The following is a 57,671-nucleotide window of genomic DNA, read 5'->3' as shown; positions in this document are numbered from 1 at the left end:
AAGGCTGTCAATAGGACAAGGGAGGCTCTATACATTGGTGATCATCCATATCTATAAATATTTTTATAACATAGATTAATCACATGTAACTTACCAGTCAGCGTAAGATTTATTTAGAAAAAATTATTAAAAAAAATAACGGCTTGGAATAAATTTTCCTAAACCGTTATCTAATCTTTTTTAGGTTTACCACTACATGTTCTTAAATGCGCGGTCGACTTTGAAAGTATCCGAAGTCACATAAGCTTCCATATTGCGGACACTAGTCTCTAATTTCTGGAAATCACCCTCTAAAGTGCCCAGTAACGACTCTGCGGTTTGCCCTTTTTCCCAAGGTTTTTGCTTGAGCGTGTGCTCCTGTTTAGCCTTCATTTGATCGACATACTGAGGTGGTTGTTTTTCAAGCATAAATGTCAAAGCTACATACGCTAATAACACCAAAAAGCTACCACCAAGCAGTGCCGCTGAGATAACCAAGATACGAACCAACCACACTTCAAGGCCAAAGTAGTTCGCTAACCCTGCACACACGCCAGACAGCTTACCGTTAATAGGATCGCGATACAGTTCTCTACTCATAGTTTCGTCTCCAGTTAGGTGACTCCGCATCCAGTATTTTTTCTAGTGTTTTCACTCGGTCTTGCATCGATTCAGCTTGAGCAGAAAGCTTGTGCAAACGCTGAAGATCCGTTTCTGAAAGACCATTACTGGATTTCTTCTTGCTGCGGTAATGTAAGAACAACCATAGCGGTGCCACGAAGATTAAAAAGACAATCAGTGGGCCTGCAATTAGAAATGTTGACATAGACAACTCCTAAATTATTTATCGCGGTTTTCAACTTGTTGCTTCAGTTTCACCAGCTCTTTTTCAATTTCATCTTGAGCTTGTAGATCTGCAAATTCTTGGTCTAACGATTTTGCGTTACCTGTTTTGGCGTAAACATCTGCTTCAGCTTCTAATTCATCCACTTTACGCGAGAATTGCTCAAACTTCGCCATTGCTTCGTGGGTTTTGCTTGAATGCAGATGCTTTTGAACATCACGACGATTGCTTGCCGCATTATTACGAATCATTAATGCTTGCTGCTTCGCACGTGTTTCTGCGATTTTGGTTTCAAGCTTGCCAATCTCACTGGTCAGCTTTTCGATGGTTTCGTGAACCAAGGTTTGCTCTGTGTGAAGGCTTTTGATTATATCTTCAAGTTTTTGCTTTTCGATTAGCGCCGCTCTAGCTAAGTCTTCACGTTGTTTAGTCAGTGCTAGTGTCGCTTTGTTTTGCCAATCTAGAATCTGAGTTTCGATAGCTTCAACTTTACGTGCTAACTCTTTTTTATCTGCGATAGCTTTAGCGGAGTTAGTGCGAACCTCAACCAGCGTATCTTCCATTTCTTGGATAATCAGGCGAATCATCTTTTCAGGATCTTCAGCCTTGTCTAAAAGTGCACTGATGTTCGAATTTACAATGTCTGCAAAGCGAGAAAAAATACCCATGAGGAACTCCTTAATTACAATGATGGCAAATGCGTTTCAAATCGTTGTGCGACTTTATCAATCCACTTGCTCAAAAATTTACGTTTGTTGTTAAACCTACCATAAATAATCCAAGTAGCGTGCCAACTTTTAAGCCATTTATTATCAGTTACTTACAATAAAATGGTGATTAACTCGAACCATGCTATGATGAATTTAGCCAAGTATTGGTATTTTTCACCACTATGGCTCTTACATGACCTCTCCAGCGATTAATTCATACAAGGACCCGCTATGCAGCAGAACCTCATTGGTGAATCACCTAGCTTTCTCTCTGTGTTAGATAAAGTTTCCCAACTCGCACCAATAGAAAGACCCATTCTGATCATTGGCGAACGTGGCACAGGTAAAGAGTTGATCGCACAAAGACTGCATTACCTTTCAAGACGTTGGGATCAACCTTTGATCTCATTGAACTGCTCAACCTTAAGTGAAGGTTTGATTGATTCAGAACTGTTTGGTCATGAATCGGGATCCTTTACGGGTTCGAAAGGGCGTCATCAAGGTCGTTTTGAAAGAGCAGAAGGCGGAACGCTGTTTCTGGATGAGCTGGCGACCACTCCCCTTGCGGTTCAAGAGAAACTACTGCGCGTTATTGAATACGGGCAATATGAACGTGTCGGTGGGCAAAAGGCGCTAAGTGCCAATGTCAGACTGGTGTGTGCAACCAATGCCGACTTACCAGACATGGCATTAAAGGGCGAATTCCGAGCAGACCTATTAGATAGACTGGCGTTTGACGTCATTACTATCCCTCCTTTGCGTGAGCGAAAAGAAGACATCATGCTACTGGCAGAATATTACGCCATTAAGATGTGTCGTGAATTGGAATTGGAGTTGTTTGTTGGCTTTGCCCCCTCTGCCGTTGAATCGCTTTTGGATTATTCTTGGCCAGGGAATGTACGAGAACTCAAAAACGTCATTGAGCGAGCTATCTATCAGCACGGAAAAGATCCATATCCTATTGAATATTTGGTGTTTAACCCATTTAAACCCGCATGGAAAACAGAGCAAGATTCCTCTCCGGAAACTGGCAATGAGCCGTCTAACAGCCATACTTCATCAGAGAGCTTGTTTTCTTTGCCGCTTGATTACAAAGCATGGCAAGAACAACAAGACATCAAGCTACTCAACCAAGCCCTCAAACAGAGCAAATATAACCAGAAACAAGCCGCAGAATTACTTGGGTTAACCTACAACCAATTACGTGGAATGGTGAGGAAGTACGCGATTGTCGGACAAGCTAACGATAAATAGCTGTCCACGCTTGATTATTATTTGGAGCCGAATAAATAAAATGTTAAATTGTCCGGATCTTGAGGCTCCTCTAACGCCTCGTTTCGAAAAGTATTTCTTTTTATGAAAGCACTAATAAGACTATCACTGAGCATCTGTACGCTGAGCTTTCTCGCTGGATGTGGTGAGTGTGTGAATCACGAGCAAATCCGTGAAAAAGGCTTCATTTATTGCGGCCAAGGTAATCCTAGTACCTTCAATCCACAGCTGGTTGATAGTGGCATTACCGCAGAATCGCTGAGTCCTCAAATTTTCGATACACTGCTCACTCTTGATCCGATGACGTACCGACCAAAACAGAACTTGGCGACAAGTTGGTCTGTTGATAAATCAGGTACAGAGTACACGTTCAAACTGCGCCCAAATGTTGCGTTCCAAACGACAGACTGGTTCACCCCTACTCGTAGCATGAATGCACAAGATGTGGTGTTTAGCTTTGAACGTGTCATTGATAGTTCAAACCCATTTCATTATGTGGGTGGCGGCCTATACCCATGGTTTGCCGGAATCGACTTCAAAAACCTGATTGTCGATATCACCGCAGTTGATGACCTAACGGTGAAATTCCAATTAAGTCGCCCAGACAATTCGTTTCTCAATAACATCGCCACCAGCTATGCAGTCATTCACTCTAAGGAGTATGCCAATCAGCTCATTGCAGCGGATGAGAAAAATCGAATCGATTCCAATCCAGTCGGCACTGGCCCTTTCTACTTAGATGAATACCAAATCAACGACCTAGTGCGCTTGAAAAAGAACAAGCACTACTGGAAAGGTGAAGTACAAATGGACCAAGTTGTGTTCGATACTTCGCAACGTGGAACAGGCACACTTGCCAAGCTTCTGCGTAGTGAGTGTGACGTGCTCAACTCACCAATTTCTAGCCAAATCCCTATTATTCAGGCTCATGAAGAGTTGAAGATTTCTGCTACTCCGGCGGTTAATGTCTCTTTCATCGCGCTGAATACTGAGCACCCTGCACTGCGTGACTCTCGAGTTCGTAAAGCGCTCAACTTAGCCATCAATCGTCAGAACATTCTTGATTCTGTGTATTACGGTACAGGAACCAAAGCCTACACCTTGCTTCCTCCGACTTCTTGGGCTCACCAAAAAGACAGCGTTCAAGTTCGCTACGACCGAAACTATGCGGTTGCGCTTCTCAAAGAAGCTGGCGTTGAACCTGGGTTAGAGCTTTCAATGTGGGTACCACTAGAGCCACGCGCATACAATCCAAGTCCAAGAAAAACGGCAGAACTTATCCAAGCAAACTTAGCCGATATTGGTATTGAATTGAAACTCTATACCGACGACCGATTTGACCGCACACAGTTGTCCTCTATTTCCTCAACAGACTTGTTGCTTACAGGCTGGATAGGCAATACCGGTGACCCGGACAACTTCTTACGTCCGCTGCTCTCATGCAGCTCTGAGCGTGCAGGGTTAAACGTCTCGATGTGGTGTAATTCAGACTTTGATTTCCTTCTCGACTTAGCATTAGAGATCAATCAACAAAGGCACCGTGTGAACTTGTACCGACAAGCCCAAAACATTCTCAATGAAGAAGTTCCTGTGATTCCTTTAGCTCATGGCGTGCAATTTCGCGTGCACGATCGTTCGCTAACAGGCTTTAAAGCAAGTCCTTTCAATGCCCAACCTTTTGATCAAGTCAGAAGAGAGGTGCAGTAATGTTTTGGTATACATTAAGACGTGTAAACTTATTCGTTATTACGCTAGGAATTCTGACCTTGGTAGGTTTTTCCCTGCTTCGATTAGACCAAACCTCACCTTGGGCAATTCAAGATTTTTGGCCCGGTTGGATTAGCTATATCACTGAATTATCGACGCTAAACTTTGGCCTAAGCAAACACGGTGTGCCTATCATCGATGAGTTGGTCCTGGTGTTCCCTGCAACGCTAGAGCTGTGCTTCTTTGCCTTTGTGTTGGCACTCATCATCGGTATCCCTTTCGGCACCATTGCTGGTATGAGACAAGGTAAATTTGTTGATACCACCATATCGTTCACCTCAATGGCCGGTTACTCTGCGCCTATATTTTGGGTCGCGTTGCTGATGATCATGGTGTTTTCACTGCACTTTGAAATGTTCCCAGTTGGTGGCCGATACGACCTACTTTACGAGATTGAACACGTGACTGGATTCGCGATGATTGACGCCTTTTTTGCCGAGGGTCGCTACCGTGCGCACGCACTACAAAGTGTTATCGAGCACATGGCGTTGCCTTGTCTTGTTTTAGCACTGGCGCCAACGACTCAGGTCATCCGATTGATGAGAGCGTCAGTGGCTGAAGTAATGACGCAAAACTACATCCGCGCTGCGCGAATTAAAGGTCTTTCCACTAGAGAGATCATCACGCAGCACGTGCTAAGAAACGCGATACCTCCGATTATTCCTAAGGTCGGTGTTCAGCTATCGAGTATGTTAACGCTTGCTATTGTTACCGAGTCTATCTTTAACTGGCCGGGCATTGGCCGCTGGTTATTGGATGCCTTATCGAATCAAGATTACGTTTCAATTCAAGCTGGTGTAATTGTGGTGGCTACCTTAGTTTTGACCGCTAATATTCTGTCCGATCTACTGGGCGCGATGATCAATCCACTGGTAAGGAAGGAATGGTATGCTAACAAATAACGTCTACCAAGAAGAACAGATTCCAACCCAGTTCGAACGTTTCTGGCGCAGCTTCCGCAGCAATAATCTAGCTATGTTTGGCTTGTGGTGTTTGGTGCTTATCATTCTGGTCACCGTCACTTCACCGTGGCTAGCCCCGCATGATGCACAAGAACAAACCGGTCACCTATTAACGCCGCCCTCTTGGGATCCTGCGGGAACGGTAGAATACTTTTTGGGTACGGATGACTTAGGCAGAGATATTCTCTCTCGCCTAATAATTGGCTCTCAGTTAACCTTCGGCGCCGCGGTGGTGATTACCTTTATCGCAGCCGTCATTGGTTGTCTGATTGGCGTACTTGCTGGTATGACGCGCGGTTTACTATCAAGCACGCTAAACCACCTGCTTGATACTGTTATGTCGATTCCATCTCTTCTGCTGGCGATTATCTTCGTGGCATTCCTTGGCTTTGGGGAGTTTAATATCTTGCTCGCCTTGTGCTTGGCACTGATCCCGCGCTTTATACGCTCGGTGTACATTGCCGTGCATGCTGAAGTAGAAAAAGACTATATTCTGGCTTCTCGCCTTGATGGTGCGAACGATTTTTACCTGCTATGGAACTCAATCCTTCCGAACATCCTTACCGTGATCGCTCTTGAAGTTACGCTGGCACTGTCAGTCGCAATTCTTGATATCACGGCTTTAGGTTTCCTAGGGCTTGGCGCTCAAGCACCGAGTACCGAATGGGGCTCCATCTTGGGTGATTCGGTCGAGTTGATTTACCTTGCGCCATGGACAGTTACCCTACCCGGCTTAGCTATTATGTTTACAGTTATCGTGATTAACCTCGTCGGTGAAGGTGTTCGCCAAGCGCTAAATGCAGGAATCGAATAATGCCGTTACTTGATATTCGACATCTAACCATCGAGATTGAGACCCCTCAAGGGATGGTTAAAGCCGTAGATCGAATGAGTATTACCCTCAATGAAGGGGAAATTCGTGGCTTAGTAGGTGAATCAGGCTCAGGTAAGAGTTTGGTTGCAAAAGCGATCGTCGGAGTATGTAAAGAAAACTGGAAGGTTTCTGCAGACCGAATGCGCTTAGGTAATATCGACCTACTGCAACTGACGCCGAAAGAAAGACGCCGAGTGATCGCCCGCGATATCGCAATGATCTTCCAAGAGCCATCAACGTGTCTTGACCCTTCTGAAAAAGTAGGTAACCAGCTCGTTGAAGCGATCCCTTCCCATTCGTTTGAAGGTCGTTGGTGGCAACGATTTAAGTGGCGTAAGAAGCAAGCGATCGCATTACTACACAAAGTCGGCATCAAAGACCACTCTCGCCTAATGGACAGTTACTCTTATGAGCTGACAGATGGTGAGTGTCAAAAAGTCATGATCGCAATGGCGATCGCTGCCAAGCCAAAAGTCTTGATTGCTGACGAGCCAACCAACGATTTAGACCCAATTACACAGTCTCAAATATTGCGTCTTTTGAGTCGTATGAACCAGATCAATAACACCACCATCGTGTTGATCGGCCATGACTTAACCACCATTACCCAATGGGCGACTCGCATTACCGTGATGTACTGTGGTCAATCGGTAGAATCCGCTGATACACCGAAGCTGTTGGATGCACCAAAGCACCCGTACACCGTTGCTTTGTTAAAAGCGATGCCAGACTTTAACGACTGGATTCCCCACAAGGAGAAGCTCCAGTCTTTGCCGGGGTCAATTCCACCGCTGCAACATCTTCCTATTGGTTGTCGATTAGGGCCTCGCTGCCCATACGCACAAAGGCAGTGTGTCGAGATCCCACATACGAAACGTATCAAGAACCATAAGTTCAACTGTCACTTCCCTCTGAATATGGAGAAGAAAAAGAAATCATGAGTGCATTATTAGAAGTCAGTAATTTGTCTAAAGACTTTACGACTCGCTCTGGTCTTTTCCGTAAAAAGATTCATCAGGCGGTGAAGCCAGTTAGCTTTTCTCTTGAAGCAGGCCAGACAATTGGTTTTATCGGCCAGAATGGTTCTGGCAAATCAACATTAGCCAGAATGCTCGCAGGCATGGTGGAGCCAACCGCAGGCGAGATCCGCGTGAATGGCGAAAAGCTAGAGCACAAAGACTACTCGACTCGTTGTAAGCTGATTCGAATGATCTTCCAAGATCCGAATACGTCACTTAACCCGCGCATTCAGATCGGTCGAATTCTTGAAGGTCCATTAAAGCGAAACACCAACATGCCTCCAGAAGCTCGTATGCGTCGTGTGAAAGACACACTACTGCGCGTAGGCCTTCTACCGGAACATGCGTATTTCTACCCTCAGATGCTTGCTGCAGGCCAGAAACAAAGGGTTTGTTTGGCTCGTGCCTTAATACTTCAGCCATCCATCATTGTTGCTGATGAAGCTTTAAATGGTTTGGACATGGCAATGCGCTCGCAAATCATCAATCTGTTCTTAGAGTTACAAGAAGAGATGGGCGTATCGTTCGTTTATGTATCTCAACACCTCGGTATTGTTAAGCACATTACCGACAAGATTATTGTCATGCATGAAGGCAATGTGGTTGAGAGTGGGGAAACGGATCAAGTGTTAACCAATCCAACTCACCAAATCACCCAAAGATTGGTTGAGAGCCATTTCTCCAAAGCGCCGAACCACTAATCTCGAATCACGCTACGTTCAACAAAGGGGAAAGGTATGTTATTAAGAGCTTCAATGCTTCCCCTTTTGTTGGCGCTGTTTTCCTTTAACGCAACAAGCACACCCCTCACCTGGCTAGATAGAAGCTTCGTCGAAACTGCCTTTTATAACGTCGCACTTCAACACGAATATTCCCAAGGCAACAAACCACTCGCCAAATGGAAACAACCGATCAAGATTTGGATCGATCATCGAGTGGGCGATGAGGAACTGCATCAAGAGCTCACAGAGCTTCATATCAAACACTTATCTGAAGTCACCCAACATCCAATAACAATCGTCAGTAAAGAGTCCGAAGCGAACGTTAAATGGATATACACAAGGCAGAGCCAGTGGGTATCTGAGGCGAAATCGGTGCTCAAGCTCAACTCAACTGAACATTTAAATAGCGCCATCTGCACGGCGGGCTATAGAACCAATTCTAAAGGCGAGATTGTATACGCTGGGATTGTAATCCCGGTTGATCAGGCAAGATCGCGAGGTAAGCTGGTCGCCTGTATCGTGGAAGAGATCACACAAGTTCTAGGCCTGCCGAATGATTCAGATAAAGCCTACCCTTCTATTTTCAACGACCACACGCCAGAAGACTTATTATCGCCGTTAGACGTAGTGCTACTGCAATTGCTGTATGAACCAGAATTGAAAGCTGGAATGACAAAATCTGAAGTAAAACCTATCGTTCGAAAGATACTCAAGAGATACAGCAAAACAGGTGTGCTTCAGCAAGCTTCTAAAGCCGCACAGCAAGCGCCTTTGTATCAGTTGATTGGGTATTGACGAATATACGTTGGAAGTAACTTAGATGGGATAATTGAATGATAGCGCTGCCTAAGAAAGGCAACGCTGACTTACGATGTTACTGTATTACGAAAGAACTAGCGCTTAGCTGCCTGCTTTTTCAATTCGAAGTCGAACTCATCCGGGAACAAGATAACGCCTTCTTCTTGCTCGTTCGGGAATACTACAACAGCAAGTTCGTCGTCTTCTAGACCGTTCGTCCAGCGACTGTGCCATTTGTTCAACGAAATAGACTCAGCTTTACACTCAGACCAATCACCCGTTGCCCATGATTCTGCGAACTCTTGGTTTGGCCATACTGGAACACAATCTTCATCTTCTGTGTTCAGCATTACACAACCGTGTTCATCGGTTAAGATCCATACTTCACGGTTTGCTACGATTTCTTTCACACAGTATTTCAGGCGTTGCTCGCCCGTATACTTGTTGATTTCAGCGATTTTTTTATCGTCTAGCTGTGTAGTCATCTTAATTTCCTACTTTAGTCAGTAACTTTGCTCTTAAAGCTATTTTATGCCGAGTGTTTTTAACTTCAAACATTATCGATGAAGAAGAAAGTCTACTTCAAAGAAAAACGCCTGCTAAATAAGCAGGCGTTTAATATTAAGCGACTTGATTAAACAAGCTCACCTTGTAGCCAAGGCCAGCCTTGCTTCTTACGGCTTAGTGTATTTTCCATCATCAATACGCCGTCTTTCTCGTGCTTAACCAATTTCTCAGCCCACTCACCTTTGTATAGAAGACGAGTTTGAGCAGTAGTGATATCTGTTAGCATTACCGCAGCGAACGCTAGACCATCTTTCTCACAACGCTCTTCAAGATCAGCTTCTAGCGCCTCAATCATGCCGTCTACTTGCTCAAGAGTCGCAAGTTCAACTTGACCAACAACAACATCACGACCGTTGAATGGGTAGCCTTTAAGGTCTTTTTCTACTAGCTGTGCAGCAGATAGGCCTTCGATGTTTGTCTTAGCGATTAGAAGCGCTTTGATGAATGCATCAACGTCTTCTACACCTGCGATTTCAGCAAGCTCAGCAACGGCGTCTTTGTCTTTTTGAGTACATGTTGGAGAAGCGAAACCCACTGTGTCTGAAAGAATTGCAGACATCATTAGTTTAGCGATTTGTTGAGAGATTGCGTGACCTTCAATCTTGAACATGTTGAAAAGTACAGTGTTTGTACAACCAACAGGCCAGATCCAAGCTTCCATTGGGTTTACTGTCATCACGTCACCTAGACGGTGGTGATCGACAATACCTACGATCTCTGCATCAGCAACATCATCTGGTGCTTGTGCTAGATCTGAGTAGTCTACTAGCCAGATTTTCTCACCAGCAACAGAAGTACGAAGCTCTGGCTTTTCAGCACCAGCGACTTCTAGAATGTGTTGAGTTTCGCGGTTGATCTCGCCTTGGCGAATTGGTGTCGCTTCCTCGCCACGAGCTTTAAGAAGCTCTGTTGCAACTAACGCACTACAAATACTGTCACTATCAGGGTTTTTGTGACCAACAACTAAAATCATGTTTCTTCCTATTACACTAACAATTATGACTCTACCTTTAGAGCCTCTCTTTATTAGCCATACTTTACCTCATTTTTTCAGATTGGTCATGTTTCGTAGGTTTAGCCAATAGTAACAATAGATAAAAAAACAACAAATGCAATTGATAATTATTATCATTCGTATATATTTATCTTAAGCCACTATTTTTGAGTAACACCTATGGATCGACTAATCTCTTTTTTGCCAAGCAGCAGCGCTGCGAAAACAACTCAGTTTTCACTGTCCTTTAAGCGCCTGCTTTTACCTATCTCACTTGCAGCTTTAGTTATGGCGCCTGCCACGCGAGAATTGACGGTCACTATCTTGTCAGACGCGTTTTGGGCAGTGTCTTGTTATGTTGCTTTAACCTTGGCTATTTACCACTGGTTAAGTCTGTACATAAACAAAGATAACGTCTTCAATAAGCTCGTCCATCAATCTCGTTCAAACCAAGTGGTATTCGCGGCTCTCATGGGCGCGTTGCCCGGCTGTGGCGGTGCGATAGTGGTAACCACACAATTTATCTCGGGAAAACTCGGATTTGGTGCGGTAGTTGCGGTGCTCGTCTCAACCATGGGTGACGCGGCGTTCCTGCTCATAGCGAGCGAGCCTAAGACAGGTTTAGCCATGATGGCGATGGGCGTGATTGTCGGAACTGCGTCAGGCCGAATCATTAACTTGTTTCACGCAGACGACTTCTTACGCCCAAAAAAAGCACAGAAAAATGAAGTGGTGAGCAGCTGTGCTTCTCAATCTCAAGACAAAGAATCGGTCTCTAAAAAAGCGATAAACCTGCAAGGTTACCTGTGGTCTGTACTGATTATTCCGGGTGCTGCCGTTGCCCTACTTGGCTCTTTTCAAGTCGATGTGAACGAGCTGCTCGCTTTGCCTGAAATGTCGATGGAATGGGCGGGGACAGTTTTGCTGATCAGCTCGATGTTTCTGTGGGGGCTAACCCGTGAAATTGAGGATTACAAATCAGCCGTGAGTGAGGACGAAAAGTGTATAGGCTCTCACCCATTGCAAAAGACCGCTCAAGATACAAACTTTGTCACCGCTTGGATGGTGGTTGCCTTTCTTTTCTTTGAATTTGGCTCTGTGATAGCAAATGTTGATTTTGCGACGCTATTCTCAAGCTGGGGCATCATGCTCCCCCTGGCTGGCGTGTTGATGGGTTTGCTACCGGGCTGTGGACCGCAATTATTGGTCACTAGCTTATACCTTTCAGGCGCCCTGCCACTTTCGGCTCAGGTAGGTAACGCAATTTCAAATGATGGTGACGCGCTATTCCCTGCGATTGCGATGGCTCCCAAAGCGGCACTGGTCGCGACCTTATACTCTAGTGTGCCCGCACTAATCTGTGCTTATAGCTACTGGTTTATATTTGAGATCTAACTTGAGTAGAGTTAACTCCATAGGCTTCTGTAAGGTCGGTACTTTGTATCGGCCTTTTTGTTTCCGCCTGCTTAAGTCTTTCCACAGGTTCTTTTTACATTCCCTTCCTGCTTCACTGCTTCTACCACCTCTCTCAAACAGCGCGTTACAGCCTGTCTCAAAAACGCCCTCTATTAGCCCTGTATAATGCTTATTTAGAAACACCAACAACTGATATCAAAAATACAAAAAGCCCCTGTAAGAGTGCTTACAGGGGCTTTAATTCAAGCTTTAATCTTGGTTCTTAAGACAAGACTTAAGAAACTTCGATTGGACCACCGAATGAAGTTACTGGAGGCAGTTTGCCTTGGAACTTCTCGAAATCAACCAAACATGTGTTTGCTGACGTTGCTTGAGCAAGTTCAGACGTACCGATATCTTGAGTCAGTGTGTTTGGATCGCCGTATGTATCTAGCGCGCCCACTTTCTCGTTGATCGGACCGTACCAAGCACCTTCTTCGATACGAACAACACCAGGAGCATAGCTATCCATTAGAACAGCACCCGCTAGTAGTTGACCACGGTCGTTGAACACACGTACTACATCGCCATCTTTGATGCCTTTCTTCTTAGCATCTACTGGGTTGATGTAGATTGGCTCACGGCCTTGTACCGCGTAAGTCGCACGCCACTCTTCAGATTCACACATCTGAGAGTGAAGACGCTTGTCTGGGTGACAAGATTGTAGCCAGTACGGGTGCTTGTCAGAGCCTGGACCACCGTGTGAACGTTCAGATTTCTCGAACCACATTGGGTGTTCTTGACAGTGCTCGTAACCCATGTTGCCAACAGTACGGCTTGTGATTTCGATGAAACCAGAAGGCGTGCCTAGTGCGTTGATCTCTGGATCTTCACGGAATGAAGCGTGACGAGTCCATGGCTTACCTTTGCCGAAGTCTAGGAAACCTTTCTCCCAGAACTCAGCAAACTCAGGCATTTCGAAGCTACCTTCGTTTGATGCGCGACATTCGTCGTACAGAGATTTAACCCACTGCATTTCGTCCATACCACGCGTGTAATCGTCGTAACGACCCCAACGCTTAGTTAGGCTAGACATGATCTCGAAGTCAGTCTTAGACTGGAACAGAGGATCCACTAGCTTGTGCATTGCGATCAAACCACGGCCAGAGTACGCGCCGTAACCATCGATATCGTTACGTTCCCACTGAGTACAAGCTGGAAGAACAATATCAGAGTGACGACAAGTTGCAGTCCAAGCGAAATCAACAGCCACTACAGTTTGTAGGCTCTTGAATGCTTTACGCATCTTGTTGCGATCTTGGTGGTGGTGCCACGGGTTGTTACCACTGAATACCATCATCTTGATGTCAGGCAGTGTCACTGTTGCGCCGTTTGCTTTGATCTTCTTACCTGGTTCTAGCAGGCTATCTACCCAACGCGCAACAGGGATTACGCGGCTGTAGCCGTTGTAATCAGTGTTAGTGTGCTTAGGCGATTGACCTTGGTCGATGTTCAGCGGGAATGAACCCGGAGCAGCGAAGCCAGTTGAAGATACACCGATACCAGAGTAGTGGTGACCGTAAGAGATACCACCGCCTGGAAGACCAATTTGGCCAACCATTGCTGCGATAACTGCACACATCCAGTAAGGCTGTTCACCGTGCTCCTGACGTTGGATACTCCAACCAACAAGAATCTGTGTACGACCGTTAACCAGCATCTTAGCGAATTCACGGATAGAGTCCGCGCTTGCGCCACAGATAGCAGAAGCCCATTCTGGCGTCTTCTCAACTCTGTCTTTCGTTTCACCTTGAACGTACTTGATGAAATCTTCAAAACCTAGACAGTAAGTTTCGATGAACTTCTTGTCGTATAGGCCTTCGTTGTAAAGAACGTGAGCAACACCAAGCATGAACGCCACATCAGTTTGTGGGTTGATGTACATTTGCTCGTTTTCTAGGTAACGACCTGTTTTGTTTTTAACAGGGTCAACAGAAACAACGTTGATCTCTTTCTTAGCAACTTTTTCTTTCAGCTGTTCTAGGTATGCGAACGACTCGTGAGTCTCACATGTCCAACCTACTTGAAGGTTTTTAACTGGATCGTTACCCCAAAGAACAATGTTGTCACTGTTTTCTAGGATAAGTTCCCAAGATGTACCTTGTGCGTACACTTCAGTAGAACCTAGCACGTAAGGCATGATCGTTTGACCAGCACCTGTTGAGTAGTCACCGATTTTCTTCACAGAGTAACCGTGAAGTGCCATTGCACGTTGCATGTGGTTAGTACAGCTATGGAACTGACCTGTTTGTCTCCAACCAGTTTGACCTGTGTGAAGCGCCCATGGACCGTAATCTTTCTGTACGCGCTCTAGCTCGCGGTAAACAAGGTCTAGTGCCTCATCCCAAGTCACACGAATAAAGCGGTTGTTACCACGCGTGTCTGCGCTGTACTTATGCTTCTTCAACCAATCTAGGCGAACCATTGGGTAACGCACACGTGATGGGCTGTAGATAATACCTTTAATACCTTTCAGCATCTCTGTTGGGTGCTGATCGATTTCTAGAGGTTTAATTTCTTGTACTTTACCCGCGTAAACGCGAGCTCGGAATGCACCCCAGTGAGAACCAGAGACTTTCCACGCACCGTCTGTTTCTGCTGCAGACGCTGATGCCGACGCCAATAAGCTTGGACCGATAACCGATGCCGCACTTGTAGTAGCGACACCTTTCAGAAAACTTCTTCTTGTAATTGCCATTGTGTTACTCCAATTGACGTCTTATTAGTGATGGCCTTCAGAAAAATCTGATGAGTGCTTCTGTAGATACTTAAGAACCAGTGCTTCTGTATCTGTATCGAAGTTAACGAATGCAATCATACCATCTAGCATGCCTACCCAACCGTTAGCGCTGAAGTGAGCTTCATCTGGCTGTGAGTGACACGTTGAACAGTTAGATTGGTACGCTTGACCCGCTGCGTTCCAGATTGGATCGAAGTTATCAACCATAGACTCTTTCTTCATCCAAAGTGCTAGGTTAACTTCTTCCCATGGAAGGCCAGTAAGCTCATCTTCTTTCTTCTCACCAACAGTGATAACGTCACTTTGAGATACTTCTTTCGTCAAGATTGCAGTCGAGATGTTCATACCGAAGTCTTCTTGGATTACACGTCCGAAGCCTTTCGCTTTACGCCAACCGTCGATTTGAATCTTGATCATATCGCCTTTTTCGTCGATAACCGCAACTTTACTTGCAGGGCTTAATAGACCCGCTTCAACTTCAGCTGTTTCATCTGTGTACATTGGTAGGTGACGAATAGAGATCACGTCTGAACCATTTGCGTAAGATGTGCTGCTTGCTACGTTTTCTAGCTCGCCAACAATACCGCTCGCTGATGCCATATCTAATGGAAGGTTGTGAGCAATACCTTTGTGACAGTCAACACAGCTTTGATCACGCTCTGCCGCGTTCTTCATCTGGATACGCGCTGTTGGGCGCATGTTTTCGAAATCCATTGAATCGTAGTTGTGGCAGTTTTTACACTCTAGAGATTTGTTCGAAGAGAAGCGATCCCATTCGTGTTTAGCCAGTTCGATACGACGAGCTTCGAATTTCTCAGGCGTATCTAGGTCACCAAATACTTGAGCGAATACTTCTTTAGAAGCTTGCATCTTACGAGCGATTTTTGCTGTCCATTCATGTGGAACGTGACAGTCAGGACAAGTAGCACGTACACCAGAAGTGTTTTTCCAGTGAACCGTTTCTTGTAGTTCTACGTATACGTTGTCACGCATGGTGTGACAGCTTACACAGAATTCTTCTGTATTTGTGTGCTCTAGAGCTGTGTTAAAACCGCCCCAGAAAATAACACCGGCGATAAAGCCACCCATAGTTAGTACACCAAGACTGATGTGTACTGCTGGGCGAGTCATTGTGCGCCATAATTTAACTAAAAATGATTTCATGTTTAGCTCTCTTAAATATTGATTTTAAAAAATGTTGTTACTTAGAGGGCATTACATGCCGCCGTGAGCACCTGGAGGTCCGAATACAAACACTTGCAGTGCCCAAACTAGGAAGCCGTAACCGCCTACAAAAGCCACACTTAATATTGGGAAGAGAACCACCGCGATGAAGAGGAAAGACTTCCACTCCAGCGAATGTTTTTCGCTAGTTTCAATTTTATTAACATCACTCATACATTTTGCCTATTTTGTATTTAGTAATTTCGAGTAACCCATTCTATGGGGCTAAAGTTCTTAAGTATCTAACGACAAATTTTAGACCATACTCAAAGTAGGGTTCAATCAAATCTCCCGTTATAACCCTTGCTAATCAATACTTTTTTGAGCTCATCCAAAGTTGTTTTTAGTTAAACAAAGTTATTAAAAAGTATTAACAAATGTGAAGAATTAAGTATATTTCACAAATGTTAAATTCCAACACCTGCGCAACCGTATTGTAACCAATTTTAACGTTTTACCTACTAAGTAGTAGCCAAAAATGCCTCAAAAAACCAATATTCTGTGGTTTGATTGTTAAATTATTGAGTATTTTTTAAAGCAACGGCTGAGAAGCTGAAATGCATCATTTGGCACTTTCAGATATGATGGGGACCTACTTAAAAGGAAACATTATGCAAGACGTTATTGATATATCTTGGTGGCAGTTATTGTTCTTCAGCTCACTTCTCTTGCTACCCATTACCATCAACCACAAGTTAAAACTCGGCCTTGGCAAAGAGGCTTCTATCAGCATCATTCGTATGGTTATTCAGCTATTTCTGGTGGGACTTTACCTAGAATACTTGTTCACTTTGAATAGTTTGTGGGTCAATTTGCTGTGGTTATTTACTATGATTATCGTCGGTGCAAGCTCGATTGTTGAAAAATCTAGACTGCCAAGAAACCTACTTTTGGCTCCTGTCGCCGTTAGCCTTGCGGTAACTTGTGTACCTATTGTCTTGTTCATCTGCTTTTTCATCATTAAGCCGACACCGGTTTTTAACGCGCAGTACCTTATCCCAATCGCAGGGATGTTATTGGGTAATAGCTTAAGCAGTAATATCGTGGCATTGCAGAACCTGTTTGGTGCCTTTGAAACACAGAAATCAGAATATGAAGCAGCAATCGCGTTAGGCGCGTCTCCTACTTATGCTGCTGCGCCTTTTGTACGTAATGCAATACAGAAAGCGATGTCCCCTATCATGGCCTCTATGGCAACCACAGGCTTAGTAACGCTGCCAGGAATGATGACTGGACAGATCTTAGGTGGTGCTTCACCGATGATCGCGATTAAGTATCAACTGATGATCATGCTGGCGATTTTCGTGATGATGAGCTGCTCTCTAGCCCTTGTACTTCACCTCTCATTGAAGACATCTCTGACCAAAGAAGGGCGAGTTCTCGCTCAAATACAGCCTTCGAAATAACCTCCCTACTCCACTTAGATCTGGTTACTCACTGAATTTGAGACAGGTTATCCACAGAAACTGTGGATAACCAAATCAATATAGATCCTTTTTTGTCCATTTCGACCCAAGGAAAGATCATCGCCTTCGATCTTTGGGTGATTTCAAAGACATATACACACATGGTAATCAGCGCTGTTGAATTTTCAGATGATCATTAGAGAGATGAAGAAGTAGGTTTTCCACAAATAAAAAACGGCCTGCAATGCAGGCCGTCTTGTAAATGTCATAAGTCAGTTCAGTGTTTCCACAGAGCGTTAACTCATTTCGTCAACTGAGTTAGTCACGTAGGTAGATCAACCAGTACCACATACCAACAAAGATACCGCCGCCAATGATGTTACCGATGGTAACGGGCAGCAAGTTGTTCATCAAAAAGTCCGCCATGTTCAGATCAACATAGTCCGCTGGGTTAGCGCCTGTCATTGTCCAAAATTCAGCCGAAGCAAATGTTTTGATGCCGATAGCTAAAGGCACTTGGAACATATTTGCAATACAGTGCTCAAAACCAGCCGATACGAACATCGCTACAGGTAAAATCATTACCGCAATTTTGTCAGTCAGAGTACGTCCACTAAACGTCATCCATACCGCGATACAAACTAATACATTACACATGATGCCGAGCGCGATAGCTTGGATAAAATCATGGTGCATCTTATGTTGAGAGATCGCCATTGCATTCAAACCCACTTGGCCGTGGTCGAACATGTACTGTTTGGTCAGTAACATACAAGCCACCAGCATCAATGCGCCAATCAAGTTACCTACATAAACCGTAGCCCAGTTCTTAACGAGCGTGCGCCAAGTAATCTTGCCACTTGCACGAGCAACCAGAGTCAGCACCGAACTGGTAAATAGCTCACCACCGGTAACAACAACGAGAATTAAGCCCAAGCTAAATGCAAAGCCACCTAATAAGCGAGTAATACCCCACGGCAAATCACCAGCACCAGTCGTTACGATGGTGTAAAACACAAACGCAATACCGATATGTATGCCAGCGGAAATCGCTAGGAGAAAAGATTTGATTGGATCTTTGGTTGCTTTACCTACGCCAATATCTGCAGCGCGCTCAGCCATTTGTGGCGGTAATAATGAGTCAAATTGGTTTAGATTCATGATGATTTACATTTTGAAACATGTCGTCGGGAGCGCGATAATCCTCTCTTTCATTTCTGAATTCAAGAGCTATTTTAGGCACAAAATAGCTCTCACAGCCTTGTTGAAAGCAAATAGTCCGAGTTATTCCAAATTCATACGACTTTAGTAGTAAAAAGAAAACTCTGCTGAATGATTAGTTATCAGCATAGAAAACAACACATCTATAAATATCAACAAGTTACGTTAAAAATCAAAGAATAACGTACACTAAAATGTCTCACAGAGCGCTTTTATTTCTAGATTTTGACATAGATCAACAGAACGTAAAAAAACGCCCTAAGGCGCTTTTAACTCAATCACAAATAAAGAAATTAGTGATGCTAAACCGAAGGTTCAATCACTTCTTCTGATGATTGTTCTAGGGTTGAATCCTCTAGAGTAGATTCAACAGCTGGGGACATCACATCAGAGTCACTTTCGTTGGCCACTTTGCCACCTAAGCTTTTCAAACTATCCACTAACTCTTCTAAGCTTTTAATGTGAGCATCACTCTTGGTAATCTGCTCACCGAGCAACTCACTGTGCTTGGTTGCTTCAGACAGTTGCTGCGCTTGCTTCTGGTTTTCAGACTCCTGCTTAGCTAATTGCTCAGTCAAAGTTTTAATCTCTGACTTTAATGACGCCGTCATGTCTGAGCCTTTCAGCGCTTTAACACTCGCTACAATTTTTTGAGACTGAAGACGCAATACAACATCACGGTGATCTTCATCATTAACCACTCGTGAAATGCTCAATAACTGGTTCTCTGCATTCAAAACCGACTGTTCGAACTGGTCGCCTTTTACGCTCGCCAGCACTTTGACTTCATGAGCAACACTGCGTACGTGGTTTAATTCGAACTCCGCAGCGTGAACTGCGTCTTCAATGATAGACTTTTCACGGGGACTGGCTTTCACTTGGCTTTCTGCCAAAGCAATTTGAGATGCCGCTTTAGCAAACGTCAGTGGAACAACGTCATCGAAATCTTCATCTTCCAAGAACTCTAATTCGTTCTTCAAAGGTTCGATGTATTTCTTATGCGCCACTTTAACTTCTAGTAAGCGAGCATTGTTAAGAAATTCCACCTGCGCTTCTTGAGCGTCTTCAAGCTCATCGACCAGCACATACTCGAACAACTCGCTGTATTCTGAATACAAACGTTTGTAGCTCGAGGTAAACATGGTATCTGCGCCAAGAAACTTCAGGTAATCCATTTGGACAATCGAATCCGCGAGTACTCGATCAGCCTTCTTCTTTAACACTAAGATCGAGTCATAGTTTGATTTGATCAAAGCGATTTTTTCATCGAAGGCTTCAGCGTAAGTTAGGCTCGAAAAAATGGAGTAACTCTTGGTTATCCGAGTTTCGTCTTTAAGTAAGTCCGCATAAATGCTTTCAGCATCATCCCATGCGTCTAATAGTTCATTGTAATTCTCTGGTGCATAGAGAGACAATTGAGCATGGTCTTCAAGCTTAACTTCCCATTCGGAGTAAACGCTTTGGACAGACTGAAATGAACGGACCTCTATTGTCGATTCATTATTGTTGTTTGTGGTTTGGTTCGCGTCTGTCTGCTCTGAGGGTGTGCTTTGACAACCTGAGATAGCAAATAGCATACTGATCGTTAATGCTACTTTGTTCGCTCTCACTTATGCATATCCTTTTTATACAATATTCGCTCAATGCAAAATATTTCTAGTCACAATATATTACAACCACTTAGCAATAAACATCACTGATGATTTAAGTGGGTGCAAATCACCCAATATAACCAAAATAAACTCATCACTCGATGATTAATCAATCAATTTGGTATCACTTATCAATTCTCTTTATTTGCTATTGCCTGAGCCGAGAATGCGCACTAAGGTGAAGGTAGAGAACGTTATGAATATATAGGTTAATTATGAAGTACAACGCTGAACATATTGCTGATTTAAACCTCCTTCTTCAATTTGATGTAAGTAGTGCAGCTACTGGAATTAAAGTCCATCAAGAGGCAGCTCAAGAAACTCAAGACGCTGTTAAGCGCCTATTCGAAAAAAACCTTTGTACTCAGCCAGACGGCGGTTACCTAACAGATGAAGGTATCGAGATGGCAGAGCGCGCAGACAAGCTTCTTCGCGTACTAAACTAAAGCTCCATTGTTCTAGTAAAAACTCCACTTGCTTCGGCCGTGGAGTTTTTTCATTTTTGGGCAAAGCTTTGTTAGGCTTATTGTAAATTCGTCATTTGCAGTTGTGAGGAACACATGGCTTCTATATTTATTGTCGGTGCAGGATGGGTAGGTGCACCTTTATCTGAACATTTAGAAAAACATGGTAACCGAGTAGTGGTCACGAAAACGACCCAAGCGGGAGCAGATGCCATTGGTAGCGAACAAATTCCATGTGAAGTGTTTAGCTTTGATTCATCCGATCCACAACAGACTATCGGGCGACTCTATTCATTGTTACTCGAAAACAACACTGAAATTGTGATTGGCAGCTTCCCTCCTGGCTTTAGAAAAGGAGCAGGACAAGAGTATGCCGACTACTGGCAGCAACTCACCAATGCATGCCAAAAGGCCAACATTAAAAAGCTCATTATGGTTAGTTCAACTACGGTATACCCAACTAAGCCGGGTGTGCTGAACGAGCTGGATGCATCACTCCCTCTTTCGACCTCAGATAACGAGCACGCGTCTTTATTTTCCGATAACGCACGAATCATGCTGCAAGCTGAACAGTCAGTGATTGATTCCGGTATCGACTACACCATTCTTCGCTTTAGTGGCTTAATCGGCCCAAGCCGTCACCCATCACGCTTCGCAAGCAAGTTAAAACAAGTCAGCACTCAAGCTCCAGCCAACATGCTGCACCTTGATGATGCAATTGGTGCTGTCGATTTCGCTATCAGTCAACTGCACAATGAAATAGTTAACGTGACCACACCAAATACAGTCAGTAAGGCGGAGTTTTATGCCGCGGCACTGAAAAGCGCCAACAGCAGTGAGCCTCTGCCCGCTGTTGTTGATACCCCAGACAAGTTAATCTCTTCGAAGAAGATTCTCGACTTAGGTTATTCATTTAAATTCGAATCCACACTGGACGCACTTCATGACTGAACAATCTATTGCTAACAAAAATCCCAACATAAAACTGCATCGCTCAGTCGACACCCTTTGGAACTTTATGTCGATGGGTCACAAGGTTACGCCTTCCGACTGTATCTTTGTATTGTGTAGCAACGATACTCGCGTAGCTGAATATGCAGCCGAGCTTTATCACCAACAGATCGCGCCTTACATCGTTTTTTCTGGCGGTGTGGGGCGCTTTACCGAAAGAAGCTTTGAACGCTCAGAAGCAGAAACATTCGCTTCTATCGCACGAGATTGTGGCGTGCCTGACTCTGACATTATCATAGAGAAACACGCAACAAATACTGGGGAAAATGTACGATTCACTCATGAGTTGCTGACAGAAAAAGGGTTATCGCCGAAGAGGCTAACCTTAGTTCAGAAGCCCTTCATGGAGAAACGTACCTACGCAACCTTCAGTAAACAATGGCCTGACGAAACTTCCGAGATTACCGTGACGTCGCGATGGCAAACTTGGGATGATTACTTTAACGAAGAGTTGCCGTTAGATATGGTGTTAGGCGCATTAATTGCTGATTACGAGCGAATCAAATTCTACCCAGCCCAAGGCTTTCAAATTGAGATGCCGATCCCCGACGACGTTGACCACGCCTATCAAGCATTGAAGAAGCTCGGTTTCGAATAAGCAAAAGTTAGACTTTGAACAAAGTAAAAGCTCGGCAGGAAATAAAACAAAAGCTCGGCTTGGAAGAAAGCAAAACACAGGCCCAATAAACAAAAACGGTGACACTTGGTCACCGTTTTTCGTTCTTTCGCGTTAGCAAATAGAGCTGCTTATTTACCTAACGCTTCTTTGTAGTGCAGACGGCAAACAGAAACGTATTTGTCGTTACCGCCAATAGCCACTTGGTCGCCCTCAGCAATCGCCACACCGTGCTCGTCGGTACGAATTACCATGTTCGCTTTACGGCCACAGTGACAAATTGTTTTAAGCTCAACAAGTTTATCTGCCCAAGACAGTAAGTAACGGCTACCCTCAAACAGTTCACCCAGGAAATCGGTACGTAGGCCGTAACAAAGTACAGGGATGTGCAGCTTATCAACCACTTCTGTTAATTGGTACACCTGCTCCTTCGATAAAAATTGGCACTCATCGATCAAAACACAATGACGCTTTTCTTCCTCATTGAGCTTTTTGATCGCATCAAACATGTTGGTGTCATTTTTAAACAGCTGAGCTTCAGATTGCAGACCAATTCGTGAGCTCACTTTACCGATACCATAGCGATCGTCCAAAGCTGCCGTAAAGATCACTGGCGTCATGCCACGTTCTTGGTAGTTGAATGAAGATTGAAGAAGCGTTGTTGATTTACCCGCATTCATTGCCGAGTAATAAAAATACATCTGAGCCACAGAAATATTCCTGTTAATTAAAAGTTGAACATAGAAAAGGTGAAAATAGAGAATTCGTGCTAGAAAAAAGGGCTGAAAATCAGCCCTTTTTATAAGATTTACTTACGACGCCAAGTCGTGCCTTCTGGGCCATCTTCCAGAACAATACCCAACTCGTTTAGCTTATCACGTGCAAGGTCGGCATTTGCCCAATCCTTTGAAGCACGAGAGTCGTTACGCAGTTTGATCAACGCTTCGATTTCAGCCACTTCGTCGTCGTTACCTGCCGCATCACCTTGTAGGAAGGCTTCTGGCTCTTGGTGAAGAATACCGATGATGTCTGCTAGTTCACGCATCAATGCACCCAGTCCGCTTGCTTTTTCAATGCTTTCAGGCTTGATACGGTTGATTTCACGAGCCATTTCAAACAGTACTGAATAAGCTTCAGGTGTGTTGAAATCATCGTTCATCGCTGTAGAGAATCGAGTCACGTACTCTTCGCCACCGGCAGGAGCGGCTGTAAGGTCTAGGCCACGAAGTGACGTGTATAGACGCTCTAGTGATGCGCGAGCTTGGTTTAGGTTATCTTCGCTGTAGTTTAGCTGGCTACGGTAGTGACCAGACATTAGGAAGTAACGTACCGTTTCAGCATCGTAATGTGCTAGCACGTCACGGATAGTGAAGAAGTTACCTAGTGACTTAGACATCTTCTCTTTGTCTACCATCACCATACCACTGTGCATCCAAGTATTTACATACTGAGTGCCGTGCGCGCAGCAAGACTGTGCGATTTCGTTTTCGTGGTGAGGGAACTGCAGATCTGAACCACCACCGTGGATATCGAAGTGGTTACCAAGAATAGACGAGTTCATTGCTGAACATTCGATGTGCCAACCTGGACGACCCGGGCCCCATGGCGATTCCCATGTAGGTTCACCTGGCTTAGACATCTTCCAAAGAACGAAGTCTAGTGGGCTGCGTTTTGCAGATTCAACATCAACGCGAGCACCCGCTTGAAGCTGATCAAGGTCTTGCTTTGAAAGCTTACCGTATTCGTCGAATTTCTTTACTTCAAACATCACGTCGCCGTTGCTTGCAACGTATGCGAAACCACGTTCAATCAGCTTTTCAACAAGCTCGATGATTTCAGTGATGTATTCTGTCGCACGAGGCTCAACATCTGGACGCTTCATGTTCAATGCATCAAAGTCAGCGTGCATCTCACCGATTAAACGCTCAGTCAGAGAGTCACAAGACTCACCGTTTTCGTTAGCGCGCTTGATGATTTTGTCATCGATATCTGTGATGTTACGAACGAAATTCAAATCGTAACCAAGGTAACGAAGGTAACGAGTTACTACGTCGAAAGAAACGAACGTACGACCATGACCAATATGACAGAGATCGTATATGGTTACCCCACAGACATACATGCCGACTTTGCCAGCTGTAATTGGTTTGAATTCCTCTTTCTGTCTTGTGAGCGTGTTATATATCTTCAGCATGATCTCTATCTATTTTATGGATTAATCAAAATAAGCTCGCAGTATAACAAGTCATACCTTAATAGGTAATCCCTAAAAGCAGGAATTACCTCAAACATCCGAGTTAAGTTAATGATTTGGTGATTTGAAAGTCTGCCAACATGCGCTAGAATTCGAACTTCATATTAAAAAGACAGTAAGGTAACAATCATGATCATCCTTCACACAAATTTTGGTGATATCAAAGTTCAACTTAACGAAGAAAAAGCACCAGAAACAAGCGCAAACTTTCTACAGTATTGCCGTGACGGTTTCTACGACAACACACTATTCCACCGTGTTATCGATGGTTTCATGATTCAAGGCGGCGGCATGACTTCTGGCCTTAAAGAAAAGGCAACTCGTGCAACGATCAAGAACGAAGCAAACAACGGTCTAGCGAACAAAGTTGGTACGCTAGCAATGGCTCGTACTATGGAACCGCATTCAGCCAGCTCTCAGTTCTTCATCAACGTTAACGACAACTCTTTCCTAAACTTCCGTAGCGAAAGCCTAGACGGTTGGGGCTACTGTGTATTCGCAGAAGTTGTTGAAGGCATGGACATCGTAAACAAGATTAAAGGTGTTAGCACTGGTTCTATGGGTATGCACCAAGATGTACCTCTAGAAGAAGTGATCATCACTGGTACTACAATCGAAGCTTAATTCATCGCTTTCGGTTAGTATTGATGAGCCGATAAAATCAGGATATAGGGAGCGAATCGCTCCCTTTTTTTAGACCTATGAAAACATATTTTATATCAGATCTGCACCTTTCTCCGTCACGAGAAGACATCACAGACTGCTTCTTAACCTTTATGAAGAAAGAAGCCGTAGAAGCGGATGCACTTTACGTATTAGGTGACCTTTTCGAATTCTGGATTGGTGACGATGATAAGAGTGAATTCGCGACTTCTATCCGCCAAGCGTTTATCGACTTAGTGAAAACAGGCGTGCCTTGTTACTTTACTCAAGGGAACCGCGACTTCTTAGTCGGCAAAAAATTTGCTAAGCAAACGGGCGTACAACTTCTCGACGAAGTTTCTACGATCGATATCTACGGGCAAAAAGCGGTAGTATTGCATGGAGACACTCTATGTACTGAAGATGTAAAGTACCTCGCCTTTCGCGAAAAAGTGCATCAGCCATGGTTACAATGGGTCTTCAACCGAATTCCATTTTTCATCAAGAAGAAAATTGTTTCAAAGGTTCAATCAGATATCAAAGATGACAAGCAGACCAAGTCTCTCGACATCATGGATGTGACACAGCAAGAAGTCGAAGATGTGATGGAACGAAACAATGTCGATCTGATGATCCACGGCCATACTCACCGCCCAGACATCCATACATTTAATGCTAACAATTGCACTAAAACCCGTATCGTACTTGGCGATTGGTATACGCAAGGCTCAGTGCTGGTGTTCACGCCGCAAAGTTTTGAACTACAGAATCGAGCGTTTAGCAATAGCTTTTAACATAACGCTTAAACTTTCACTTTGATTATTATTGTCGGTCAGACTTTCTTAGAAAGTGTATGGTAATTTCTAGTGAATTAGCTATTATCTCTCTACCAGAAATAAACCGAACACAGTACCAAGTTGAAATATTCATACGTAGCGCGTCAACCAATACTCGACACAGGCAAGAAAACCATAGGTTACGAGTTGCTATTCAGGGATGGTCCTAAGAACACTTTCCCTGAAGTAGAGCCGGAGCTCGCTACTAGCCGTTTGCTTTCCGATCACTTCTTATCGACCCACTATAATACGTTGGGTGATAAGCTTGGGTTCGTGAACTTCCCATATGCAAGCCTAATCAACTTAGTCCCTACTCTGTTCCCTAAAGAAAGCCTCGTTGTTGAGGTTCTTGAAGACTGCGAACCAACAGACGAATTACTTGAAGCAATCAAAACCATCTTTGACGCGGGTTATACCATTGCGCTAGACGACTTTGTGCCAAGTAAAGCTTGGAAGCGCTTCTTACCCTACGTTTCAATTATCAAGTTCGATATCCGTTTGACGCCAATTGCCAAAGCAGCGATGTTTATGAACTCTCTCAAAGGGCTAGATATCAAGTTCCTTGCTGAGAAAGTAGAAACGTACGAAGAATACCAAGAAGCGAAAAAAGCAGGCTTCACCTACTTTCAAGGTTATTTCTTTAGCAAGCCAGAGATGATCCAAACGCGTGCGCTCAACCCGGCATTCCTGACGACCGTTCAGCTGTTAAAAGAGATTGCGCACGACCCTATCGACTTTGGTGAAGTAGAGCGTTTGATTACGCTCGATGTGACCATGTCGTATAAGCTACTTACCTACGTAAACTCCGCTGGCGGTTCACCAACAACGATTCGTTCATTCCGCCAAGCGCTTATTTACCTTGGTGAACAAAAGCTGCGTAAGTTCGTTTCACTTGTGGCGATCGCATCAGCGAAAGAAGACAAGCCGGACTCACTCTACGGTTTAGCGGTATTACGCGCGCGTCAATGTGAGCTCTTAGTCGAGAAGATGAATGTGAAGGTTGAGCCAGGACAAGCCTTTTTGACCGGTATGTTCTCGCTACTGGATTCACTGTTTGACCAACCGTTGAAGCAAGTACTGGACTCAGTGCCAATCGACGATGAGATTAAACAGGCCCTTATCCAACGTAAAGGCGTGTTAGGTGCTGTATTGGCGATGGTGGTTGCGTATGAGCAAGCTCGTTGGGAAGAAGCGACTCGTATTCGCCAGCTTCTCAAACTGAGTGAAGCTCAACTTGGTCAAGCTTATGACGAAGCGACGACTTGGGCTCAAGAGCTATTGTCTCCAGCCTTGAAATAGTAAACTTCGCGCTAACACTTTGATAATTTCAATAACTTCAACAGAAACTAAACTTTGGTGAGCGATCGTTTCTTGGTAAACTCCCACGCATTCACTTATGGCCTCTTAATAGAGGCCATTTTTACAGGATCTGACTATGTCTTTATGCCCATGCGGTAGCAAAAATACTTACCAACAGTGCTGTGAATCAGCGCACCTTCACCACAGTGCTGTTGAAACGCCTGAACAGTTGATGCGCTCTCGTTATTCAGCGCACGTGTTGGGTTTAGTTGACTATGTTGTTGCGACTTACCACCCTAGCTGCAACGCAGAAGCGCAAAGAGAAGGTATTGCCGAATCTATCAACAGTGATTGGGCAGGACTAGAAGTCATCGATACTGCGGTAGGCTCGCACCAAGACGAAGGCTTTGTTGAGTTTAAAGCTTACTTCAATGAAGAAGGCGCACAATACTGCATGCAAGAACGCTCTCGCTTTATACGTGAAGACGGTCTTTGGTACTACATTGATGGTACCTTCCCAGAGCAGGAACAAACTACACAACCAGAAATTGACCCACGCTTAAATCAAACCGTTGAGAGCTTTAAAATCGGCCGTAATGATCCGTGTATTTGTGGCAGTGGTAAGAAATACAAGAAGTGCTGCGGGTAACTCGTTCGACTAAGAAGTCAGATTAAGAGAAGAGATTCCTGATGTCGCTTAGGCTCCTCGGAATGACGCAAAGTCAGAGGTTAGAAAAGTGACGTAGGGCTTAGAAATCTTGAAATCTTGAAATCTTGAAATCTTGAAATCTTGAAAATTAAAAAACTAAAAAGCCCCGTAAACATGTTTGTTTGCGGGGCTTTTGTCTGTCTTTTACGCGGTTCGATAAATCTAAAGAGAGCTTACTTATGACGCTCTTTCAGCTTGTTTACCACATCATCCATCGATAAGCCTTGGTCTTGAAGAAGAACCATTAGGTGGTAAATCAAATCTGCTGATTCACACACTAACTCCGCCTTATCGCCCGACGTCGCCGCAAGCGCGACTTCAACGCCTTCTTCGCCCACTTTTTGCGAAATACGCTTGGTGCCACGGGCATATAGACTGGCAGTATAAGAAGATTCAGGATCGGCGTCCTTGCGGGCAGCCAATAGCTGCTCAAGCTGATGAAGCCACACCATCTGAGACTCTTCTTGCTTGTCTCCATCCCAACACGTTGTTGTACCTGTGTGGCACGTTGGACCAATGGGATTAACTTTAACCAGTAAGGTGTCGCTGTCACAGTCCAAGGCGATGTTTTGCAGTTGCAATACATTGCCCGACGTTTCACCTTTCGTCCAAAGACGCTCTTTTGTGCGAGAGAAAAACGTCACATTGCCAGTTTCACCCGTTTTCTCAAGTGCGGCTGGGTTCATGTATCCCATCATTAGCACTTGGCTTGACTGGTAATCTTGAACAATCGCTGGCACTAAGCCATCTACTTTTTCCCAGTTAATACGCTCTGACAATGCGCCTACTTCTGTTTTTGATAAGCTTACGGGTTCAAAACTCATAGTCGCACCTCTACATCTTGTTGTTTTAAATACTGTTTAAGTTCACCAATATTGATGACTTGTTTGTGGAATACCGAAGCCGCAAGTGCTCCATCCACGTTGGTCTTTTTATAAGCTTCAGCAAAGTGCTCCATTGCACCAGCGCCACCAGAGGCAATCAATGGCACATTACACACTTCACGCACCATGTTTAACTGATCGATATCATAGCCGTTACGAACGCCATCTTGGTTCATCATGTTTAACACAATCTCACCTGCGCCACGCTTCTGTACTTCCTGCACCCAATCTTTGGTTTCCCATTTGGTTGCTTTAGTACGCGCTTCATCGCCTGTAAATTGGTAAACCTGATATTTACCGGTTTCTTTGTCGAAGTATGAATCGATACCGACAACGATACACTGAACGCCAAACTTATCAGCAAGGTCAGTAATCAGCTGTGGATTAGCCAATGCCGGTGAGTTGATTGACACTTTATCCGCACCAAACTCAAGAATGCGTGCTGCATCTTCCGCAGACTTAATACCACCAGCCACACAGAAAGGAATATCAATCACTTCTGCTACACGTTTCACCCAGCTTTTATCGACCACACGGCCATCACTTGATGCGGTGATGTCATAAAATACTAATTCATCAGCGCCCTCTTCTGCGTAGCGTTGTGCTAGCGGAACGATGTCACCAATAATTTCGTGATTACGGAATTGAACTCCCTTAACCACTTGTCCATCACGGACATCCAAACAAGGGATTATTCTCTTAGCCAACATACCAACACACCTCTTTTAATGTGTTGATTTTAAATCCTTTTATGTAATTCAAAAGATCCACCTATTTTTAGTAGCATCCGTTTGGCATCACTATTTAATGTCAGTATTAATAGTTTTAGCCTGGTTATGCAACGTTTGATTTTTTATTCATTTGATATATCTGACACTATAACAGTTTGACTTAGTTTTCATAACCTAATTTTTAATGACAAAAAGATCATAGTAGTCAGGAGAACCTGCCATTAATAAATACACATCTCGGTGAGACACTTAACGGTCAATTTTTCCAAGAACTTTTGAGAGCGAGCAACCTGTAACTTTAGATTAAAAGGCCTACTCACCGCCTAGTTGGTTAGACTGCGAGCGAAGCTGGGCACAAACTGAAGTATTGTTTGTGGGATAACCTGAACAGTTCGATACTTAGATATTGTAAAAGAAAGGCGGTTAAATACCGCCTTTTTCGCCTTAAGCTATTCTTCTACCTGAGCAGCAAAGCTATCATAAGAGTCAGCCTTGATAAACTCAGCAGGATTAACTAAAGGTTGCTGATCCTTATCTTTAGATAATGCTTCGAAATGAGCTTTACCACAGTCGATTTTCGCTCTTTCAGCTTCTCTCAAGTCATCTGAGAACATACTAGATTTAGTTTCAACAACAAAATAGAGTTGCTCACCAACACCATCATCTTTGTCAATGAGGATCGCCCAATCGGGATTATAGCTACCTAATGGAGTATCAATTTTGAACCAATCTGGTAATTTTGCGTATAGTTTCACGTCATCATTACCTTCAAGTCGTTTTGCAAATAGAAACTCTGTTTCTGAATCGAAAACGATGTGATCATAAACTGACTTACCTACAACAACCATATTGTTATGTTTGACAAAATCCTTTACGTCATCTTTCGGTATATTCACGCCTAAACTAGCGTATTTATCCTGTAGATAACCTTTGATGTCCTCTTCTTGGAACAGCTTTTGAGCATAAAACTCATCATCACCGATACGGTGGTAGGTAATACCTTTTACAATTGCTAAACGCATTTGTTTGCGGATTGCCTCACCTGCAAGTTCAATGAACCGTTGTGGGTTATTCTTGAATGCTTCAAGCTTGTCCCCTAAACCAAGTAAGATTCGAACCACTGTCTTACGAGTTAGGTTTGTGTGTGACTCAAGGTAAGTCACCACATCAGGCAATTGGAAGTTTCTATTTCGGTAATACTGAATTTTTGATTTTTCATCGTAAGTTTCAAGCTCTGCTTCTGTGACTGCTACTTTGACTTTTTTATACTCAAACTTAGCACTTGCTACTGCAACAGACGCTTTAATTTCATCTATACACTTATCGACTAACTCACCCACACTGAAATTCACACGGTAAGTCGTTTTGTATTTAATACGATTCCACAGTGCTTTGAAATCATCACCTAGAACAACCTGTTTACCATTATCTTCACGAAGCTGTGAAGTTTTTCTACCATCGGCTTTCTTGACACTCAAGCCTCTTGAAACCTTGTTAATCGTTGCAAGAATAGCATCAGAGTGCGCTTTAACACTGTCTGGTAAACTAACGGTATTAGTCGCTAAGTCTGATTTCAGTGAGTCCTGAATTTTGCCTTTCTTATCAATATAACCTTTATCTGATAGATGCTTGTATATCTGTTCAGATCTTTCAGCACCAAGGTATTCTTTAGGCTCATTCTCACCAGATATAACGATATTCGAAAATTGGTGTTTCTCGATTGAACCGAACTTGATACCTTCCTCTTCTTCGATCTCTTTTTGAAGAGCTGCAACAAACTGTTCATATGATTCATTCGCCATAACGGTAAGCGTATTAACCTCAAAGCCATAAGGAACACGTTTGCCAGATTGATCAACAGCTAGACGTAAGCCACGACCAATCTCTTGACGTTTTTTCATTACAGAACTTGTTTCGTTGAGCGTACAGATCTGGAATACGTTAGGGTTATCCCAACCCTCTTTCAATGCAGAGTGAGAGAAAATGAAACGAAGCTTTTCATCCATTGATAAAAGCTTTTCTTTATCTTTCATAATCAGGTTATATGCAGATTCATCAGCAGCAGTTTTACCACCTTCACCTTTTGCTGATAGTTTAGATTCTGCAAATTGAGGATTACCAGAAGCATCTTTCTTCTTGTCTTGAGCAAAGTAGCCATTATGAACAGATCTTGCCAATTCCTTGAGAGCAAGCTCATTAAGCATTGGCTTACCTTGGTCGTCTTCGTCCCAAATAGCAGGGTAAAGCACTCGATATTTTTTCTTCCCTGCAAGTTTGATAAATTCTTCTTCAAACCATTGAGCGAACTTGCCCTGTACAGGAACACCATCACTAGAGTAACCACGGTAATTTGCTACTTTGTCGATAAAGAACAAACTTAGGACTTTAATACCTTTTTGACTTAGGACTTTAGAATGATCTAACTTACCCACACCGTTAGTTACTAAGCTATGGAATTTCAATTCCTTTTCAAAATGCTCTTCAATTGTTTTGGCAATTTGTAGACGCTTATAAATATCTTCATCAACTTTACCAATGGCTTGACCTAGCTCTATTTCACCGTCACGACTTGTAAAGTCAATGTACTCATAACCTTCTTCACAGTGAATATCATTGATTACATAACCTTCATAAACGGAACGTCCACCAGACACTTCAAACAAGTCTGTCCCACTCTTGACTGTTACAGTCTTACGGGGTTGCAGTTTGCCTGTTTTACTCTGAGCATCAATCTCAACCTTTGCTGTGATAGGTGATTTTTTATTATCAACACTAATCAGCTTAATATACGCTTGGTTGTGGTTGTCTTGAACGTCCAGTGAAGCAACTTCAATTTGTTTAACAAGTTTTCGAGCATAAGCATCAATCGAGTCAAGTTTGTAGAGCAGATTATGCTTCTCAGTCAATGTTGCTGAGTAACGGAAAGTACATAATGGCTTTAAGTTTGCGATTGCTTTCTTACGGTTGGCTGTAGATGCAACTGACTGAGGCTCATCAATAAGAACAACTGGATTAGTCTGTTGAATAAACTCAATAGGCTTCATACCGTTCAGTCGATCATCAGTACGGTGAATTAGGTTAGCTTTCGTCTCTTTCTCAGGATCGGTGAAAGACTTACTGAAAGCATCAATGTTGATAACCATTATTTGTATATAATCATTCGTAGCAAAGTTTCTGACTTGCTCACGCTTCGATGAATCATAGACAAAGTAATCATACTGAACGTTCTTGTATTCTTTTCTGAAATGCTCTTCTGTCATTTGAAGGGATTTATAAACACCTTCTTTGATTGCGACAGACGGTACAACGATGATGAACTTAGTGAGTCCATATCGTTGATTTAGCTCAAAAGCACTTCTCAGGTATACGTAAGTTTTACCAGTACCTGTTTCCATCTCAATAGTAAAATCGAGACTAGGAAGCTTGCCACTTGGCGTTTCAGTCTGAGGTAAGCCATTGACTAGCTGAACGTTACGTGTATTCTCATACAGCTCTTCATCAAGAAGTTTGATCGCATTACCTACACCAATACCATCATTTTTCTCAAACATATCTGCTTGTACAGAATTAGATACTGAGAAATTGGATTGGAACGTTTCTTGCCCTTCAAATACACCAACAACTGCATTGATTGCTTCATTCTGATGAACTAAATCAGGGTTAAAATGTATCTTCATTTTAGACATAATTTACCCTTAAATGCTCTTAACATCTTCAATATCAGCTTGTTTCAAGATCTGGAAAGCATTGGTCTTAACTCGATCATCTGCAAAGCCCTCATCTTTGAACACTACCTGAATAGCATCATCTTCAGGGTCATAGTCTTCTTTAAGCTTAACAATCCCTTCTACTGTTTCTGTAGTAATGTCATCATCTAGACAAACGAACAATGCACCTGCACCGACAACAAAAACAGTCTTTCCATTAACGATTTCTGTTTCAACAGGTGTAGTAAGGTCATATCCATATTTTAGGAAAATCTCATACAACACATCTTCGCTTGAACGATCTGCCTTAATCGATTTTTCAGCTTGTTGAAGAACAAGTTCTAGGTTTTCGAAATCAGCATCCCAAGGGCGAATATTGGTTTCATCAAGTTTAAACACTTTAAAACCACTATCTGTTGTTCTTTCACTCGAATCAAGATACAAAGAAAGACGTTTCTTAGTAATATCTGAAATAACTTTAAAACCAGCTTTATATGCCTCTGACTCGATAATTGTACCTTTTGAGTTAACAGAATGGGTTGGTTCAGGAAGCTGAACTAAAATAAACCTAACATTTCGTTGATCTGACAAAACTGCTTGTCCCGTTGTACCTGAACCAGCAAAGAAATCTAGAACTATATCACCATCATTTCTAGCCCAAAGCTCAATCATTTTTTGAATAAGAGGAACAGGTTTAGGACTGTCAAAATAGTCGCCTCCTAACAATTTTTTCAATTGCTGAGTTGCTGTAGATGTGTATAAGTTTTCATCCCACCAAGTTGTCACTGTCTTCCTACTGGATTCATAATCCTGTTTGTATCTTTTTTGCTGTAATCCATTACCGACTTTAACAACTCGACCTTCTTCATATAGTTTTGTCATCTTTTCTTTTGAGAAGCGGAAGTATCCCTCTACTCCCATAAACTCATAGTAAGGATTCCCTTTTGCAGCTCCACCTGGTCCATCCACAGGTGCATATTTATAAAAGCCTTTTTCATCTTGCAGATTAAAACCTTCTAAGTCAGGTTCAATTCCAAATTGATGCCTAACTTCGTGAATCACACTTTTGTTCTTTGCATAAAGTAAAATATGGTTATGATTCGATGAAATGATTTTGTCATTTGATACAGAAGCCCTTGCTTTATGGGCAATATCTGCAATGAAGTTGTCTTCCCCAAAAATTTCATCACAAATTTTAATCAAATTTGAAACTTCATTATCATCTAAAGAAATGAATATTACACCATCGTCTTTCAAAAGGTTTCGGGCTAACTTTAGTCGTGGATACATCATATTCAACCAGTCAGAATGGTAGCGACCTGATGTCTCGGAATTGGTACTAATTTTATGTCCTGAAGAATCAACTTGACCTGAAACTTCAAGATAGTTTTTTATGTTATCGTGGAAATTATCTTTATATACAAAGTCTTTACCCGTGTTGTATGGCGGGTCGATATAGATCATTTTAACTTTTTTGTGGTAAGACTTTTGAAGTAGCTTCAATACCTCAAGGTTGTCACCCTCAATGAACAAGTTCTCGGTCGTATCCCAATTGACACTTTCATCTTTACAAGGGCGAAGCGTACCTGTAGATGGCGTTTGAGCGATTTGTCGAGCTTTAGTTTTACCATTCCAAGTAAAGTTGTAGCGTTCTTCTGAATCGTCAACCTCTTCACCTAGCACTGCTCTTAGTGCTTCAAAGTCGATTTTGCCCTCAGAAAACACATCAGGGAAAAGCTGTTTTAGTTGTTCGATGTTTTGGTTAGTAATGTCTAAGCTTTTTGCTTCTGGACTACTGCCCGTGATTTTTTCCATTTCGCTCATTATGATAATTACCTATTTACAGTCGGGGATGATGCTAATCTGCTCTTCCACCTGAAATTTTCTTCAATCTTATGCGAATCAGCTCTTCTTATGCCAACTGAGAAGTGATTGCTGAAATCGCTTGTTTAACTTTTCTTGCTTGTACGTTAAGGCGCATTTTCTCATTCATTTGCACCTCTTTCTTTAATTTGTTTCTAATATTGGTCAATTCAGCCTCAAGAGAAGCTAACTCTTTCAAGAGATGAGATTTTTCTTCATTACTCATCTCATTAAACGTTTCGTGTGAAATGGAATCATCAGAGTGATCTACATTTTCCTCTTGTGGTGCACCAAAATCACTTTTTGCTACGTTGCTGTTTCGGCTGCTTTTGGTTGAATATGAGCCTGAAATGTAACTCGCCTCTAATGCGAGTAACATTGAGATGAAATCCTGATACAGCTCGTAATAGTTAACACTTGATACATTTTTGAGCGTAAAGTCGTTCAAGAACTCTTTTTCATTGCGCTTCAAGCTGACAACTGAAAACCATTGGCTATTGTAGTAATGTTCAATAACCAGTTTTGAACTATCAGACTGATTGATTCGCTTATCCGCTAGACTGATCGCTAACTGTCCATCTAGCTCAATCATTAATATAACGGGATAAGGGATTAAGGTATGAAATAGCTTCGCCGTGTTCTTTAACTTACCAAGATTTGAATCATCAGCTTTTAAAGTGACTTTGAGTACCGCTACTTCGGTGTACTCAACCATTTCAGTAACATACGTAGGAATGTTCAACGTCTCACGCTTAAGCGTGTTAACCCACTCTACTGATTGAACAACTTCATTGACCAACTTTTTGTCACTTGATGATAAATCGTTGTTCTCTAGGATCATCTTTTTGGTGATTCGAGTACCAAGATACGTTGAATCAGGCAAAGCTAAATGTTCATATACAACGTCAAACAGGTCTTCGCTGTTTGCATCAATTGAGTCAAAATCAATAACATTACTCATTGGTACGCCTCTACAGAATGACCATATAACTAACTACTTCAAAATCATTCACGTTTTGAGAGCTAGAAGCGGATAAAACAGTACCGCCACGGCTAAATAGACTCGTTGCACCAATTTCTTCACTCTTTCCTGCAATGTTCTCTACCGCTTTGCTAAGAAGATTCTGGTAATGGTTCATCTTCATTCCCTTTTGAGTTCTCTTCTCAAACACCTGATATGCTTGAGAAGAATGTTCAATATCTTTGAACTCAGAGCCTAGTTTCTTGCATAGATCGAGTATCTGTTTTGACTGACTGAATGAAAGTAACACTTCCTCTTCGTCAGATACATAAACAAGGTAATAAGGCGCAAGTGAATAGCTCTCTTCTACCTGTACTTTGCCTTTAATGTCTTTCAAGCAGAAAATTACCCCTGATTGAATTTCGTCTTTCAAACCTGAAAATTGACTTGATTCTGATTCAAATGAATCTTTACTGATAATGACAGGGGAAAACAAACCGTAAGGTGTTTGTTCTAAGGTTTCAGTATTACTTTTTGACTTGTCACCTTCCATTTTTTGAGAAAGAAAGCTTGATAAGTCCATTCTGAAATCATTCAGTGTCAGATCGGTTATAGAAACCCCACCTGAAATTTCTTCAAGATCCACAACAGCATTTTGCAGTTGTTCAAGCTGTTTTCTTCGGTACTCTAAATCGTTCATTCCTTTGTTGACTTTCGGATCTTGCTCTATGACGTTTTCTTCACCCGTAGCTGAAATATCGAGCAGTACCATACGCCCACTTACTCTTGCTTCAAGGTTGATATATTCGTCTAGCTCCATATTGGGCCAGAAGTTAACAAGTTGAATGGTATCGTTGGTTGAACCTAAACGGTCTATTCGTCCGAATCGTTGAATGATACGAACGGGATTCCAGTGAATATCGTAGTTAATAAGATAATCACAATCCTGTAGGTTTTGACCTTCTGAGATACAGTCAGTAGCAATAAGAATGTCTACTTCTTCTTTAAAATCAGGATAGACCTTATCTCGCTCTTTAGAGCGTGGGGAGAAATGAGTCAGCAAACTGTTCAGGTCAGTTTTGAACTTCTTACCATCAGTACCACGTAATGTCGTATCCGTTCGTTGCCCTGTAATTAGAGCTGAATGCAGCCCCAATTGCTTTGAAGCCCAATCAGACAAATTCTTGTATAGATATTCTGCTGTATCAGCGAAAGCCGTAAAGATAATCACTTTCTTGTTATTACCATTAAACGGGTTTTGGCACTTATCAAGATAAGCCTGTTTTAGCATATCTAGCTTCGCATCTCGTACTGCGTCAATGCTTTTCGAAACTCTAACAATTTCTTGGAGAAAAACTCTGTCTGCTTCGAGGTCTTGAGCAAACCTCACTAGGTCTAAGTCTTGAATCCTTACTTTTGTTTTGTTGCCAATTAGGTAAGGTGCAAGCTCTGGTGATTCAAACTCAAGATCATCAATCTCTTCAATCGGTGGCGCAACAAACTCTTCTGTTAGATCACTTGTCAAAGTTGGTTTGATATTGGCGTTAAAGTTATGAATTTTTGATAGTAATCCTTCAACTTGAGCCAAAACCTTTTCTGACGTAAGAGCAAACGAGTGAATAGAACTTTCCATTCGTTTAAGTAAGTTAATACGAATAAGATGGATTAGACTCTCTTCACGATCCACTTGCTTGAATACACTCTTACCGCCCTTAACTTCTTGGTCATAGCGTCTAGCGTATTCGGCTTTCTTATCCATTCGCACGTATTTCATTGGTGAGTAAAACGCCAGTGAAAGCCTACGAATGGTCTTGTTCACTTCTTCCAATGGTGGAAACTGATCTTGTAGGTCGATTGATGATTTTAAGTTAATTGGTAAGAGTCGTGTCGGGAACTTACCAATATCTTCTGTACCATAATACTTCTCGATATGCTTACGAGAACGAGCTATTGTATAAATATCCAGTAGTTTAAAATAATCGAAGTTCATCGAGTCCAAAAGGTCTTTAGAAGTTCGTACATCTGGATCTTGTTCAGCCCAACGAGAAAAGCGTGATTGAGCTTGTCTTAACGTACTTTCGATGCTGTTAATACCGTGATCGATTAACGCTTGGTCATTCGCTTCTGTAATGAATGCGACTTGGTTTTTCATATCGTTCAAACGGTTATTCACGGGCGTAGCAGAAAGCATCAATACCTTCGTTTTAACCCCTGCTTGAATAATATCTTCTAGTAGACGTTGGTAGCGGTTACGTCCATCTTTCTTTGGATTGTTGTTACGAAAGTTGTGTGACTCATCGATCACAACGAGGTCATAGTTGCCCCAATTGATAGTCTCTAGATTGATATCACCTGAAAATCCGCTGTTTCGGCTCATATCAGTGTGATTCAACACATCGTAGTTGAAACGATCATTTGCTAATAAATTACGCTTATCGTTCTGAGTGTAGATAAGCCAGTTATCACGTAGCTTTTTAGGACAAAGTACAAGAACCTTGTCATTACGAAGTTCGTAGTATTTGATGACAGCTAGAGCTTCAAACGTCTTACCTAAACCAACACTATCAGCAATGATACAGCCGTTAAAATGCTCTAGCTTGTCGATTGCACCAAGTACACCATCACGTTGAAACTTATACAGTTTGTTCCAAACGATTGTGTCTTTAAAACCCGTTTTGGTTTTTAAGATACTCTCTTCTTGTAGATCGCCTACAAAGTCTTTAAAAATATTATATAACGTGATGAAGTAGATGAACTGAGGTGTATTGTCTGCGGTAAGCTTTGAAAGTTCAGATTTTAATTGCTCTTTAGCATCAACTACTTGTCCTTTGCTGCTCCAAACACGGTTAAAGAATCCAAGTAGCTCTTTCGCTTGGTCAGAGTTAGCAAGGCTTATCATATCAAAGCCATTTGTCTCAGTTAGACCAATTCCTTGACCATTGAACTGAGCACCATTTATCGCTATTGAGTCCGAAGCTGACGAAACGTGTGTGATGTGTTGGTGAACTGCACCTGCTTGTTGCACCAATCGAACCGAAGCTTTCTCTTCCAACCAAAGAGAAAATTCCTTCGCAATCGCTTTTTGATTTAACTGGTTTCTAAACTTGTTTTCTAACTCTGTGCCATTGAGTGAGCCGAATGGTGACGCTACATCTAGCGAATCAAAGCCTTTTGCTTGCGAGAAGATGATTCGAGCTGAATCGACTTTGCTCAAAGACTCTTTCAAATGGTCAAAAGCATAGATAGAGAAAAGCCCTGTCAATACAGAGAGCTTATCATTCAGTTGAATCGTATCAGATAGCGTATCAGAAACTTTCGTTGTTACATTATCAATGAGCATAGTGATTAGATTTTCTCCGTAACTAGACCAGCAGCTTTCAGGCGAGTCGTTAGATTTCTCATCTTGCTAAACTCTGTTGCGTAACTTGGTTTCAGACCTAGCTCTTCACAAAACTCTCTTGCAGTAATATTGCCAAGCTCATCGGCATATTTAATAGATTGTAAGTGAAGCTCAACCATGTACTGGTTTCTCGGAGCGCAATCTAATGCTTGCTTAATTTGCTCTTTGATTTCTTTTTTCACTGACACTAACCCTCAAGAAATGATTACTAGCTATATTAGCTAATCTAGCTAGTAACTCAATCGCCTATTGAAAAAATGATTCAAAAATGCAACCGTATGCATTTTAGGGTTGTGTAACAGTAGAAAATGATAAAGCTATAAAATGGTTAACGTTTGGTGTGTTGATGAAGGGATTGGGTAAGTCGGAAGGCAGCAACTTGTAATTATACACAGTATCTCGAACCTAACTAACTTAGTTAGATTCGAGCAAGTAAGATTACGCATAGCATTCATTATCTTATTAGCGAGTTAGCGGAACGACGATTGCTAATTCAGGAAATAACTTATTTAGCTTCTTTGCAGATTGAACAGATAGGTTAGCTTGAAAGCTTATTTTATGACTATCGAAACTACGAACTTGAAGTGCAGCACTATAATCGCCCTGATCAAGACGATCAAACAATGTAAATAGATAAAGCTCCGCAAGCTCAGCTGTAAACTCAATTTGAATAGGACCAGAAACGATTTCGAAAATGCCATTATCGCGTTTAAATATATCGAACGCTTGGCCGCAACTTTGAATCTCTACACCAGTTATATCGTTCATTGTGAGACTCCTGAGTTCAACTTGAGTTGATTATCTAACTTCAACCACTCATTTTCAGCAGTCAGCCACGCCATTCTCTGCATCAAATCAATTGGAAACTGATGGTCTGAAGTACGATTCATCATCTCTTCTTGATAAGTATGGCAAGCATGTGGATGTGCCGTTTCGTTGTCAAAATAGCGGTAAATAGCTTCTGCTCGTTCAAGGCCCTTCAGGCCTCTTGATGCGGCTCTAGCTGCACGAATGTGCTTGTTATAATAAGTGTCTATGGTTTTCACAATTTACTTCCTCTATAGATAATTAATTAATTTCATAACATCTCCCCGTTTAAATATTTGATAGCGACCACGTTCTTCTACACAGCGCAATCAATGTCTGACGGTAGCCTCCCCCGAGACCAAGCTGAGCAGACACACGCCAACTCATAACATCCACTTTATCACAAAACCAGAAAAAGTCAATAAAAACCCTTATATTTCAATAATATACCAATTTCATCCTCTATATAGTTAAGCTTAATGAGTCGTGATATCCAGTAAGATTTGTGATTTCGAAAGTGGTCAAAGACGCAATTAATCTAACGTAGGCAATTAAATACTTGCGGTTGTCACTAAACCTACATTTGATAGCTTGTTCAGTCACACCCACTCCCTAAGCCTATTCCCATAATGCACATAAATAGAAAATGGCCACCCCACCCATTTTCTTTTGGCCGCCGCAAGCGGCGAAGGCTAACCCAGTTAGCTTATGGGAAAAAGTGCTTTTTGTTTAATAATACCCATTTGATTTTTCCCATCCCTTATCTATATAATATTTTGTATATTATTGATTTTAAAGGTTTTTATTTGATCAAAAAACTTTTAAGCGTTATAATATCTGTACATTCACAAGCTTTATCGATAGATAGAGTGAAATGAAACGACAATAAAATGAAATTAATTACTAGAAGAGAACACTTAAAAGGCGAGAACACTCAATACACAACAAGCCTTTCAGATGACATCGAACTGCTACTATCAAATGGTATAAGGCCGCAAGATATACTGATTTCGACAGACAGAAAGTATGCTTATTGCGACGCTCATACAGCTGTAACTCACAAAACCAAACTGCTCTTAAACGGTCAGACCGTAGATACGAAGCACAATAAAAGTGCGTTTGAACGGTCACTTTTTTTCTATTCTGTCGCAAGCAACAAAATTCAAGAAGAAGATGCGCTGTATCGCTGCAAGTCGCTCGTATTGGACAGTTACCCTCTAAAACTGAGCTTAAGTGACATTGGCAACCTTATCGAATCTTCCTCGGTTGATCCGAAACAAAAGGAAGTGCTGTTTAATCAGATAAAACAGTATATTAGAGAACAAGAGCACAAAATCAAACAGCATCATAGTTTTGTATCGCACCCAGAAATCATCGTGGATGAAAGATCTCTCGATAAAGTCGACGATCTAAACGCCACCGGGTACATTAACTTTCTGGCGACAGGAACTGGTTCTGGAAAGACCATAAAAATGCGTCAAGAGTTTGAGCGCTGTGAGTCAGACAAACTTCACGCAATGTGGATGAATGGCTCGCGAGCATTGACAGAAGCTTTCTGCGGAGCAGACAGCCAGCATTATAACAAGCAGTGGAATCAAGACACATACACGGGCGTTTATGGGGTTGCTCTTACCCTTCTACTGAACAGTCGTTACGATAATCAACGCAATAAAACTAAAGCAGTATTCATCGACGAAATTGAACACGTTTTCGACCTACTCACGTCTAATCTAGTTGGCACCGGAAGCGCAGAAGATCGAAGCCTTGCAGTAAGCAACATGAAACAACTCATCTCTAATACCGACTTTACTGTTGTTGCAGATGCGTTTCCTAGCAAGCACACAATCGAATCACTGGTCGACATTGCAAGAGCATCAAATAAAAAGGTGCGCATATTTACTTCTTGTCCTAAAGCGACAAAACCACGAATTAATGTAATTCATGAGGCTGACAATATCCAACGATGCAAATCCGCACTGTTAAGTGGTGATAAACGCTTTGTTTTCTGTGACGCTAAACACTCCAGTGGTCCTTCGAAATTCAATGCAATTTACAAGGCGATCTGCGATGACATATCAGTTGAACAGTGGTCATCTGTTAAAATTGACGCTGAGTTTGCTGGTGCTAGCAGTGTATCTGAGTTAGCGGAACCGAACTCTCTGGCTGAAAAGTACAATATGATGTTCGTCAACTCGACAGTCTTGAATGGATTGAGTATCACACATGCTGGCTATCAAAATGCGAGTTTACTTCTAAACTACACCAACTCACCAACTGATGTGTGTCAAGTTAAACACCGAGCTAGAAACGTTAAAACAGTAGATCTCTCATTCCCTCCTCATTACCAGAAGCAATCTGCTACGACAAATACAACAGAAGTTCTCTATGACCTAGTGTCAAAGTGCTTAAAATCTGACACCCAAGAATTTACGAAAGAACGATTCGACAAAGCGCTACAGAGTGAAGAGTTGATTTGGATTGCGAATAGGTTAGCTTTCAAAAATGAAGCAAGACAACACTACGCATTTAGCCTGCTTACAATGCTTAAACAGCAGGGTCATGAGCTAGATATCAAAATCACAAAGTCACCTAACTCTAATCAGCTAAAACGGTACATTAACCAGGAACACAGTGAATTTATTACCACAATTGTTAAAGCAGCTCCTATTCTAGCGGATGAAGTCGATTCACTAAAAAACGCTCTGCACTTGTCAAGGACTGACGAAGCTAGATTGATTGCTCATAAGCTAAAGAGCGCACTCAATCGCACTACATTGGATTTTGAAACAGTGAACCAATGTATCAAACTAAAACTTCTCACCTTGATCGAAAAGTATTCATTAGCATTCAGCGTCAAGCAACCAAAAACGTTACATGACGCCATTCAAGCAAAAATTTATCAAGATGTACTTACACTGTCCTTAGAAAACAACGCATTTTGTAGCTTGGATACCGCTACAAAAATTCTAGATTATCGTAGTGATGGAGAAGTCATAGTCAGAGGTCAGAGATTCCGTGTCATTGACCACTTTGACCAACTTCTTTATATGCCAAGCAAACGTCCAAACATTGCGACAACAAGGAAGTTCTTACTTAGCAACTTTGGCATCGAGCTAAATGATAAAATTACAAAGCGGACAACTTCACCCAAAGATCGCGTGTGGAAAAAGGCTGAACTCACAGGGCTATTAAATATCTCCCTAACCAATCTAGAGATCAGAAAATATCTAGATGAGTTAACCAACAAGCCTTTCGATAAATAAAAGATCAATGTGAATATTTTATTTATTAATACGCATGTTTATTCAAAAAAAGATTCAACGATGCAGTAATTATTGTTATAATATAAACATAATAACAATAAATTAGATGGTGCAAGGCCAGCAATATTTTAATACACAAAATACCTTTTGTATGTATTAAAACCCTAATGCTCAAACCAAGACTGGTTCTGCGCCATTTAAAACACAATAAAGGCAATTCTATCATGACATTTAATAAAGGTGGCAGACCAAAATTACCTGTAGAAAACAAAAGAACAGAAAAAATACAAATATCATTAACTAAAGATGAAATGAGCTTTATCATCAAACATGCTAACTTAGCTCATCAAAAACAAATAGCAACATTTCTACGTTTAATGATGATTTCATTTATAAAGAGTGGTAAGTTCACTTATCAAGTGCAGAATGAAGCATCATTTAGGTATTTGCAAGTATTTAGAAATGCATTTAATAACCTAAATCAATCAACAAAAAATATTAATAGTGCTCGTGACAATGGTATTCTTTCTAGAAGAGATTTATATCTTCACGCTGAGGTATTACGTCGAGTGACTAAAAAGATAACTGAACTACAAGAAGAAGCTCGCTGTCTCGAAGAATACAGTGCAGTATTTTACCCTGAGTACCATCAAGGTGAAATGGATGACGCACAATCCTAAAGAACTAAGAGCTGACTTTCTCCCTACTCTGCTCTATATCTTGAGAGGTGATCGTCATGCTCATAATGTTAATCTCGAAAACGTCGAACCCATAGCATGCAACACTGGACTGTTACCATCAATTAAAGATGGACGCTATGAAACTGGCGAAACTTCTGATGCATTCGTGCGTAGTCACGCTATGCACTCAGGTAAAGGTGAAAAGCTCTATAAGCACTTTGTCATTAGCCTTGCTCCGAACGAGAGCCTAGACGCGATACAATGGCAAGAAGTATGCGAGAAGTACATGAGTAAATTAGGGTATAACAACAGCCACTGGTTTGCATGCCTACACAAAGAAGAAAATAAATGTGAGCATGTCCACATACTAGCAAGCAGAGTGAGGTTTGAACCCGGTGGACCACTTGTTTCAACGCATAACGACTACGAAAAGGGTTGGTCTGTGATGCGCCACTTCGAGAAAAAATTCAAGCTCACGCAGCTTGATAATCCAAATGATTGCTTCGGTGTAAACTATACAAAACAACAAATCAAAGTAGCAGGTAATCGCACTCAAGCGATGGCTGCTGACCCCGCTCAAAAAATCCGCACAACAATAAAGATGCTTTATAACCTACATGGCAAACCACGGACTATTACAGAGTTCGTGGGAATGCTTGCATCAAAAAATATTTATATTCGCCCTTCTTTAACTAACTCTGGTGAAATTAAAGGCCTATCCTATTCTCTTGATGAAGAAACTTGGCTTTCGGGTACACGTATAAAAAAAACTCAGTTAACGTTTCAAGCATTACAAAGAAATGGCGTTTCTTATCAACCAGATCGTGATGATTACGCTCTAGGATTAAAGAATGACATTCCAAACTATGTTCAATATCGCGTTAAGATCAGTGATACCGAGCTTAAAAATATTAAGCGAACAAAAGCCCCATTTTTTGTTAGGAGGCATAAAAATAGCGCATATATTGACCTAAGCATATCCACAAACAAAAAACAACGGCAAATGGCTATCGCTATTGCCAATATGAAATTATTGATTGAAATTTTGTTAGGAATTGATAAAGAGTCGGTTGAGTTTAAGCAATACTTGGAAGAACTAGCATTATATAATTATCAAAAAAACTTACTACATTATACTGATCAACAGTATATATTAAACTCATGCCTGAATATTTCAGAAATAAAATTTGACTTAGATAATGTAACCAAAAGATGGCGTAACAACAAAACAAGTGATGATTTAATTAAAACAAACTTAAGCGACCTAGAATACGAATACGTAACAAAATAAATAATTAAACCCTAGGCTCCCCATAAAATATAAATACATGCTCTAAAGAACTGTATTCATATCTGGTTCAAACACACTTTCAAACTGACTCAAAGTTTGTAAAATCAATGGTGCTTTGTTCCATAATATGCGTCTACTCACTTGCTCCCACTGGAAAGGAATCGGTAGTGTCTGTGCACGTATAATTCCGGACATCGCGGCTATGGTATCCACATCTCCTCCGACAAACTGTGCACTTCGAATTGCACCTTCAAAATTGCTACTGTTAAAGCAAGCTATGAATATTGCCAACGGCACGGTGTTTACAGCTGAGCAGTCAAACCAAGACTGTTTTCTTAGTGAAATCAAATCATGCGAAGGTGAGTCAGAAACGTAATAGTTCCATCGATGATATAATTCTTGAGAAATTTCGCTCCCAGAAATCCCTCTTCGCACAGCCCAAACGATCCAAGCCATGGCTTCAGCTCCAGCTATACCTTCCTCGTGACGATGCGATACAAGTGCCGATCGCTTTGCTAGATCAAGAACGTCATTTTCGTTTTGCAAATATCCTAATACCGATGCTCGCACAGCGGCTCCATTTCCAAACGACTGGTACTCCTTGCTGTCACCATTTAGCCAGCTCATAAAACCAGGACCATAACCCACGTTTGGATGCGCCTGAGCAAAGTGCCTATAATAACTTGCGAAATCGTCACTCTCATCAAGCATTGCTTGCGCTGTCGCTGAAATCAATACGCTATCATCTGTAGGCCTAGCCAAATGTGAAAACAATTGCTCTGTTGACAAATTATAAGATTTAAGTTGAGTTTGATTATTCTCAAAAGCACTTCCAGTAATATCACCAACTATTGCTCCAATCATTTGCTCTCCAGAATTTCAGTTAAAGTAATTTTAAAACAAACTTCTGCGACTTCAGCATAGGGGACGTGTAATAGTTCAACCTTTTTGCCTTTGTACAAATAATTAATAGTCCACATCAGCGTATGCTCATAGAATGGCAAGAAACCGACTCTAAGTGAGTCGAATTGACTTCCCGGTGTGATAGATGTTACCCATGATGCGATCGAATCTTTTAATAGTATTTGTTTTCTTCTATCTAGTTCAACTTCCGAAAAGTACGTTGTCAATAATACCTTTGCGCCACTCAATCGAATGGTTCTTTGTTTGGCAGTCGCAACTAATGACATAAGAACTCTACGATTAGTTTCAAACAAAACGGCTTGTCGACGCTTAAATCGCTCATCTGCCGTTTTTGTCGAGAAAGGTAGTTCATGTATGATTTCTACAATAAAATTCATCTAGTCCTTTTATCGTTGATGGTTAATCCAAGTTATGATCAAGCTGATGAACCTGTATGTGGGTTGTAGCTAAACCGAATTCTTCTTCTTCACGCAACGAGCAAAAGTAGAACGAGTAACCAGCTACCGACGCACAACTAGGTGTGTGTTTAGCGATAGCAAATACAAGCTGATGTACATGAGCGTTGGTTTTGATCTTAAAGAATCCGAGTTGCTCCATTTGAAAAGAGCAGTACGAAGCGAATTTGACGAGTTGGCTGTTGGCTATGCCATTACGACTGACGATTTCACCGATTTCGGGTGAGATTGAAATTGTAAGTAGTTGAAATTTTGATAGTTGTTCGCAAACTGCGGAGGACTGATTTGCGAGTTCAATGTACCGATGCAAGGAATTAACGTGATCATTATTCATAATTCTCCTAAATTTCAGCAACAGAAACCCTCAGCTGATAGTTCAGCCGATAAAAATTACGACAAGATATTGTTTATTACGGTGGTAAGTGGACGTTAGTTGGTTTGCGCCCTTTTCAGAGAGCGCATAATATATCAAAATAATAGGTTGCTGTCAAATTGAATTTGTGCTAGATATTTACACTGTCAAGTTTTACGCCCAATTCAAGCCAATGGTTTAGCACTTCATCTACTGTTCTGTACTGAGAGTTATCAGCTTTCAAAAACTTAGAGGCAGCATGTATAAATCGGGCTTCTACTTCAACCTTGTTGGTTATTGCGTCAATCTCACGTTCTGCATTCTCTAGTATAAAATCAGCAACTTTCTGGCTTTGTCTTAAAAAGTTTCCACGATTGGAGTGAATGTAGCCACCTTGGACCGAATAGTGTTTCTGCGTATGAAAAACCAAACGCTTAATCGTGTCTGGGTTGATATTCAGATGCTCAGCGTAAGTCTGAAAGGTTTTGCGAAAAATGCCTGCGGTATAGCGATGACCAGTGCCAGCCATTTGCTCCAAGAGATTGATATAGTGAGTCGGATTTTGCTTGAAATGCCCTTTGCAGCTTGCATTAGGAAAAACGTAGTTACCCTTAAAATCATGTTGTTTCAGCTCAATCAATGTTTTTTTAGCTTCACTATTTAACATCGCACGATACTGTTTTGCCGCCCCCTTGAGCTTTTCCGCTGCTTGTTCATCATTCCATGATACATCGCTGCAATCTTCTTGAACCTGATCCCAGGTCATCTTACAAACTTCTTCCGGTCGCCAGCCAGTGAATAGTAAAAATTTGAAAAAATGTGATGCTACTACTGCACTTTGAGAGTCCTGATGAACAAACTTTTCCCCTCGAAAATTTTTCAGATCTTCAATCGCATTCAGCAATTGTGGTAAATGTTCAGTATCTACGCAGTCTGTTCTACGATTACTCTGCCCATTATTCTCATTCCAACCATATGTATCGGCAAGAACTTGAACAGGGTTTGTTTTGATCTTTGGTACGTCTTCGTGATCTAGGTGAGTTTTCTGTGCTTGACGGTAGATTGCTGCAATATGTTGGAAAGTCTTATCAGCCATGATCGGTGTGCTACGTTTTGACACCTCACGATGTTCTTTAACCACGTCTTCTCTCGAGATTTTTAAAGCATCTTTTGTAATGAACTTCTTGTCGAGTCGGTCGAACAGTTTCTGATAGTACTTCTTAGTATCATCATGAATGCCGCTTTTTGAACTACGAGATCTCTTACCTCGACTTAGCAAGTATTCTTCGTGAAACTGTAGAAGAGTGAAGTTTTCAGTCTTATTTTTTAGTTGCTCTCGTGGGTCTTTACCTTCTTGCAACCACGTTTTGAACTTTAATGCTTGTTTCTTTGCGCTGTCGAGCTCCATTTCTTTAGCATTGCCGATCATGTAGTACTGGCTCGTTCCACCTTGGCCTTTTATTCGACCATGCACTACAAAGGTCATTTTTCCTCGAGGAGAAACTCGCAAAATCACCCCCCCTGCATCAAATGACGTATCTTTTATGTGTATTTGTTCACCGTGACTGTATGGCTTAAACACCCTCTCACCGTCAATATCTTCGTGTTTACCTCGAGTTTTCTTTATTAGTTCTCTCAAGAAATGGGGGGTTATGGCTTGATGAATAAGCTTAGACTCTCGTTGATTTTGACCAGCACCTATCGAATCTTTACTCACTAAAGTTGATTTTTTACCCACTAGTCCGCCTTATATTTTAACATCACATTGGCATCAGTGTAATATAAAAGCATCGTATTAGCATCATTTCGTTATTAGCAACGACTAATAAAATGTCCATTTTCATCAGTCGTCGCTAATATTTTATATTAAATATTATATACTTACGAAGTTGATTTTAAAAAAATCCATAATAATCAGCAACCATCAACATAGAATTATTCGCTTTGCCAACATGCAAATGCCTCCTCTGCGGTGAACTTGCCATCAAGCAGTGCACGACCAACAATCACACCCGCAACGCCGCTGCCTTTCAGTGCTTCGATATCAGCTAGGCTGCCAATGCCACCGGATGATTGGAATTGCACTTGTGGGTACTGCTTACAAAGATCAACATAGAGCTCTACGTTTGACCCTTCTAGCGTGCCATCACGTGAAATATCAGTACACAGAACGTGTTTAAGGCCAACCGTGAGGTAATCTTCAATTAGCGCTTCAATGGTCACGCCTGAATCTTCTTGCCAACCTGAAATCGCCACTTTACGTGTGCCGCTTTCATCAATGTTGATGTCTAGAGCCAGCACGATTTTTTCCGCGCCGTACTTCTCCATCCAACCTTTCACCAACTCAGGTTGCTTAACGGCTGTAGAACCAACCACAACGCGCTGTGCGCCAGCTTCTAGCAGATCAACGACATCTTGTTCGTTACGCACGCCACCACCAATCTGGATGTTCGCAGGCGTGCTAGCAAGGAGCTTAGCAATCAAGTCTAACTGACGAGCCGTTGTGTCTTTTGCGCCCGTTAAGTCAACAAGGTGCAGCCAGCCAGCGCCAGCTTGGTGGTACAGATTAAACTGCTCTGCTGGGTCTACTTTGTATTCTGTTACTTGCCCGTAGTCTCCTTGGAATAAGCGAACTACTTGGCCTTCAATTAAATCTAACGCGGGAATAATCATTTACATTCCTTATATGGCAACGTTAGCCGCTGCCTAATCCTTATTACAATTCCAAGAAGTTCTGAATCAGCTTAGAGCCAGCTTTCGAAGATCGCTCTGGGTGGAACTGAACACCATAATAATTGCCACTTTGAACCGCCGCAGTGAACGGATTACCGTAATCACATTGTGCGATTGTGTAGTCGCCCACTGGCATTGCGAAGCTATGAACAAAGTAGAAGTATTCGCCTTCTTCAATGTCTTTAAATAGCAGGTGATTAGGCGTTGCTGTTACTGTGTTCCAACCCATGTGTGGTAATGGCAAGTCGCCCGTTTCAAGTAAACGAACTTCGCCATCACACAAACCTAGGCATTCAACTAACTCATCAGCTTTTTGGCCTTTCTCTTGAGACAGTTTGCCTAACAGCTGCATACCTAAACAGATACCCAGCAAAGGTTTCTCTACTTGTTTCACAAGACTAACAAGGTCACGCTCTTGCAGGTTTTTCATTGCCTCACTTGCTGTACCTACACCGGGTAGGAACAGCTTGTCTGCAGCAAGAACAACTTTTGGTTCTTTTGAAATTTCAACTGTATAGCCCAGGCGTTCAATAGCAAACTTCACTGAGGAAACGTTGGCACAACCAGTATCAATAATAACGACTTTTTGATCTTTCATTGTTTTTCCTTGCTAACGTTAGCCTTACAGAACGCCCTTGCTGCTTGGTAACTCATTACCTTCAACTTTGATTGCTTGACGAAGAGTACGACCAAACGCTTTGAACAGGCTCTCAATAATGTGGTGATCATTATTGCCAGCTGAAGAAAGGTGCAATGTACAAGCCAGTGTATCGGTTAAAGAACGGAAGAAGTGAACCACCATCTCCGTAGAAAGGTCACCCACTTGCTCGCGGCTAAACTTAGCATCAAATTTTAGGTACGGACGACCAGATAGGTCTAAAGCACACTGAGCTAAACACTCATCCATAGGCAAGCTGAAACCGAAACGGCCGATACCACGTTTGTCGCCTAATGCATCTTTAAGTGCTTGGCCTAAAGCAAGAGCGGTGTCTTCGATTGTGTGGTGATCATCAATGTGTAGGTCGCCCTTCACAGTCAGGTTCATCTGGAAACCGCCGTGTGTCGCGATTTGATCAAGCATGTGATCGAAGAAACCCATGCCAGTATCGATCTTGTTACCACCGGTTTCATCAAGGTTTACGGCTACCTTAATGTCAGTTTCTTTCGTTGTACGAACCACTTCAGCAACACGAGCATTAACCGTTAAATCTTTAACGATCTGTGGCCAGTTGAGTGTGCCTTCCGTTTCTGCATCCGGGCCGTATTGGATACCACGAATTGCCATGTTCTCAGCAAGCTGAAGATCCGTCATTCGATCGCCAATGACAACAGAGTGTTGGAAGTCGACTTTGCCGCCTTGTAGGTATTCTTTAACCATACCCAGTTTTGGTTTACGGCAAGAGCAGTTGTCTTCGTCAAAGTGAGGGCAAATAAGCACGTCGTCAAACTTAACGCCTTGAGATTCGAAGAACTCCATCATCATATTGTGTGGTGCATCGAAATCTTCTTGTGGGTAGCTATCGGTACCTAAACCATCTTGGTTAGTCACCATTACTAAGCGGTAACCAGCATCTTGCAAAGCAAGCAGGCTAGGAATTACTCGCGGTTCGAATTTTAGCTTGTCTAAACGGTCTACTTGAAAGTCAACTGGCGGCTCAACAATTAAGGTGCCGTCACGGTCTATAAAAAGTATTTTCTGTTGTTTACTCACTTGAACTTCCTTTTAATTTTAAATCTGGTGGCCTAGCTAAAATCAAACGCTAACCCAAAATATTGGTTTCACTTGCCAGCCCAATTAATCAACTCAAACTGGCAAATGTTATTACTGGTAAGCCTTTCATTACTGATAAAAGTTACGAATGAATCCAAGTGTCTTTTCGCACTCTTCGCGGTTACCAATACTAATACGAACACAGTCTTCAATAGGTGAATTACGCAAAATAATGCCCGTATCCCAAGCCGCTTTAAATAACTCATCGCCGTTCGGGAATTTCACCAGTAAGTAGTTACCCCAGCCATCAAAAACCGTCACTTGAGGCATACCTAATAGACCCGCCTGCAAATACGCTCGGTTAGCACTTAAATCTAGAACTTGGAACTTAGCTCGCGCTAGTCCTTGCTCTGAGAGAGCTTGAACGGCAATGTCAGCAACAGGGATTGGCACAGGATAAGGAGCGATCACTTTCAACAGTACATCGATAAGCTCTTTATTCGCTAGCGTAAAGCCACAACGTAAGCCCGCCAAAGCAAAGGCCTTCGACAAGGTGCGCAGAATCGCTAGGTTTGGATATTGCTCAAGCAAATCAACGGTTGACGCTTCTGGACAAAAATCGATATACGCTTCATCCATCACCACAATCGCTTTGTCTTGTGTCATTTCAAGCAGCTTGATGATGTCTTTACGATCAACTAAATTACCGGTTGGGTTATTTGGGCTACAAACAAACACCACTTTTACGTTGTCGAGCTGAGCTTCGATAGCTGGAAGATCCAATTGCCATTCAGAAGTAAGAGGCACAACTTTACGCTCAACACCAATCGTCTCTGCACTGATTGCGTACATACCGTAAGTAGGTGGGCAGTAAAGAATAGCGTCTTCGTTCGGCTCACAGAAAGCACGAATCAATAACTCAATGCCTTCGTCAGCACCACGAGTCGTCAGTGTTTGCTCTGATTTCACGCCTGCGTATTGAGCGTAAGCATCAATCAGCTCTTTTGGCTGACATTCGCTGTAACGGTTAAGACGAGACAAGTTCAGGTTGTACTCGTTATCAAACGGAGATTCGTTGGCGTTTAGCCATACATCACCAGTACCGCCTATGCGTCTTGCAGACAAGTAAGGTGTTAGAGCCTGAACTTGTTTTCTTGCTAACTTTTCCATGCCCTACCCTTATTTCGCTTTATTTAACTTTTCAACTCGGATAGTCACAGCGCGTTTGTGTGCATCCAAACCTTCGGCTTCCGCCATTGTTACTACTGTTGGCGCTAGGCCTTTCAACCCATCGGCTGTTAGCTCCTGCACCGTCATTCGCTTAGAGAAATCAGCCAAACCTAGGCTTGAATACGTCTTGGTATAACCGTAAGTCGGAAGAACGTGGTTTGTGCCGGATGCGTAGTCACCTGCAGATTCTGGAGACCAGTCACCAAGGAAAATTGAGCCTGCATTATCTAGCAATGGCAGCAATTCACGTGGGTTCTTGGTTTGAACGATCAAGTGCTCAGGACCGTAGAAATTCGAAATCGCAATCGCTTGAGTGATCGATTCAGCAATGATGATTAAGCTTGAAGCCAATGCTTGCTGAGCGATGTTCGCACGAGACAGTTCTTTCAGTTGCTTTTGAACCGCTTCTGTTACTTGGTCTGCAACCACTGGAGATGGAGTTACCAATACTACTTGAGAGTCAGGCCCGTGTTCCGCTTGGCTCAACAAATCCGCTGCAATGAAGTCTGCATCAGCCGTTTCATCAGCAATCACTAACACTTCAGATGGGCCAGCTGGCATATCAATAGCTGCTCCGCGGAAGTCATTACTCACTTGGCGCTTTGCTTCCGTAACGTAGGCATTACCTGGGCCGAAGATCTTATCGACTTTAGCCACACTCTCGGTACCGTAAGCCATTGCTGCAACCGCTTGACCACCACCAACGTTGTAAACTTCGTCGATCTTACAAAGCTTAGCGACATACAAGATTTCATCAGCGATTGGCGGAGGTGAACAAAGCACAACCTTACGACAACCTGCGATTTGAGCAGGAACACCTAACATAAGAACCGTTGACGGTAGTGGCGCACTGCCACCGGGAATATAAAGGCCAACAGTATTAATCGCGCGCGTCACTTGCTCACACACAACACCAGGCTGTGTCTCAACCTTAATTGGCTGCGGCTTTTGAGCTTCGTGAAACTTAGCAATGTTGCTATAAGCTTGCTCTAACGCTTGCTTCATCTCTGGTGTTAGACGAGCACACGCCTCTTCAATCTCACCCGAACTGACTCGGATAGATTCTGGAGTTACACCATCAAACTTTGCAGTCAGCTTTTTAAGCGCGGCATCGCCTTCATTTCGTACTTTTGCAATAACATCAGAAACAGTCGCTGTGATGTTTGCACCTTCAGTAATAGCTGGACGCTCTAATACCGAGTCTTGCTGTGATTCACTTAAAGATTGCCAAACAACGGTTCTCATCGTCACTACCCCATCATTTTTTCGATTGGTAATACTAGAATCGAGCTTGCACCCAACTCTTTCAGCTGTTCCATTGTTTCCCAGAACAAGTTCTCTGTACTTACTAGGTGCACGGCAACTTTGTCTTTGTCTGTAGATAGAGGAAGAACCGTTGGATCTTCAGCACCAGGCAGTAGTGCTTTGATTTGCTCTAGTTGAGAGGTTGGCGCGTGAAGCATGATGTACTTCGACTCTTTCGCTTGTTGAACACCCTGCATACGAGTCAGTAGTTTTTCAATCAGTGCGGTCTTGTCTGCGTCGAAGTCGCCAACACGTTGAATCAGTGTTGCTTTCGATTGGAAGATAGCTTCTGCTTCTTTTAGGCCGTTCGCTTCAAGCGTTGCACCTGTAGAAACTAAATCAGCGATAGCGTCTGCAAGGCCAGCGCGAGGCGCAACTTCAACCGAACCTGTTAGCATACAAGTGCTGAACTCAACACCCTGCTCGTCCATGTAGGCTTTAAGTAGTTGTGGGTAGGTTGTCGCAATACGTTTGCCCGCTAAGTCTTGTGGGCCGTTGTATTCTTCGTCTTTATTAATAGCGATTGAAAGGCGGCAACCACCGAAGTCTAAACGACGTAGTGTGCGGAACTCTGAAGGCTCTTTAAGAGCAACACGATCTAGACGAACTTCTTCTAGTTCATTTTCACCGATGAAACCAAGGTCAACTACACCATCCATGATAAGACCTGGGATGTCGTCATCACGAACGAGTAACAAGTCGATTGGCATATTTAGTGAGTGAACCACTAGGCGCTCACCCATGATATTAAATTTAACACCACATTTTTTAAGTAGGTCTTGGCACTCTTTACTTAAGCGACCTTTCTTTTGAATTGCGATTCTTAGGCGTTGTGTCTGCATTGCTGTATCCCTGTGCAAATATTTGAATTTATTGATTATTTAAAAGCGCTAAAACTAAAAAACCCTCGGGGACTTTATCATCCCGAGGGTTTAAATCTAAATTCTTTTGACTTAACCTCCGGGAGTAATCTTGCTCCCGGGTATACGTAAATCTCCCCGAAAGACTAGATAGGGTGATGATGGTGATGAATGTTCATTACTAATTTACGCATACTTATCAGCTCTTAGGTTGTTTGCTGTCTTGTCTCCACACTAACTAAGCTGACATCCTTTTTCAACCATTTATTCGAACTTTTTTCACGAAACTTAAAATTAAATTAACAGGCACAAAAAAGGGAGGCAAACGCCTCCCTGATAGTTTACTGATTAACTTTCAATTTTAGCTTTTGCACGTCGCCATTTTGCAGCGAGAGAAGTAAGCCAATGCAAAACATACAGCAACAAACGTTAGAGACGCTGCGCCAAATGCGATGCCAATTGAAGATGTCATACCTAGAGTGATGAAACCAATGCACGATACGAGCGCTACAGACAACGCGTATGGAAGCTGAGTCGAGACGTGGTCGATGTGGTTACAACGAGCACCAGTAGAAGACAGAATCGTCGTATCTGAGATTGGAGAACAGTGGTCACCAAATACTGCACCCGCTAGAACCGCACTTAGCATTGGAAGAATCAGTGCGATATCCGATGCTGCAGCCATATCACCCGCGATTGGTAGCATGATACCGAACGTACCCCAAGATGTACCAGTAGAGAACGCCATAACGCCCGCTAGAAGGAACAACATAACCGGTAACCAGTGGTAATCAATGCTGCCTGTTACTAGAGACGATAGGTAAGAACCCGTTTTCATGTCGCCGATAACAGAACCGATAGTCCATGCAAACACAAGAATCAGAATCGCGCCAAACATAGAGCTAGCACCGATCCACATTGTTCTTGCGATATCAGTCATAGATAGCTTTTGCTTGAATACTGTCGCTAGTGCTACTAGTAAGCCAATAACACCACCGTAAACAAGAGACTTACCTACATCCGTGTTTTCGAATGCGCCTAGAAGGTTGAATGCTTGGCCATCAGCAGCCAGCGCTTGGCCGCCTGTGTAAAGCATTGCAGCCACTGTCGCTACAATTAGCGATACGATTGGCATAACAAGATCAGAAACTGAACCGTTTTCGCTCTCTTCGATATCTAACTCTTCGTTTAGATCGTGAGCTTGCTTTTGATCGTTGTCACCTTCAAAGCCACGGCCTTGAGATGCTTCGATCTCATGCTCACGCATCTTACCAACGTCTAGACCGAACCATGCTACTGCGAACACCATTAGTAGTGCGAATACAGCGTAGAAGTTCATTGGGATAAGACGAACGTAAGCACCCAGTGCAGAATACTCTGTCACACCGTGTGTCACTAAGATGCCACCAATGATCGTGATGATGTAAGCACCCCAGCTAGAAGCAGGCATGATCACACACATAGGAGCAGCAGTTGAATCTAGGATATAAGCAAGCTTAGCGCGAGATACATAGAAGCGGTCTGTTACAGGACGAGAGATAGCACCAACCGCTAGGCTGTTAAAGTAGTCATCAACAAAGATGAATACACCTAAGAAAGCAGCAAGTAGTTTTGAACCACGTTTGCTCTTAACGCGAGACTGTGCCCACTCCGCGAATGCGCGAGTACCGCCAGACAGTGTTAATAATGCCGTTGTCATTCCAAGAATAATTAGGAATGCAATGATGCTCATGTTCCAAGTGTTGATGCCACCATCTTCGATGAAAACACCAGATGCTTTAGTAAACACGTAGCTAGCTGCGTTACCTACTGAGTAATCAGCAAGTAGAATCGCACCCATGATGATACCGACACCCAAAGAAACCAATACACGGCGGGTAACAATAGCAAGGCTCAAAGCCACAAGGGGCGGAAGCAAAGATAAAGGTGATGTTGCAAAATCTATTAAATTCATGATCTTCAAAAACCAGTTTTTTATTTGGCTAGAGATCTACTGCAGACAAACTTGATACGGCTGACCAAGCTCATGTTGAACTAAGCGAAAGGGAAGTGAACACTTCACCCAACCCTACAGTAGCGCTCCATAGTTTAAAATTAAGACTATGGCAGTGTTGTACCTATTGAGCACAACCCCAGCAAATTGCTTAGATATACAATTTACTTCGGCAATTACACCTTTCATTCCCGTTCATTAGCATCACCCCAACGGAAGTTACTTTTTATAATTGCACCTCTACGTGCGATAACATTATTAACCGTGTAAACCAGAGTTTAACAACAAATTAACCAACACCTCGCATCAGGTAGCCGCAATTGTACTCATCAAGAGCAACAATGCAACATATCATTCCGAGAAAAATAGCTTTTTGTTAATGAACTAATCAATAGAAGAATAGTCTACATAAGTTGACTACTCCACCTGTCACATATCATTTTTTAAGATATTCTTAATAATTATTATAAATTCAATAGAAATA

52 protein-coding genes, 1 riboswitch and 1 other annotated feature (1 of these 54 cut by a window edge) are annotated in these 57,671 nt (G+C 42.4%); of the genes, 19 read left to right on the top strand and 33 right to left on the bottom strand.

The genetic code is table 11. From position 1 onward, the window contains the following. The 4 genes from AB4307_RS08805 to pspA all read right to left on the bottom strand — a co-directional run. A protein-coding gene (locus AB4307_RS08805) for an efflux RND transporter periplasmic adaptor subunit (protein WP_108208855.1) crosses the window boundary here: on the bottom strand, positions 1-35 show its beginning. 1,000 nt of this gene lie to the left of the window's left edge; the window shows 35 of its 1,035 coding nt (coding positions 1-35); its start codon is at positions 33-35; its stop codon lies off the left edge, out of view. Positions 36-192: 157 nt separating this feature from the next. Beyond that, on the bottom strand, positions 193-579 hold the full coding sequence (gene pspC / locus AB4307_RS08800) for an envelope stress response membrane protein PspC (RefSeq protein ID WP_029222097.1): 387 nt from the start codon (positions 577-579) through the stop codon (positions 193-195). Continuing rightward, a complete protein-coding gene (gene pspB, locus AB4307_RS08795; protein WP_004734605.1) occupies positions 572-805 on the bottom strand; it encodes an envelope stress response membrane protein PspB in 234 nt (77 codons plus the stop codon). The genes pspC and pspB overlap by 8 nt, the downstream gene beginning before the upstream one ends. 14 nt (positions 806-819) lie before the next feature. Further along, positions 820-1,491, bottom strand: coding sequence for a phage shock protein PspA (gene pspA, locus AB4307_RS08790; protein WP_108121478.1), 672 nt, complete (start codon positions 1,489-1,491; stop codon positions 820-822). Between the two features lie 273 nt (positions 1,492-1,764). On the opposite strand from pspA, the gene pspF reads away from it, so the two are divergent. The 7 genes from pspF to AB4307_RS08755 all read left to right on the top strand — a co-directional run bounded on the left by pspF (position 1,765) and on the right by AB4307_RS08755 (position 8,944). After that, positions 1,765-2,787 (top strand): phage shock protein operon transcriptional activator, encoded by a 1,023-nt coding sequence (gene pspF / locus AB4307_RS08785; RefSeq protein ID WP_017060309.1) that lies wholly within the window; start codon positions 1,765-1,767, stop codon positions 2,785-2,787. A gap of 102 nt (positions 2,788-2,889) precedes the next feature. After that, positions 2,890-4,512: an ABC transporter substrate-binding protein SapA gene (gene sapA / locus AB4307_RS08780; protein WP_372131661.1), complete on the top strand. Its 1,623-nt coding sequence runs from the start codon at positions 2,890-2,892 to the stop codon at positions 4,510-4,512. Further along, positions 4,512-5,474 (top strand): ABC transporter permease, encoded by a 963-nt coding sequence (locus AB4307_RS08775; protein WP_017060307.1) that lies wholly within the window; start codon positions 4,512-4,514, stop codon positions 5,472-5,474. The genes sapA and AB4307_RS08775 overlap by 1 nt, the downstream gene beginning before the upstream one ends. Further along, positions 5,461-6,348: a putrescine export ABC transporter permease SapC gene (gene sapC / locus AB4307_RS08770; RefSeq protein WP_017065331.1), complete on the top strand. Its 888-nt coding sequence runs from the start codon at positions 5,461-5,463 to the stop codon at positions 6,346-6,348. Before AB4307_RS08775 ends, sapC begins: the two co-directional genes overlap by 14 nt. Next, positions 6,348-7,349, top strand: a complete 1,002-nt coding sequence (locus AB4307_RS08765; protein WP_017060305.1) for a peptide ABC transporter ATP-binding protein — start codon at positions 6,348-6,350, stop codon at positions 7,347-7,349. The genes sapC and AB4307_RS08765 overlap by 1 nt, the downstream gene beginning before the upstream one ends. Continuing rightward, positions 7,346-8,128 carry a peptide ABC transporter ATP-binding protein gene (locus AB4307_RS08760; protein WP_372131659.1) on the top strand — a complete coding sequence of 261 codons (783 nt, stop codon included), beginning with the start codon at positions 7,346-7,348 and terminating at the stop codon, positions 8,126-8,128. The genes AB4307_RS08765 and AB4307_RS08760 overlap by 4 nt, the downstream gene beginning before the upstream one ends. A gap of 36 nt (positions 8,129-8,164) precedes the next feature. After that, positions 8,165-8,944: a DUF2927 domain-containing protein gene (locus AB4307_RS08755; RefSeq protein ID WP_372131657.1), complete on the top strand. Its 780-nt coding sequence runs from the start codon at positions 8,165-8,167 to the stop codon at positions 8,942-8,944. 98 nt (positions 8,945-9,042) lie between these two features. Here AB4307_RS08755 and AB4307_RS08750 read toward each other — a convergent pair whose 3' ends face one another. Further along, on the bottom strand, positions 9,043-9,432 hold the full coding sequence (locus tag AB4307_RS08750; RefSeq protein ID WP_004734596.1) for a DUF2750 domain-containing protein: 390 nt from the start codon (positions 9,430-9,432) through the stop codon (positions 9,043-9,045). A 149-nt stretch (positions 9,433-9,581) separates the two neighbouring features. After that, positions 9,582-10,487 (bottom strand): manganese-dependent inorganic pyrophosphatase, encoded by a 906-nt coding sequence (locus tag AB4307_RS08745; protein WP_017630461.1) that lies wholly within the window; start codon positions 10,485-10,487, stop codon positions 9,582-9,584. 201 nt (positions 10,488-10,688) lie between these two features. Between AB4307_RS08745 and AB4307_RS08740 the strand changes: the two genes are divergently transcribed. After that, positions 10,689-11,903 (top strand): putative manganese transporter, encoded by a 1,215-nt coding sequence (locus tag AB4307_RS08740; RefSeq protein WP_372131655.1) that lies wholly within the window; start codon positions 10,689-10,691, stop codon positions 11,901-11,903. Positions 11,904-12,198: 295 nt separating this feature from the next. Here AB4307_RS08740 and torA read toward each other — a convergent pair whose 3' ends face one another. The 3 genes from torA to torE are packed head-to-tail and all read right to left on the bottom strand — an operon-like array spanning position 12,199 to position 16,101. Further along, positions 12,199-14,661 (bottom strand): trimethylamine-N-oxide reductase TorA, encoded by a 2,463-nt coding sequence (gene torA, locus AB4307_RS08735; protein ID WP_372131653.1) that lies wholly within the window; start codon positions 14,659-14,661, stop codon positions 12,199-12,201. Between the two features lie 24 nt (positions 14,662-14,685). Continuing rightward, positions 14,686-15,867: a pentaheme c-type cytochrome TorC gene (gene torC / locus AB4307_RS08730; RefSeq protein WP_017060299.1), complete on the bottom strand. Its 1,182-nt coding sequence runs from the start codon at positions 15,865-15,867 to the stop codon at positions 14,686-14,688. Between the two features lie 51 nt (positions 15,868-15,918). After that, a complete protein-coding gene (gene torE, locus AB4307_RS08725; RefSeq protein ID WP_017060298.1) occupies positions 15,919-16,101 on the bottom strand; it encodes a trimethylamine N-oxide reductase system protein TorE in 183 nt (60 codons plus the stop codon). A gap of 437 nt (positions 16,102-16,538) precedes the next feature. On the opposite strand from torE, the gene AB4307_RS08720 reads away from it, so the two are divergent. Beyond that, entirely contained in the window at positions 16,539-17,333 is a 795-nt protein-coding gene (locus AB4307_RS08720) for an ABC transporter permease (protein WP_017067668.1), read from the top strand. Positions 17,334-17,651: 318 nt separating this feature from the next. Here AB4307_RS08720 and focA read toward each other — a convergent pair whose 3' ends face one another. Both focA and AB4307_RS08710 read right to left on the bottom strand, forming a co-directional pair. Further along, positions 17,652-18,494 carry a formate transporter FocA gene (gene focA / locus AB4307_RS08715; RefSeq protein WP_372131651.1) on the bottom strand — a complete coding sequence of 281 codons (843 nt, stop codon included), beginning with the start codon at positions 18,492-18,494 and terminating at the stop codon, positions 17,652-17,654. A gap of 362 nt (positions 18,495-18,856) precedes the next feature. Next, positions 18,857-20,164 (bottom strand): ATPase, encoded by a 1,308-nt coding sequence (locus AB4307_RS08710; RefSeq protein ID WP_136978555.1) that lies wholly within the window; start codon positions 20,162-20,164, stop codon positions 18,857-18,859. A gap of 257 nt (positions 20,165-20,421) precedes the next feature. Here AB4307_RS08710 and AB4307_RS08705 point away from each other — a divergent pair, with 257 nt between their 5' ends. The 3 genes from AB4307_RS08705 (at position 20,422) to AB4307_RS08695 (ending at position 22,279) form a co-directional block, all read left to right on the top strand. Next, positions 20,422-20,652, top strand: coding sequence for a TIGR02647 family protein (locus AB4307_RS08705; RefSeq protein WP_017060280.1), 231 nt, complete (start codon positions 20,422-20,424; stop codon positions 20,650-20,652). Positions 20,653-20,766: 114 nt separating this feature from the next. Continuing rightward, the gene (locus tag AB4307_RS08700) at positions 20,767-21,621 is read left to right on the top strand and encodes an NAD(P)H-binding protein (RefSeq protein WP_017060279.1); all 855 of its coding nucleotides are present in this window, start codon (positions 20,767-20,769) and stop codon (positions 21,619-21,621) included. Next, the gene (locus tag AB4307_RS08695; protein ID WP_372131649.1) at positions 21,614-22,279 is read left to right on the top strand and encodes a YdcF family protein; all 666 of its coding nucleotides are present in this window, start codon (positions 21,614-21,616) and stop codon (positions 22,277-22,279) included. The genes AB4307_RS08700 and AB4307_RS08695 overlap by 8 nt, the downstream gene beginning before the upstream one ends. 149 nt (positions 22,280-22,428) lie before the next feature. Here AB4307_RS08695 and AB4307_RS08690 read toward each other — a convergent pair whose 3' ends face one another. Both AB4307_RS08690 and cysS read right to left on the bottom strand, forming a co-directional pair. Continuing rightward, positions 22,429-23,007, bottom strand: coding sequence for a thymidine kinase (locus tag AB4307_RS08690; protein WP_017060277.1), 579 nt, complete (start codon positions 23,005-23,007; stop codon positions 22,429-22,431). Between the two features lie 98 nt (positions 23,008-23,105). Then, positions 23,106-24,491, bottom strand: coding sequence for a cysteine--tRNA ligase (cysS, locus tag AB4307_RS08685; protein WP_017060276.1), 1,386 nt, complete (start codon positions 24,489-24,491; stop codon positions 23,106-23,108). Positions 24,492-24,680: 189 nt separating this feature from the next. Between cysS and AB4307_RS08680 the strand changes: the two genes are divergently transcribed. From AB4307_RS08680 to AB4307_RS08665, 4 genes are all read left to right on the top strand, one after another. Then, complete coding sequence (locus AB4307_RS08680; RefSeq protein WP_017060275.1) at positions 24,681-25,175, top strand: peptidylprolyl isomerase; 495 nt, start codon at positions 24,681-24,683, stop codon at positions 25,173-25,175. A 77-nt stretch (positions 25,176-25,252) separates the two neighbouring features. Beyond that, positions 25,253-25,987 (top strand): UDP-2,3-diacylglucosamine diphosphatase, encoded by a 735-nt coding sequence (lpxH, locus tag AB4307_RS08675; protein WP_017060274.1) that lies wholly within the window; start codon positions 25,253-25,255, stop codon positions 25,985-25,987. Between the two features lie 123 nt (positions 25,988-26,110). Then, positions 26,111-27,328: an EAL and HDOD domain-containing protein gene (locus AB4307_RS08670; RefSeq protein ID WP_372119151.1), complete on the top strand. Its 1,218-nt coding sequence runs from the start codon at positions 26,111-26,113 to the stop codon at positions 27,326-27,328. A gap of 136 nt (positions 27,329-27,464) precedes the next feature. Then, positions 27,465-27,977, top strand: a complete 513-nt coding sequence (locus AB4307_RS08665) for a YchJ family protein (protein ID WP_017060272.1) — start codon at positions 27,465-27,467, stop codon at positions 27,975-27,977. A gap of 233 nt (positions 27,978-28,210) precedes the next feature. Here the strand turns inward: AB4307_RS08665 and hisIE are convergent, their stop codons facing one another. The 9 genes from hisIE to AB4307_RS08620 all read right to left on the bottom strand — a co-directional run bounded on the left by hisIE (position 28,211) and on the right by AB4307_RS08620 (position 40,629). Continuing rightward, positions 28,211-28,861 carry a bifunctional phosphoribosyl-AMP cyclohydrolase/phosphoribosyl-ATP diphosphatase HisIE gene (gene hisIE, locus AB4307_RS08660; RefSeq protein ID WP_017060271.1) on the bottom strand — a complete coding sequence of 217 codons (651 nt, stop codon included), beginning with the start codon at positions 28,859-28,861 and terminating at the stop codon, positions 28,211-28,213. Beyond that, positions 28,858-29,631: an imidazole glycerol phosphate synthase subunit HisF gene (gene hisF, locus AB4307_RS08655; RefSeq protein WP_017060270.1), complete on the bottom strand. Its 774-nt coding sequence runs from the start codon at positions 29,629-29,631 to the stop codon at positions 28,858-28,860. Before hisF ends, hisIE begins: the two co-directional genes overlap by 4 nt. 470 nt (positions 29,632-30,101) lie before the next feature. Then, complete coding sequence (locus tag AB4307_RS08650) at positions 30,102-33,338, bottom strand: type III restriction-modification system endonuclease (RefSeq protein WP_372131647.1); 3,237 nt, start codon at positions 33,336-33,338, stop codon at positions 30,102-30,104. Between the two features lie 9 nt (positions 33,339-33,347). Continuing rightward, a complete protein-coding gene (locus AB4307_RS08645; protein ID WP_372131645.1) occupies positions 33,348-35,183 on the bottom strand; it encodes a site-specific DNA-methyltransferase in 1,836 nt (611 codons plus the stop codon). A gap of 88 nt (positions 35,184-35,271) precedes the next feature. Next, a complete protein-coding gene (locus AB4307_RS08640) occupies positions 35,272-36,183 on the bottom strand; it encodes a DUF4391 domain-containing protein (protein ID WP_372131643.1) in 912 nt (303 codons plus the stop codon). Between the two features lie 10 nt (positions 36,184-36,193). Then, positions 36,194-39,523, bottom strand: coding sequence for a DEAD/DEAH box helicase family protein (locus tag AB4307_RS08635; protein WP_372131641.1), 3,330 nt, complete (start codon positions 39,521-39,523; stop codon positions 36,194-36,196). A 5-nt stretch (positions 39,524-39,528) separates the two neighbouring features. Beyond that, positions 39,529-39,765 carry an HTH-like domain-containing protein gene (locus tag AB4307_RS08630; protein WP_372131639.1) on the bottom strand — a complete coding sequence of 79 codons (237 nt, stop codon included), beginning with the start codon at positions 39,763-39,765 and terminating at the stop codon, positions 39,529-39,531. Between the two features lie 280 nt (positions 39,766-40,045). Then, entirely contained in the window at positions 40,046-40,351 is a 306-nt protein-coding gene (locus AB4307_RS08625; protein ID WP_372131637.1) for a hypothetical protein, read from the bottom strand. Beyond that, the gene (locus AB4307_RS08620) at positions 40,348-40,629 is read right to left on the bottom strand and encodes a hypothetical protein (RefSeq protein WP_372131635.1); all 282 of its coding nucleotides are present in this window, start codon (positions 40,627-40,629) and stop codon (positions 40,348-40,350) included. The genes AB4307_RS08625 and AB4307_RS08620 overlap by 4 nt, the downstream gene beginning before the upstream one ends. Positions 40,630-41,280: 651 nt before the next feature. On the opposite strand from AB4307_RS08620, the gene AB4307_RS08615 reads away from it, so the two are divergent. The 3 genes from AB4307_RS08615 to AB4307_RS08605 all read left to right on the top strand — a co-directional run bounded on the left by AB4307_RS08615 (position 41,281) and on the right by AB4307_RS08605 (position 45,624). Beyond that, a complete protein-coding gene (locus tag AB4307_RS08615) occupies positions 41,281-43,653 on the top strand; it encodes a hypothetical protein (protein WP_372131634.1) in 2,373 nt (790 codons plus the stop codon). A gap of 224 nt (positions 43,654-43,877) precedes the next feature. After that, the gene (locus AB4307_RS08610; RefSeq protein WP_372131632.1) at positions 43,878-44,333 is read left to right on the top strand and encodes a hypothetical protein; all 456 of its coding nucleotides are present in this window, start codon (positions 43,878-43,880) and stop codon (positions 44,331-44,333) included. Then, complete coding sequence (locus AB4307_RS08605; RefSeq protein WP_372131630.1) at positions 44,317-45,624, top strand: relaxase/mobilization nuclease domain-containing protein; 1,308 nt, start codon at positions 44,317-44,319, stop codon at positions 45,622-45,624. Before AB4307_RS08610 ends, AB4307_RS08605 begins: the two co-directional genes overlap by 17 nt. A gap of 42 nt (positions 45,625-45,666) precedes the next feature. Here AB4307_RS08605 and AB4307_RS08600 read toward each other — a convergent pair whose 3' ends face one another. The 11 genes from AB4307_RS08600 to AB4307_RS08550 all read right to left on the bottom strand — a co-directional run bounded on the left by AB4307_RS08600 (position 45,667) and on the right by AB4307_RS08550 (position 57,148). Further along, positions 45,667-46,488, bottom strand: coding sequence for an ADP-ribosylglycohydrolase family protein (locus AB4307_RS08600; RefSeq protein WP_372131628.1), 822 nt, complete (start codon positions 46,486-46,488; stop codon positions 45,667-45,669). After that, positions 46,485-46,925 carry a hypothetical protein gene (locus AB4307_RS08595; protein ID WP_372131626.1) on the bottom strand — a complete coding sequence of 147 codons (441 nt, stop codon included), beginning with the start codon at positions 46,923-46,925 and terminating at the stop codon, positions 46,485-46,487. Before AB4307_RS08595 ends, AB4307_RS08600 begins: the two co-directional genes overlap by 4 nt. Positions 46,926-46,947: 22 nt before the next feature. Beyond that, entirely contained in the window at positions 46,948-47,337 is a 390-nt protein-coding gene (locus AB4307_RS08590) for a hypothetical protein (protein ID WP_372131624.1), read from the bottom strand. Between the two features lie 169 nt (positions 47,338-47,506). Continuing rightward, positions 47,507-49,093, bottom strand: a complete 1,587-nt coding sequence (locus AB4307_RS08585; protein ID WP_372131622.1) for a tyrosine-type recombinase/integrase — start codon at positions 49,091-49,093, stop codon at positions 47,507-47,509. A 197-nt stretch (positions 49,094-49,290) separates the two neighbouring features. Further along, positions 49,291-50,028, bottom strand: a complete 738-nt coding sequence (gene hisA / locus AB4307_RS08580) for a 1-(5-phosphoribosyl)-5-[(5-phosphoribosylamino)methylideneamino]imidazole-4-carboxamide isomerase (RefSeq protein WP_012604374.1) — start codon at positions 50,026-50,028, stop codon at positions 49,291-49,293. Between the two features lie 43 nt (positions 50,029-50,071). Continuing rightward, positions 50,072-50,686: an imidazole glycerol phosphate synthase subunit HisH gene (hisH, locus tag AB4307_RS08575; protein WP_372131620.1), complete on the bottom strand. Its 615-nt coding sequence runs from the start codon at positions 50,684-50,686 to the stop codon at positions 50,072-50,074. 24 nt (positions 50,687-50,710) lie between these two features. Further along, positions 50,711-51,799: a bifunctional histidinol-phosphatase/imidazoleglycerol-phosphate dehydratase HisB gene (gene hisB, locus AB4307_RS08570; protein WP_372131618.1), complete on the bottom strand. Its 1,089-nt coding sequence runs from the start codon at positions 51,797-51,799 to the stop codon at positions 50,711-50,713. A 129-nt stretch (positions 51,800-51,928) separates the two neighbouring features. After that, positions 51,929-52,969: a histidinol-phosphate transaminase gene (hisC, locus tag AB4307_RS08565; protein WP_017060266.1), complete on the bottom strand. Its 1,041-nt coding sequence runs from the start codon at positions 52,967-52,969 to the stop codon at positions 51,929-51,931. A gap of 9 nt (positions 52,970-52,978) precedes the next feature. After that, positions 52,979-54,280: a histidinol dehydrogenase gene (gene hisD / locus AB4307_RS08560; protein WP_017065318.1), complete on the bottom strand. Its 1,302-nt coding sequence runs from the start codon at positions 54,278-54,280 to the stop codon at positions 52,979-52,981. Further along, on the bottom strand, positions 54,280-55,176 hold the full coding sequence (hisG, locus tag AB4307_RS08555) for an ATP phosphoribosyltransferase (RefSeq protein WP_017060264.1): 897 nt from the start codon (positions 55,174-55,176) through the stop codon (positions 54,280-54,282). The genes hisD and hisG overlap by 1 nt, the downstream gene beginning before the upstream one ends. 53 nt (positions 55,177-55,229) lie before the next feature. Next, positions 55,230-55,365: a sequence feature (His leader region), on the bottom strand. A gap of 190 nt (positions 55,366-55,555) precedes the next feature. Continuing rightward, entirely contained in the window at positions 55,556-57,148 is a 1,593-nt protein-coding gene (locus AB4307_RS08550; protein WP_372131616.1) for a Na+/H+ antiporter NhaC family protein, read from the bottom strand. A 112-nt stretch (positions 57,149-57,260) separates the two neighbouring features. Next, a riboswitch (Lysine riboswitch) is annotated at positions 57,261-57,438 on the bottom strand. Positions 57,439-57,671 lie beyond the last annotated feature (233 nt).

Origin of the sequence: Vibrio sp. 10N.261.52.C2 (assembly GCF_041471425.1) — a bacterium.
In the GTDB taxonomy this organism is placed as follows: Bacteria; Pseudomonadota; Gammaproteobacteria; order Enterobacterales; family Vibrionaceae; genus Vibrio; species Vibrio crassostreae_C.
The sequence above is the reverse complement of the archived record's forward strand: the minus strand, read 5'-3'. Positions and strand labels throughout refer to the sequence as shown.

Coding starts and splice junctions, on each gene's coding strand:
- hisH (WP_372131620.1), bottom strand. CDS start 50,686: ATGAAAGATCAAAAAGTCGTTATTATTGATACTGGTTGTGCCAACGTT.
- torE (WP_017060298.1), bottom strand. CDS start 16,101: ATGAGTGATGTTAATAAAATTGAAACTAGCGAAAAACATTCGCTGGAG.
- AB4307_RS08745 (WP_017630461.1), bottom strand. CDS start 10,487: ATGATTTTAGTTGTTGGTCACAAAAACCCTGATAGTGACAGTATTTGT.
- AB4307_RS08600 (WP_372131628.1), bottom strand. CDS start 46,488: ATGATTGGAGCAATAGTTGGTGATATTACTGGAAGTGCTTTTGAGAAT.
- AB4307_RS08720 (WP_017067668.1), top strand. CDS start 16,539: ATGCAAGACGTTATTGATATATCTTGGTGGCAGTTATTGTTCTTCAGC.
- AB4307_RS08595 (WP_372131626.1), bottom strand. CDS start 46,925: ATGAATTTTATTGTAGAAATCATACATGAACTACCTTTCTCGACAAAA.
- sapA (WP_372131661.1), top strand. CDS start 2,890: ATGAAAGCACTAATAAGACTATCACTGAGCATCTGTACGCTGAGCTTT.
- AB4307_RS08740 (WP_372131655.1), top strand. CDS start 10,689: ATGGATCGACTAATCTCTTTTTTGCCAAGCAGCAGCGCTGCGAAAACA.
- AB4307_RS08775 (WP_017060307.1), top strand. CDS start 4,512: ATGTTTTGGTATACATTAAGACGTGTAAACTTATTCGTTATTACGCTA.
- AB4307_RS08750 (WP_004734596.1), bottom strand. CDS start 9,432: ATGACTACACAGCTAGACGATAAAAAAATCGCTGAAATCAACAAGTAT.
- pspF (WP_017060309.1), top strand. CDS start 1,765: ATGCAGCAGAACCTCATTGGTGAATCACCTAGCTTTCTCTCTGTGTTA.
- lpxH (WP_017060274.1), top strand. CDS start 25,253: ATGAAAACATATTTTATATCAGATCTGCACCTTTCTCCGTCACGAGAA.
- sapC (WP_017065331.1), top strand. CDS start 5,461: ATGCTAACAAATAACGTCTACCAAGAAGAACAGATTCCAACCCAGTTC.
- hisIE (WP_017060271.1), bottom strand. CDS start 28,861: ATGAGTTTTGAACCCGTAAGCTTATCAAAAACAGAAGTAGGCGCATTG.
- AB4307_RS08760 (WP_372131659.1), top strand. CDS start 7,346: ATGAGTGCATTATTAGAAGTCAGTAATTTGTCTAAAGACTTTACGACT.
- AB4307_RS08590 (WP_372131624.1), bottom strand. CDS start 47,337: ATGAATAATGATCACGTTAATTCCTTGCATCGGTACATTGAACTCGCA.
- hisF (WP_017060270.1), bottom strand. CDS start 29,631: ATGTTGGCTAAGAGAATAATCCCTTGTTTGGATGTCCGTGATGGACAA.
- hisC (WP_017060266.1), bottom strand. CDS start 52,969: ATGGAAAAGTTAGCAAGAAAACAAGTTCAGGCTCTAACACCTTACTTG.
- AB4307_RS08615 (WP_372131634.1), top strand. CDS start 41,281: ATGAAATTAATTACTAGAAGAGAACACTTAAAAGGCGAGAACACTCAA.
- pspC (WP_029222097.1), bottom strand. CDS start 579: ATGAGTAGAGAACTGTATCGCGATCCTATTAACGGTAAGCTGTCTGGC.
- AB4307_RS08610 (WP_372131632.1), top strand. CDS start 43,878: ATGACATTTAATAAAGGTGGCAGACCAAAATTACCTGTAGAAAACAAA.
- AB4307_RS08695 (WP_372131649.1), top strand. CDS start 21,614: ATGACTGAACAATCTATTGCTAACAAAAATCCCAACATAAAACTGCAT.
- AB4307_RS08755 (WP_372131657.1), top strand. CDS start 8,165: ATGTTATTAAGAGCTTCAATGCTTCCCCTTTTGTTGGCGCTGTTTTCC.
- AB4307_RS08665 (WP_017060272.1), top strand. CDS start 27,465: ATGTCTTTATGCCCATGCGGTAGCAAAAATACTTACCAACAGTGCTGT.
- AB4307_RS08765 (WP_017060305.1), top strand. CDS start 6,348: ATGCCGTTACTTGATATTCGACATCTAACCATCGAGATTGAGACCCCT.
- focA (WP_372131651.1), bottom strand. CDS start 18,494: ATGAATCTAAACCAATTTGACTCATTATTACCGCCACAAATGGCTGAG.
- hisA (WP_012604374.1), bottom strand. CDS start 50,028: ATGATTATTCCCGCGTTAGATTTAATTGAAGGCCAAGTAGTTCGCTTA.
- AB4307_RS08700 (WP_017060279.1), top strand. CDS start 20,767: ATGGCTTCTATATTTATTGTCGGTGCAGGATGGGTAGGTGCACCTTTA.
- pspB (WP_004734605.1), bottom strand. CDS start 805: ATGTCAACATTTCTAATTGCAGGCCCACTGATTGTCTTTTTAATCTTC.
- hisG (WP_017060264.1), bottom strand. CDS start 55,176: ATGCAGACACAACGCCTAAGAATCGCAATTCAAAAGAAAGGTCGCTTA.
- AB4307_RS08705 (WP_017060280.1), top strand. CDS start 20,422: ATGAAGTACAACGCTGAACATATTGCTGATTTAAACCTCCTTCTTCAA.
- AB4307_RS08625 (WP_372131637.1), bottom strand. CDS start 40,351: ATGAACGATATAACTGGTGTAGAGATTCAAAGTTGCGGCCAAGCGTTC.
- AB4307_RS08640 (WP_372131643.1), bottom strand. CDS start 36,183: ATGAGTAATGTTATTGATTTTGACTCAATTGATGCAAACAGCGAAGAC.
- pspA (WP_108121478.1), bottom strand. CDS start 1,491: ATGGGTATTTTTTCTCGCTTTGCAGACATTGTAAATTCGAACATCAGT.
- torC (WP_017060299.1), bottom strand. CDS start 15,867: ATGAAATCATTTTTAGTTAAATTATGGCGCACAATGACTCGCCCAGCA.
- AB4307_RS08635 (WP_372131641.1), bottom strand. CDS start 39,523: ATGCTCATTGATAATGTAACAACGAAAGTTTCTGATACGCTATCTGAT.
- torA (WP_372131653.1), bottom strand. CDS start 14,661: ATGGCAATTACAAGAAGAAGTTTTCTGAAAGGTGTCGCTACTACAAGT.
- AB4307_RS08550 (WP_372131616.1), bottom strand. CDS start 57,148: ATGAATTTAATAGATTTTGCAACATCACCTTTATCTTTGCTTCCGCCC.
- AB4307_RS08650 (WP_372131647.1), bottom strand. CDS start 33,338: ATGTCTAAAATGAAGATACATTTTAACCCTGATTTAGTTCATCAGAAT.
- AB4307_RS08605 (WP_372131630.1), top strand. CDS start 44,317: ATGACGCACAATCCTAAAGAACTAAGAGCTGACTTTCTCCCTACTCTG.
- cysS (WP_017060276.1), bottom strand. CDS start 24,491: ATGCTGAAGATATATAACACGCTCACAAGACAGAAAGAGGAATTCAAA.
- AB4307_RS08645 (WP_372131645.1), bottom strand. CDS start 35,183: ATGAGCGAAATGGAAAAAATCACGGGCAGTAGTCCAGAAGCAAAAAGC.
- AB4307_RS08680 (WP_017060275.1), top strand. CDS start 24,681: ATGATCATCCTTCACACAAATTTTGGTGATATCAAAGTTCAACTTAAC.